The sequence below is a fragment of the Haloarcula taiwanensis genome (assembly GCA_002844335.1).
Taxonomy (GTDB): domain Archaea; phylum Halobacteriota; class Halobacteria; order Halobacteriales; family Haloarculaceae; genus Haloarcula; species Haloarcula taiwanensis.
Genome location: CP019154.1, coordinates 2,602,392 through 2,657,725 on the forward strand (window position 1 = coordinate 2,602,392; position 55,334 = coordinate 2,657,725).

The 55,334-nt window shown below is 61.0% G+C and carries 57 protein-coding genes and 5 tRNA genes (2 of these 62 cut by a window edge); 29 read left to right on the forward strand and 33 right to left on the reverse strand.

Going from position 1 to position 55,334, the window contains the following annotated elements; genetic code table 11:
- A protein-coding gene (locus tag BVU17_13215) for a hypothetical protein (protein ID AUG48437.1) crosses the window boundary here: on the reverse strand, nt 1-259 show its start. 359 nt of this gene lie to the left of the window's left edge; 259 of the gene's 618 nt are visible here — the first part of the coding sequence; the start codon lies at nt 257-259; its stop codon lies off the left edge, out of view.
- Nucleotides 260-303: 44 nt separating this feature from the next.
- Entirely contained in the window at nt 304-2,265 is a 1,962-nt protein-coding gene (locus BVU17_13220) for a chromosome segregation protein SMC (GenBank protein AUG48438.1), read from the reverse strand.
- Nucleotides 2,266-2,570: 305 nt separating this feature from the next.
- Here BVU17_13220 and BVU17_13225 point away from each other — a divergent pair, with 305 nt between their 5' ends.
- Genes BVU17_13225 through BVU17_13235 form a run of 3 tightly spaced genes read left to right on the forward strand, consistent with a single transcriptional unit; the run spans nt 2,571 to nt 3,663 of the window.
- Nucleotides 2,571-2,918: a hypothetical protein gene (locus tag BVU17_13225; GenBank protein AUG48439.1), complete on the forward strand. Its 348-nt coding sequence runs from the start codon at nt 2,571-2,573 to the stop codon at nt 2,916-2,918.
- A gap of 2 nt (nt 2,919-2,920) precedes the next feature.
- The gene (locus tag BVU17_13230) at nt 2,921-3,304 is read left to right on the forward strand and encodes a chromosome condensation protein CrcB (GenBank protein ID AUG48440.1); all 384 of its coding nucleotides are present in this window, start codon (nt 2,921-2,923) and stop codon (nt 3,302-3,304) included.
- Entirely contained in the window at nt 3,304-3,663 is a 360-nt protein-coding gene (locus BVU17_13235; GenBank protein ID AUG48441.1) for a chromosome condensation protein CrcB, read from the forward strand. Before BVU17_13230 ends, BVU17_13235 begins: the two co-directional genes overlap by 1 nt.
- Nucleotides 3,664-3,675: 12 nt before the next feature.
- Here the strand turns inward: BVU17_13235 and BVU17_13240 are convergent, their stop codons facing one another.
- Nucleotides 3,676-4,740 carry an ATPase gene (locus BVU17_13240; GenBank protein AUG48442.1) on the reverse strand — a complete coding sequence of 355 codons (1,065 nt, stop codon included), beginning with the start codon at nt 4,738-4,740 and terminating at the stop codon, nt 3,676-3,678.
- Nucleotides 4,741-4,815: 75 nt separating this feature from the next.
- Between BVU17_13240 and BVU17_13245 the strand changes: the two genes are divergently transcribed.
- Nucleotides 4,816-5,262: an Ig domain-containing protein group 1 domain-containing protein gene (locus BVU17_13245; GenBank protein ID AUG48443.1), complete on the forward strand. Its 447-nt coding sequence runs from the start codon at nt 4,816-4,818 to the stop codon at nt 5,260-5,262.
- Here the strand turns inward: BVU17_13245 and BVU17_13250 are convergent.
- From BVU17_13250 to BVU17_13260, 3 genes are all read right to left on the reverse strand, one after another.
- Entirely contained in the window at nt 5,259-5,990 is a 732-nt protein-coding gene (locus BVU17_13250) for a protein-L-isoaspartate O-methyltransferase (GenBank protein AUG48444.1), read from the reverse strand. The genes BVU17_13245 and BVU17_13250 overlap by 4 nt on opposite strands.
- A gap of 61 nt (nt 5,991-6,051) precedes the next feature.
- Nucleotides 6,052-6,675: a protein-L-isoaspartate O-methyltransferase gene (locus tag BVU17_13255; GenBank protein ID AUG48445.1), complete on the reverse strand. Its 624-nt coding sequence runs from the start codon at nt 6,673-6,675 to the stop codon at nt 6,052-6,054.
- A 1-nt stretch (nt 6,676) separates the two neighbouring features.
- Nucleotides 6,677-7,330 (reverse strand): hypothetical protein, encoded by a 654-nt coding sequence (locus BVU17_13260; protein AUG48446.1) that lies wholly within the window; start codon nt 7,328-7,330, stop codon nt 6,677-6,679.
- A 110-nt stretch (nt 7,331-7,440) separates the two neighbouring features.
- Between BVU17_13260 and BVU17_13265 the strand changes: the two genes are divergently transcribed.
- Nucleotides 7,441-7,857 carry a hypothetical protein gene (locus BVU17_13265; GenBank protein AUG48447.1) on the forward strand — a complete coding sequence of 139 codons (417 nt, stop codon included), beginning with the start codon at nt 7,441-7,443 and terminating at the stop codon, nt 7,855-7,857.
- Nucleotides 7,858-8,043: 186 nt separating this feature from the next.
- On the opposite strand, the gene BVU17_13270 is transcribed toward BVU17_13265, so the two are convergent.
- A complete protein-coding gene (locus BVU17_13270; GenBank protein ID AUG48448.1) occupies nt 8,044-8,997 on the reverse strand; it encodes an aminopeptidase in 954 nt (317 codons plus the stop codon).
- Between the two features lie 192 nt (nt 8,998-9,189).
- On the opposite strand from BVU17_13270, the gene BVU17_13275 reads away from it, so the two are divergent.
- Complete coding sequence (locus tag BVU17_13275; protein ID AUG48449.1) at nt 9,190-10,254, forward strand: glyceraldehyde-3-phosphate dehydrogenase; 1,065 nt, start codon at nt 9,190-9,192, stop codon at nt 10,252-10,254.
- Between the two features lie 3 nt (nt 10,255-10,257).
- Here the strand turns inward: BVU17_13275 and BVU17_13280 are convergent, their stop codons facing one another.
- Complete coding sequence (locus BVU17_13280) at nt 10,258-10,749, reverse strand: YfcE family phosphodiesterase (GenBank protein ID AUG48450.1); 492 nt, start codon at nt 10,747-10,749, stop codon at nt 10,258-10,260.
- A gap of 110 nt (nt 10,750-10,859) precedes the next feature.
- On the opposite strand from BVU17_13280, the gene BVU17_13285 reads away from it, so the two are divergent.
- Nucleotides 10,860-11,111: a hypothetical protein gene (locus tag BVU17_13285; protein ID AUG48451.1), complete on the forward strand. Its 252-nt coding sequence runs from the start codon at nt 10,860-10,862 to the stop codon at nt 11,109-11,111.
- On the opposite strand, the gene BVU17_13290 is transcribed toward BVU17_13285, so the two are convergent.
- Nucleotides 11,108-11,782 carry an RNA ligase partner protein gene (locus tag BVU17_13290; GenBank protein ID AUG48452.1) on the reverse strand — a complete coding sequence of 225 codons (675 nt, stop codon included), beginning with the start codon at nt 11,780-11,782 and terminating at the stop codon, nt 11,108-11,110. The genes BVU17_13285 and BVU17_13290 overlap by 4 nt on opposite strands.
- A gap of 98 nt (nt 11,783-11,880) precedes the next feature.
- Here BVU17_13290 and BVU17_13295 point away from each other — a divergent pair, with 98 nt between their 5' ends.
- The gene (locus BVU17_13295) at nt 11,881-12,993 is read left to right on the forward strand and encodes an RNA ligase (protein ID AUG48453.1); all 1,113 of its coding nucleotides are present in this window, start codon (nt 11,881-11,883) and stop codon (nt 12,991-12,993) included.
- 14 nt (nt 12,994-13,007) lie between these two features.
- Here the strand turns inward: BVU17_13295 and BVU17_13300 are convergent, their stop codons facing one another.
- From BVU17_13300 to BVU17_13310, 3 genes are all read right to left on the reverse strand, one after another.
- On the reverse strand, nt 13,008-14,849 hold the full coding sequence (locus tag BVU17_13300; GenBank protein AUG48454.1) for an ATP-dependent DNA helicase Rep: 1,842 nt from the start codon (nt 14,847-14,849) through the stop codon (nt 13,008-13,010).
- 81 nt (nt 14,850-14,930) lie between these two features.
- On the reverse strand, nt 14,931-15,230 hold the full coding sequence (locus BVU17_13305) for a hypothetical protein (protein ID AUG48455.1): 300 nt from the start codon (nt 15,228-15,230) through the stop codon (nt 14,931-14,933).
- 28 nt (nt 15,231-15,258) lie between these two features.
- Nucleotides 15,259-15,609, reverse strand: a complete 351-nt coding sequence (locus BVU17_13310) for a transcriptional regulator (GenBank protein AUG48456.1) — start codon at nt 15,607-15,609, stop codon at nt 15,259-15,261.
- Nucleotides 15,610-15,741: 132 nt separating this feature from the next.
- Here BVU17_13310 and BVU17_13315 point away from each other — a divergent pair, with 132 nt between their 5' ends.
- Nucleotides 15,742-16,239, forward strand: a complete 498-nt coding sequence (locus BVU17_13315) for a PadR family transcriptional regulator (protein AUG48457.1) — start codon at nt 15,742-15,744, stop codon at nt 16,237-16,239.
- 274 nt (nt 16,240-16,513) lie between these two features.
- On the opposite strand, the gene BVU17_13320 is transcribed toward BVU17_13315, so the two are convergent.
- Together BVU17_13320 and BVU17_13325 are read right to left on the reverse strand one after the other, a co-directional pair.
- Nucleotides 16,514-16,693 carry a hypothetical protein gene (locus BVU17_13320; GenBank protein ID AUG48458.1) on the reverse strand — a complete coding sequence of 60 codons (180 nt, stop codon included), beginning with the start codon at nt 16,691-16,693 and terminating at the stop codon, nt 16,514-16,516.
- Nucleotides 16,694-16,890: 197 nt separating this feature from the next.
- Complete coding sequence (locus tag BVU17_13325; protein ID AUG48459.1) at nt 16,891-17,463, reverse strand: hypothetical protein; 573 nt, start codon at nt 17,461-17,463, stop codon at nt 16,891-16,893.
- A gap of 175 nt (nt 17,464-17,638) precedes the next feature.
- On the opposite strand from BVU17_13325, the gene BVU17_13330 reads away from it, so the two are divergent.
- Nucleotides 17,639-19,921: a cytochrome B gene (locus BVU17_13330; GenBank protein ID AUG48460.1), complete on the forward strand. Its 2,283-nt coding sequence runs from the start codon at nt 17,639-17,641 to the stop codon at nt 19,919-19,921.
- A gap of 84 nt (nt 19,922-20,005) precedes the next feature.
- Here the strand turns inward: BVU17_13330 and BVU17_13335 are convergent, their stop codons facing one another.
- From BVU17_13335 to BVU17_13345, 3 genes are all read right to left on the reverse strand, one after another.
- Nucleotides 20,006-21,766, reverse strand: a complete 1,761-nt coding sequence (locus tag BVU17_13335; GenBank protein AUG48461.1) for an alpha/beta hydrolase — start codon at nt 21,764-21,766, stop codon at nt 20,006-20,008.
- Between the two features lie 249 nt (nt 21,767-22,015).
- Nucleotides 22,016-22,387 (reverse strand): hypothetical protein, encoded by a 372-nt coding sequence (locus BVU17_13340; GenBank protein ID AUG48462.1) that lies wholly within the window; start codon nt 22,385-22,387, stop codon nt 22,016-22,018.
- Nucleotides 22,388-22,469: 82 nt separating this feature from the next.
- The gene (locus tag BVU17_13345) at nt 22,470-23,459 is read right to left on the reverse strand and encodes a ring-cleaving dioxygenase (protein ID AUG48463.1); all 990 of its coding nucleotides are present in this window, start codon (nt 23,457-23,459) and stop codon (nt 22,470-22,472) included.
- Nucleotides 23,460-23,596: 137 nt separating this feature from the next.
- Between BVU17_13345 and BVU17_13350 the strand changes: the two genes are divergently transcribed.
- The gene (locus BVU17_13350) at nt 23,597-24,121 is read left to right on the forward strand and encodes a phosphopantetheine adenylyltransferase (GenBank protein AUG48464.1); all 525 of its coding nucleotides are present in this window, start codon (nt 23,597-23,599) and stop codon (nt 24,119-24,121) included.
- Between the two features lie 38 nt (nt 24,122-24,159).
- Here the strand turns inward: BVU17_13350 and BVU17_13355 are convergent, their stop codons facing one another.
- Genes BVU17_13355 through BVU17_13370 form a run of 4 tightly spaced genes read right to left on the reverse strand, consistent with a single transcriptional unit; the run spans nt 24,160 to nt 26,719 of the window.
- Nucleotides 24,160-24,972 carry a cobalt ABC transporter gene (locus tag BVU17_13355; GenBank protein ID AUG48465.1) on the reverse strand — a complete coding sequence of 271 codons (813 nt, stop codon included), beginning with the start codon at nt 24,970-24,972 and terminating at the stop codon, nt 24,160-24,162.
- The gene (locus BVU17_13360) at nt 24,969-25,763 is read right to left on the reverse strand and encodes a cobalt ECF transporter T component CbiQ (GenBank protein AUG48466.1); all 795 of its coding nucleotides are present in this window, start codon (nt 25,761-25,763) and stop codon (nt 24,969-24,971) included. Before BVU17_13360 ends, BVU17_13355 begins: the two co-directional genes overlap by 4 nt.
- A gap of 3 nt (nt 25,764-25,766) precedes the next feature.
- Nucleotides 25,767-26,081 carry a metal transporter gene (locus BVU17_13365; protein ID AUG48467.1) on the reverse strand — a complete coding sequence of 105 codons (315 nt, stop codon included), beginning with the start codon at nt 26,079-26,081 and terminating at the stop codon, nt 25,767-25,769.
- Nucleotides 26,081-26,719 carry a metal transporter gene (locus BVU17_13370; protein AUG48468.1) on the reverse strand — a complete coding sequence of 213 codons (639 nt, stop codon included), beginning with the start codon at nt 26,717-26,719 and terminating at the stop codon, nt 26,081-26,083. Before BVU17_13370 ends, BVU17_13365 begins: the two co-directional genes overlap by 1 nt.
- Before the next feature lie 120 nt (nt 26,720-26,839).
- Here BVU17_13370 and BVU17_13375 point away from each other — a divergent pair, with 120 nt between their 5' ends.
- Entirely contained in the window at nt 26,840-27,250 is a 411-nt protein-coding gene (locus BVU17_13375) for a nickel responsive regulator (protein ID AUG48469.1), read from the forward strand.
- Between the two features lie 90 nt (nt 27,251-27,340).
- Here the strand turns inward: BVU17_13375 and BVU17_13380 are convergent.
- Nucleotides 27,341-27,415: transfer RNA gene (locus tag BVU17_13380), tRNA-Met, on the reverse strand.
- A gap of 181 nt (nt 27,416-27,596) precedes the next feature.
- Nucleotides 27,597-27,669 (reverse strand) — tRNA-Asn (locus tag BVU17_13385).
- Nucleotides 27,670-27,764: 95 nt separating this feature from the next.
- Here BVU17_13385 and BVU17_13390 point away from each other — a divergent pair.
- Nucleotides 27,765-29,165, forward strand: a complete 1,401-nt coding sequence (locus tag BVU17_13390) for a CCA tRNA nucleotidyltransferase (protein ID AUG48470.1) — start codon at nt 27,765-27,767, stop codon at nt 29,163-29,165.
- Here the strand turns inward: BVU17_13390 and BVU17_13395 are convergent.
- The 3 genes from BVU17_13395 to BVU17_13405 are packed head-to-tail and all read right to left on the reverse strand — an operon-like array spanning nt 29,144 to nt 32,108.
- Nucleotides 29,144-30,151 (reverse strand): histone deacetylase, encoded by a 1,008-nt coding sequence (locus tag BVU17_13395; protein AUG48471.1) that lies wholly within the window; start codon nt 30,149-30,151, stop codon nt 29,144-29,146. The two genes, BVU17_13390 and BVU17_13395, sit on opposite strands and share 22 nt — an antisense overlap.
- Complete coding sequence (locus BVU17_13400; GenBank protein AUG48472.1) at nt 30,152-30,589, reverse strand: aldolase; 438 nt, start codon at nt 30,587-30,589, stop codon at nt 30,152-30,154. It abuts the gene before it with no gap.
- Between the two features lie 55 nt (nt 30,590-30,644).
- Nucleotides 30,645-32,108: a replication factor A gene (locus BVU17_13405; protein ID AUG48473.1), complete on the reverse strand. Its 1,464-nt coding sequence runs from the start codon at nt 32,106-32,108 to the stop codon at nt 30,645-30,647.
- A gap of 141 nt (nt 32,109-32,249) precedes the next feature.
- Between BVU17_13405 and BVU17_13410 the strand changes: the two genes are divergently transcribed.
- Together BVU17_13410 and BVU17_13415 are read left to right on the forward strand one after the other, a co-directional pair.
- Nucleotides 32,250-33,470 (forward strand): hypothetical protein, encoded by a 1,221-nt coding sequence (locus BVU17_13410; protein ID AUG48915.1) that lies wholly within the window; start codon nt 32,250-32,252, stop codon nt 33,468-33,470.
- A gap of 4,276 nt (nt 33,471-37,746) precedes the next feature.
- Nucleotides 37,747-38,370, forward strand: coding sequence for a hypothetical protein (locus BVU17_13415; protein ID AUG48474.1), 624 nt, complete (start codon nt 37,747-37,749; stop codon nt 38,368-38,370).
- Nucleotides 38,371-38,624: 254 nt separating this feature from the next.
- Here the strand turns inward: BVU17_13415 and BVU17_13420 are convergent, their stop codons facing one another.
- Nucleotides 38,625-38,972: a hypothetical protein gene (locus BVU17_13420; protein ID AUG48916.1), complete on the reverse strand. Its 348-nt coding sequence runs from the start codon at nt 38,970-38,972 to the stop codon at nt 38,625-38,627.
- 258 nt (nt 38,973-39,230) lie between these two features.
- Between BVU17_13420 and BVU17_13425 the strand changes: the two genes are divergently transcribed.
- Both BVU17_13425 and BVU17_13430 read left to right on the forward strand, forming a co-directional pair.
- A tRNA-Arg gene (locus BVU17_13425) sits at nt 39,231-39,303 on the forward strand.
- A 339-nt stretch (nt 39,304-39,642) separates the two neighbouring features.
- Nucleotides 39,643-40,260 (forward strand): hypothetical protein, encoded by a 618-nt coding sequence (locus BVU17_13430; protein ID AUG48475.1) that lies wholly within the window; start codon nt 39,643-39,645, stop codon nt 40,258-40,260.
- A 26-nt stretch (nt 40,261-40,286) separates the two neighbouring features.
- On the opposite strand, the gene BVU17_13435 is transcribed toward BVU17_13430, so the two are convergent.
- On the reverse strand, nt 40,287-41,060 hold the full coding sequence (locus BVU17_13435) for an NAD-dependent epimerase (protein AUG48476.1): 774 nt from the start codon (nt 41,058-41,060) through the stop codon (nt 40,287-40,289).
- Nucleotides 41,061-41,134: 74 nt separating this feature from the next.
- Between BVU17_13435 and BVU17_13440 the strand changes: the two genes are divergently transcribed.
- The 3 genes from BVU17_13440 (at nt 41,135) to BVU17_13450 (ending at nt 43,209) form a co-directional block, all read left to right on the forward strand.
- Nucleotides 41,135-41,482: a hypothetical protein gene (locus BVU17_13440; GenBank protein AUG48477.1), complete on the forward strand. Its 348-nt coding sequence runs from the start codon at nt 41,135-41,137 to the stop codon at nt 41,480-41,482.
- A 74-nt stretch (nt 41,483-41,556) separates the two neighbouring features.
- Entirely contained in the window at nt 41,557-42,663 is a 1,107-nt protein-coding gene (locus tag BVU17_13445) for a hypothetical protein (GenBank protein ID AUG48478.1), read from the forward strand.
- Nucleotides 42,664-42,768: 105 nt separating this feature from the next.
- A complete protein-coding gene (locus tag BVU17_13450) occupies nt 42,769-43,209 on the forward strand; it encodes a hypothetical protein (protein AUG48479.1) in 441 nt (146 codons plus the stop codon).
- Nucleotides 43,210-43,376: 167 nt separating this feature from the next.
- On the opposite strand, the gene BVU17_13455 is transcribed toward BVU17_13450, so the two are convergent.
- Complete coding sequence (locus BVU17_13455; GenBank protein AUG48480.1) at nt 43,377-43,901, reverse strand: hypothetical protein; 525 nt, start codon at nt 43,899-43,901, stop codon at nt 43,377-43,379.
- A gap of 116 nt (nt 43,902-44,017) precedes the next feature.
- On the opposite strand from BVU17_13455, the gene BVU17_13460 reads away from it, so the two are divergent.
- The 3 genes from BVU17_13460 to BVU17_13470 are packed head-to-tail and all read left to right on the forward strand — an operon-like array spanning nt 44,018 to nt 47,657.
- Nucleotides 44,018-44,827 carry a cytochrome c oxidase subunit II gene (locus tag BVU17_13460; protein ID AUG48481.1) on the forward strand — a complete coding sequence of 270 codons (810 nt, stop codon included), beginning with the start codon at nt 44,018-44,020 and terminating at the stop codon, nt 44,825-44,827.
- A complete protein-coding gene (locus tag BVU17_13465) occupies nt 44,824-47,388 on the forward strand; it encodes a cytochrome C oxidase subunit I (GenBank protein AUG48482.1) in 2,565 nt (854 codons plus the stop codon). Before BVU17_13460 ends, BVU17_13465 begins: the two co-directional genes overlap by 4 nt.
- Nucleotides 47,389-47,390: 2 nt before the next feature.
- Nucleotides 47,391-47,657 carry a hypothetical protein gene (locus BVU17_13470; protein ID AUG48483.1) on the forward strand — a complete coding sequence of 89 codons (267 nt, stop codon included), beginning with the start codon at nt 47,391-47,393 and terminating at the stop codon, nt 47,655-47,657.
- A 5-nt stretch (nt 47,658-47,662) separates the two neighbouring features.
- Here BVU17_13470 and BVU17_13475 read toward each other — a convergent pair whose 3' ends face one another.
- Entirely contained in the window at nt 47,663-48,103 is a 441-nt protein-coding gene (locus tag BVU17_13475) for a hypothetical protein (GenBank protein ID AUG48484.1), read from the reverse strand.
- A 138-nt stretch (nt 48,104-48,241) separates the two neighbouring features.
- Here BVU17_13475 and BVU17_13480 point away from each other — a divergent pair, with 138 nt between their 5' ends.
- Nucleotides 48,242-48,673, forward strand: a complete 432-nt coding sequence (locus BVU17_13480) for a hypothetical protein (protein ID AUG48485.1) — start codon at nt 48,242-48,244, stop codon at nt 48,671-48,673.
- A gap of 245 nt (nt 48,674-48,918) precedes the next feature.
- Here the strand turns inward: BVU17_13480 and BVU17_13485 are convergent, their stop codons facing one another.
- Both BVU17_13485 and BVU17_13490 read right to left on the reverse strand, forming a co-directional pair.
- On the reverse strand, nt 48,919-50,838 hold the full coding sequence (locus BVU17_13485; protein AUG48486.1) for a multidrug ABC transporter ATP-binding protein: 1,920 nt from the start codon (nt 50,836-50,838) through the stop codon (nt 48,919-48,921).
- A 39-nt stretch (nt 50,839-50,877) separates the two neighbouring features.
- Nucleotides 50,878-51,450 carry a hypothetical protein gene (locus BVU17_13490; protein ID AUG48487.1) on the reverse strand — a complete coding sequence of 191 codons (573 nt, stop codon included), beginning with the start codon at nt 51,448-51,450 and terminating at the stop codon, nt 50,878-50,880.
- 97 nt (nt 51,451-51,547) lie between these two features.
- On the opposite strand from BVU17_13490, the gene BVU17_13495 reads away from it, so the two are divergent.
- The 4 genes from BVU17_13495 to BVU17_13510 all read left to right on the forward strand — a co-directional run bounded on the left by BVU17_13495 (nt 51,548) and on the right by BVU17_13510 (nt 53,544).
- Nucleotides 51,548-51,621 (forward strand) — tRNA-Val (locus BVU17_13495).
- Between the two features lie 796 nt (nt 51,622-52,417).
- Nucleotides 52,418-52,491, forward strand: a tRNA-Phe gene (locus BVU17_13500).
- Nucleotides 52,492-52,631: 140 nt separating this feature from the next.
- On the forward strand, nt 52,632-53,195 hold the full coding sequence (locus BVU17_13505) for a hypothetical protein (GenBank protein AUG48488.1): 564 nt from the start codon (nt 52,632-52,634) through the stop codon (nt 53,193-53,195).
- Nucleotides 53,196-53,298: 103 nt separating this feature from the next.
- Nucleotides 53,299-53,544, forward strand: coding sequence for a hypothetical protein (locus tag BVU17_13510; protein ID AUG48489.1), 246 nt, complete (start codon nt 53,299-53,301; stop codon nt 53,542-53,544).
- Between the two features lie 130 nt (nt 53,545-53,674).
- Here BVU17_13510 and BVU17_13515 read toward each other — a convergent pair whose 3' ends face one another.
- Nucleotides 53,675-54,172: a heat-shock protein Hsp20 gene (locus tag BVU17_13515; GenBank protein AUG48490.1), complete on the reverse strand. Its 498-nt coding sequence runs from the start codon at nt 54,170-54,172 to the stop codon at nt 53,675-53,677.
- A gap of 220 nt (nt 54,173-54,392) precedes the next feature.
- Here BVU17_13515 and BVU17_13520 point away from each other — a divergent pair, with 220 nt between their 5' ends.
- On the forward strand, nt 54,393-55,334 hold the 5' end (the start) of the coding sequence (locus tag BVU17_13520; GenBank protein AUG48491.1) for an FAD-binding oxidoreductase. 2,124 nt of this gene lie beyond the right edge of the window; the window shows 942 of its 3,066 coding nt (coding positions 1-942); the start codon lies at nt 54,393-54,395; its stop codon lies beyond the right edge, outside the window.

Genomic DNA, 55,334 nt, shown 5'->3' on the forward strand with positions numbered 1-55,334 from the left:
CACCCGTACTGATGTCGTCACCAGTGAGGTTCTCGTAGGTCGATTCTACGTCACTTTCAAGCGCGCTCAGGCCCGCATCGACCAGTTCACGTTCGAGGAGACGCTTGTTGAAAAACTCCGCCAGATCACGGAGACTCATCCGCTCTTCACCGTCACCCGTCCAGCGAGCCTCCATCTCCGCACCGAGTCCATCAAGTTCATACTCGTCGATAAGTCGAGCGACCTTGCTCGACGGCCGGCCGTCTGTCGTATTCGCCATCTGTTGGTCCCACGTACGGTAACCGGAAATAAAAGACTACGGGGTTAGATCGAGGTGATGCGGTTGAAGTCGTCGTCCAGCGCCTGCGCGTCCTCCGGTAGGAGGGCCACGACGAGATGCTCGGCGTAGTCGGCGAAGTACTCGACGAGTTCGGCGATTCGCGCCGAGTCGATGGCTTCCAGCGAGTCAAGCAGCATGAACGGAACGCTCTCGTGGAGGTCATGGACCAGATAGCCCGCGAGGGCAAAGATAAGGCCGGTCACCTCGCGTTCGCTCTCGCTGAGGTGCTCGATGGTGTCCTCGTAAGCCGCACCGTTCTCGGTGGTTCGGACGATGTGGAGCTCGAACACCGTTCGGTCGACCTTCTGTCGCCCCTCGCGGACGGTCTGCTCGACGCGTTCGATCCAGATTCGTTCGAGGTTCTCGTACTCCAGAATACCGAGAATGGCGTCCATGTGCTCGTTGAACTGGTCGACGGCGTTGGCTTCGATCTGGTCGATTTTCGTCCGCTTGTCGGTGAGTTCCTCGACGAGAGCGTCGCGCTCTTCACGGAGGTCGTCGGCCCGATTGACCAGCTCCTCGATCTCCTCAATCTCAGCGGACACGTCATCGAGGTCGGACTCCAGACTATCGATCTCGAACTCGAGCTGGTTCGCCTCCCGGTGTAGCGCGAGGATCTCGTCGAAGTCCTCGGATTCGAGGTTGTCGACCTCGTCTTCCAGCGACTCGACATCCTCGGTCAGTTCCTCGCGCCGGTCTTTCAGCGAGGAGACCTGCTCTTCGCGGCGTTCGATCTCCGTTTCGGTCTCCTGTATCTTCCGTTCGACGTTCTCGCGGCGGCGCTGCTTCTTTTCGGCTTCGCGCTGGTCGGTCTTGAGGTCGTCGAGTTCCGACTTGATGTCGTTGAGGTCCTCGACTTTCTGCCGGCGGAGATCCTGCAAACGGTCGACCGTGTCTTCGATCTGCTCGCGGTCGACCGTCGAGCCACACGTCCAGCAGACGACAGATTCCTCGTCCTCGCTTTCGAGAAGTTGCTCTGTCACCGCGCCTCCGGAGCCTTCGGGCGCGTCTTCGAGCGACTGGATGACGTCGTAGTCTTCCTCTTCGAGCCGTTCCTCGTTGTACTGGATCAGGCTCTGGAGGTCGGATATCTCGCTGTTCAGCCGCTGACGCTGGTCACGCAGGCTTGCGATTTCGTCTTCGAGGTGCTGCTGGTCGCCCATCGGCGTCTCTGGCAGTTCCTCCAGTTCGTCTTCGAGGTCAGCCCGTTCGCGTTTCAGCGAGGAGATGCTCTCCTCCTGTGCCTCGATGTCCCGGCGGACAGATTCGAGGTCCGACCGCGTCGAGCGGAGCTCGTCGAGCTTCTCTTCGAGGACATCCTGTTCCTGACGGCTCTCCTCAATATCCCGGCTGCTGTTGTCTATCTCCTCCTCGCGCTCGGCCAGTTTCTCGCGTTTCTCTTCGATCTGCTCGCGGAGTTCGGTCCGGCGCTGTTCGAGGTCCGGAAGGTCGCGCTGGCGGGATTCAACCGTGGCGAGTTCGTCGTTGATATCGCCTTTCTCCGCTTCCAGCTGTTCGACTTCCGAGCGGATCGCGTCGATGTCGACCGGCCGCATGATGATTTCGCGGAGATCGTCGCCGCGAGCCACCGACCGACGTGCCTCGTTGGTTTCGAGGAGGAACGCGAACAGGTCGGCGACCGATGGATCGTCAAGGTAACTCTCACCGTCAAACTGGACAGCGTCCCCCGCTCGCGTGAGCGTCCGTTCGTACACTTCATCGCCGTACGTGAGGGCAACGCTCCCCTCGTCGGCGTCGCCTTTCAGTGTGGCCTGCGTACTTCCCATCGCCGCCATAATAGACTGTAGAAACGATGTCCGGTTTGTGGCATTCTTCCCCGTCAGGACAGTCACGCCCGGTGGTATATCGACTGCTGTCTCATCGATCCCACCGATATTGGTGACATCAAAATGGGCGACACTAGATCCCTGTTTTGATTCTGGCATTGCTCTGCCGTAGTTGGAGCGGCTATAAAAATAATTTCATTGCCGAAAACCATTTTAGCCATTGGTGTCTCCGACGATGGGTTACTACGGAAGACTCGGCACGATGGGATACACCAGACCGTCGATACGCCGACAGCGATTCCGGAATAACATCTGTACCAATATTATTCCGGTACAGCGTTATCGCCGAGGAAGTTCGGATCGTTCTCGAATATCTTCTGTTTTGTTATGATCTGTAACTTATATCGCTTGTTTTTGTTTTCGACATGCCAATCTATAAGTCGATGTGTTTGGAATCAAGTCCTGTGACCCGCTACGAAACGCTACTTGAGGTCGAACTGGACGAGTGGGACAGTGGGTACGGTGTCTTGCAGATTGTCGATCCGGATGACAGCGACACCGCCGAGTTGCGGTTCTGCTACTTCAATGAAAACGGGAAATTCACGAACCGACCGCTAACGCTACGCCCCGACGAAGAGACGCTAGACCGGACCACGCGAATGGTAGAGAATCTCGGCTACGTCGCCCGGACGTTCGACCCGGCAGAAATCCGTGAACTCGTGGATACGCTCGGCGAAGAGCGAGTTATCGAACTCGCACAGCTCGTCGACACACTCGGTGAAGCACGGCTGGCGGAGATACTCGGAGAGTAAAAATGGCGGATACCAACCCGCTAGTAACGGTCGAAACTATCGTCCTCGTAGGCCTCGGGGGGTTCGCCGGTTCGAACCTTCGGTACTTCGTCGGCCTCTTTTTTCCGGGATTGCAGGGGACGCTGCTGGTCAACGTCTGTGGCAGTTTCGCGCTCGGTGTGCTCGTGTACGAGGGACTGCAGGTCGGTGCACTGGCCAGCGAGACGAAACTGGCCGCTTCGACCGGCTTCATCTCATCGTTCACCACCTACAGCACGTTCGCGGTAGAGACAGTATTGACGCCTGAGTGGGCTGTTGCGAACGTCGTTGGGAGCTACGCGTTGGGGTTTACCGGCGTCCTTGTCGGCCGTGAAACCGTCCGGCTGTTCACCGGAGGCGAGCGCTGATGGTCGCTATCGAATCGGCGCATCTGGTCGGGGCCGGTGGGGCACTCGGGGCACTCTGTCGCCACTATCTGTCGGGAGCGGTCCAGCGAGAACCGGTCCCGCTCGGGACGCTCACAGTGAACGCAGTCGGAAGCTTCGTTTTGGGACTGGTCACGTTCGCTGGTGTGACCGGTGACGCGGCGTTGCTTGTCGGTGTCGGTGCGTGCGGATCGTTCACGACGTTTTCCTCGTTTTCGGTAGAGACAGTCCGACTGTGGGAGGACGGCTACGTAGGGCTGGCTGTGGGCAACGCTGTCGGGAACCTCGTCTGTGCGCTGGCTGGAATCGGACTGGCCTGGGGCCTCGTGCGGGCCGTGTGACTCATAGAGTCGTCATTTTTCAGAACGTGCCACAGAGCAGTCCTGCTCTCTGTCTGCGCCGAGGTCACTTGCCCGCGGGGTCTCGCCGCCGTGGGGCGTCCGCCGTTCGCGGACAGTCACGTGATGGACGGATTCGGTGCCGTCGTCAACAACGAGCGCGTCACCGGTCGTCTCCGGAAGCCGGGCCGCGAAATCGCCGTCGAGATACGTCGGCTGGGCGGCCTGTAGTGCGTCGATGTCAGCCGTACTCGTCAGTCGGTGTGCGACGAGCAGATCAGTCTGAGAGACGATTGTCGCCGGGACCGCGCTGGGTCGCTGTGTCGCCAGCACACAACTCACACCGGGCTGGCGGCCTCGCGTGACGAGACGGCGAAGCGGACGCCGGGCAACGCCGTCAGTAAACGCGTGGGCTTCGTCGACCAATAGCCACGGCAGTCGGCACGTCTGCTCGGCCACCCGAACGTCGTACAGCGAAGTCGCGACAGCAGCGAGGACCGTGCTGGCTGGTCGAGAGGCCAGTCCCGACAGATCGAACACTGTCAGGCTATCGCTGCACAGCGTTTCTGTCTCGATACCCGCAGCATCGAAGATATCCCATGACGCGGCGAGCGCGAGATGGTTCGCTGCCGCGCGAGCGGTACTCGCCGCCGCATCCGCATCGGCTACCCACGAGCGCATCCCGTCGAGTGTCACACACTCGCTCGCCGCTCGCCACACAAGCGCGCCTGCACCTCGTTCCGGGTCGAGGCCGAGCACCGTACACCACTGGCGCGGGTCAAGCGCGTTCGCGCAAACGCTGGGATGTATGACCGTCGCAGACACATCCGCAGTTCCGAGCGGCGTGAACGCCCCCATCGGGTCGATGACGACCGGGGCGACCCCCTCAGCGGCAATCAGTCCCTCGGCGAAGACGCCGAGCGTGTACGTCTTCCCCGACCCACGTTTGCCAACGACGAGACCGACGTGTGGCCGGTCGACATCGAGATTGACTGGAGCACTGCTGCTTCCATCGCGGGCCCGATAGTGGCCCAGCCGCGTCGTTGCCCCCGTCGCTTCCCCGCGCCCGAGAACGACCATGCCGGCGGTTGACCCCTTCCGGTATTTGAACGTTCGTCCAAGGGTTCAAATACGAGTTCGGAACCACGCCTGTCCATGTCAGATTCGCTGTGGCGCGACGAACGTGCTATCGAGGGACTGCCGATTCGCCTCGTTATCGCGCTGGTGGTCGGCGTCGCCTGCCTCTCCGTGATGATGAGTACTATTTCGGGAATCGAGACGCTACAAGTGACGGAGATCGACGTTGAGCCACACCCGGAAGTGGCGAATCCGGGGTCACAGGACATCGTTGTCACTGTCGTCGACTCGAAAGGGTCACCGGTCTCCGGCGCAACGGTCGTCGCGAAAAGCGGGACGGCGACACTCTCGTCAGTCAAGACCGGCGAAACAGGTAGTGCAGGGAACGCGACCCTCTCGCTGTCGCCGTCGCTCGGGCCGAATCAACAGGACGGCACAGTCACGTTCGAGGTGAAACCGCCGGCGGGCAGCAGCTACGAGGACGCCCGCTCGAACACCGACCTGCTCGTCGTCAGGTCGCCCTAGCCGTCCCAGTCTATCCACTCCTGCTCCCAGCCAGCGCGGGACTGGGCCGCCCGGCGGGCGTGCTCGCGGTCCTCGCGGTGAGTCCGGTTGCGCTCGACGGTGTCGGCCTGCTCGCCCTCGACGAGCATTGGCTGGAAGGCGACGGTGCCGTGTCGCTCGACCGACCCGTCAGCGTCGACGACGGCCAGCGACTGCTCGCCGGTTCCCAGCGGCATCACCAGCCGCCCGTCGTCGGTCAGTTGCCGGAGGAGCGCCCTGGGCGGGTCGATTGCGGCGGCTTCCAGCAGGATTCGGTCGTAGGGCGCGTACTCGGGCAGTCCGTCGGCCCCATCGCGGCGGTCGACGAGGACGGCGTCGTAGCCCGCCTGGGCCAGGTTCTGGCGCGCTTCGGCGACGAGCCGCCGCGTGATGTCTATCGCCTGTACGTTGGCCGCGCCGACGTGTTCTGCCAGCACCGCGGCCGTGTAGCCGACGCCGGCACCGACCACGAGCACGTCGTCGTCTTCTTCGGGCGACAGGGCTTCGAGCACTCGGCCGGCGGTGCTGGGCGAGAGCACGCGCGTGCCAAGGCGTTCGAACGGGCGGTCGGAGTAAGCCTGTTGCTCGCCGACGAAGGCCTCGCGGGGGACGGCGCGCATCGCTGTCGACAGCCACGCGCTCCGGACGACACCCTTACTGTCGTGTTGCAGGCTGTCGACCATGTCGTCCCGCAGTACCGCCGGATCCATATCACTATATTCGGCCAGAGCTATATCAATGGCGCGACAACGGCCACGTCTGTCGAAACCGCTACTGGAGCGGGACGAATCGAACACCGCCGTGGTCGGCCCTATTAAGCGTGCCGTCAGCCTGTTTCTCCGCCCGGATAAGGCGCTGTTGTCCGTCGCCGAGCGGGGCCAGGAGGACGCCGCCGTCGCGGGTCTGGTCGACGAGCGGACCGGGGAACTCCGGCGCGGCGCAGGTCAGGTACGTTCGGTCGTAGGGCGCGTGTTCGGACCACCCCTGCTTGCCGTCGCCGGCGCGAACGGAGACGTCTCCGTAACCGGTCACTTCGAGTGTATCACAGGCCTCGTCAGCCAGCGATGCGTGGTACTCCACACTGTAGACGTTCTCGGGACCGACTAGTTCGGCGGTCACCGCGGCGTGGTAACCACATCCCGTACCAATCTCCAGTACCTGATCCCCGGGAGATAGGTCGAGTAACTCGGCCATGATTGCGACCATGTGCGGCGCAGAAATCGTCTGGCCCGACCCAATCGGGAGCGGGCGGTCGGTGTAGGCGTCGTGTCGCCTGTCGGTCGGGACAAACCGGTGGCGGGGGACCGACGCTATCGCCGCGAGGACGGTCTCGTCGGAGACACGCGAGCGCAGGCGGTCGGCCAGCCGCGACCGCTGCCGGTCCCAGTCGGCCATCCTACCACGCCGACCACGCCGTGGTCGACTCGTCTCTGACGTACAGCCGGTTGATGTCCTTCGCGATACCCATGTCGCCGTCGTGGTCCATGTTCTCGTGGTCGTAGCCGTGGGCGTCGTCGCGGACGTGAATCCCCTCAACGGTGAACTCCTCCTCGCCGAACTCCTCGGTTTCGCCGACCACGAACTCGTAGTCGCCGGGGACGTGGAGCTTGAAGCTCTCGGTCTCGTCGTGCGTGCCGTCTTTCGGGTGCATCGTGACGTTGACCGAGACGTTGCCGACGGCCCGCGACCAGATGGTTTCGACGTCCTCGGCGGCCGCCTCGTCTTCGCGGCCGTCCGCGGTCTCTAAACTGGTAATGCGGGCGGTCACGACGGCCTCTTCGGTCTCCAGTAAGAACTCCTCGCCGACGGACAGCTCTTCTTCGGCCGGCACGTCGACCTCTGCGGTGAAGGAGTCGCCGTCCTGTGAGACGACAACGCTTCGCTCTAGTGTCTCCTCCTCTGGCAGTTGCTCCTTGTGGACGTGGTCACAGTCCGTACAGCGGACCGTCACGTGGCCGCCCGGCTTCAGCACCTCGTGAACCGTTTCCAGGTCCGGCGAACAGGCCGGACACGGGAGGGCGATGCGGTCGCCCGGTGTAGCGTCTGTCATATGCAGGCGTTGACTGCGCTCCCGTAAATGGTCGTCGCCACGGCGCTGCTCGTGGTTCTGTCTCGCATAGTCACGCTGCCTTTCTTGAGCCGCCGGATCAAACGACAGGTATGGCGCGCCGACAGAGCCGTGCCGACATCGTAAGCGGTGCCATCATCGCCCTGACAGCCATGGCCGGTGTGGCGGTCTGGTCTCGCCTCCCCGCCGAAGTCGCGATTCACTTCTCCGCGTCGGGCACGCCCGATAACTACGTCTCGAAGCCGGTCGGTGTCGTTCTCATGCCGGCGCTGATGCTCGGAACCCTCATTGTGTTGAAAGGGGCGTTCCGCTACGACCCGCCGGACGTGCCGCAAGTAGCGGCCACGGTCACCGTCGCAACGATGGCGTTCATGGGGGCGATACACGGACTCGTGCTCGCTTGGAACCTCGGCTACCAAGTCCCGTTCGACCTCGTCCTCGTCGGATCTCTCGTCTGGGCGGTGCTCATCGTCGGATATGCTGTGAAGATGGAATACGAACACGAGTAGGAGAAACCATCAGCGGTCGGCATGGGCGACCCACGCTTCCATTCCTGTCTGTCGTGACTCCGTTCTGGCCCCGGGTCGGTCACTCTACACGAGGAAATGTCACTGCCACATCTGCCTCGCGGTTCATTTTACTCACCGCTCGGCTCCGGGAGGTCTACGACCTCCCCGTGTTCGCGGCGTTGCCGCTCACTTTACCCGAGGAAGTTCCACTTCCTCTCCATCCGCATACACGGTCGGCTCCGTCAGAATTCCGTCCAGATGGATCGGCGCGTGCACGTCGCCACCCATTGCGTGGTCGTCGCCGATAGCGATGTGGACAGTGCCGCCGGCCTTCTCGTCTAGAAGAACAGAGCCGACGAGTTCGGTCACAGCGACGTTCGTGCCGATACCCAGCTCTGCGAGATTGTACGCGTCTTGGCCGACTTCCTCGGCAGCGTCCTCGACCTGTGCGCGGATATCGGGGTCGTCGATGTCCGTGACGTAGCCGTCCTCAACCTCGAAGGTGAGACGCTTCCCGTCGAGTTTGCCGTGGGGGCGCATCGTCCCGTCGACGACGAATGTGCCGTCGGCCGTCTCAGGGGCGAGGAACACCTCGCCAGCGGGGAGGTTCGACATCTCGCCGGCCTCGTGGACAATGCCGGTGTCCATGTGCCACTCGCGCGCACCGATGCCGAACGTGATATCGGTCCCTTGGAGTGACGTGACGCGAATTTCCTCAGCGTCTTCGACCTGCGCCAGCACGTCCTCGCAGTGCTGTTCGATACGGTGGTAATCGGCGTCTAACCCCATGAGGAACACGCCCTCACTAATCCCGGGCAGGGTCGCGACGCGGGCACCGGCCTCGTTGGCGTCGGTTCGGGCTTCTGTGTGGCTCAGGCTCTTCGTCGTGGGCGCGAGTACGACATCAGCGGTCTTCATCGCGCCGGCGACCGGCGCGGGCGGCTCTGCGCCGTGTTGCTCACCCGGCGGATAGCGAACGAAAACGGAGTCGTCAGTAATCTCTGTGGCGACGCGATACAGCGCTTCGCCGATTGAGTTCCGCTGGTCATCAGTGACGACCGCACACGATTCGTCAGGCTGGAGGTTCAGACACTGTTTGACGGCAGTCTCGGCGGGCGCGCGAAGCGACGAGTTGTCCATACAACTAAGTGCGTACTCCGCCTGAATAACTCTTGATAGACTGCCGGCGTACGCCGCCGAAACACACTACAGCTCAGTGTTTTCTGATAATTTGTGTTAAAAGCTCACAATGTCCAGAGGTACAACTATCTGAGTTAATTTCTCCGTATATTAATCACAAAGAATATACTCTCCCCGGAGGAAAGGACGTGTATGCTCCACGTGGGCATCAACGGCTTCGGCACCATCGGGAAACGCGTCGCTGACGCGGTGCGTGTCCAGCCAGATATGACAGTTGCGGGCGTCGCAAAGCGCTCGCCGAACTTCGAGGCAACTATCGCAGACGACCGCGGCTACGACCTCTACGCCGCGGACGGCCGCGAACCGTTCGAGGACGCCGACCTCGCGACGGCCGGGACGGTCCATGACCTCATCGAGACGAGCGACGTGGTCGTCGACACCACGCCAAGTGGCGTCGGCGCGGCTAACGCGTCGCTGTATACCGAGCACGACACGCCAGCCATCTTCCAAGGTGGGGAAGACGCTGCTGTGGCAGATGTGAGCTTCAATGCTCGCGCCAACTACGAAAATGCGGTCGGGGCTGACACGGCCCGCGTTGTCTCCTGTAATACAACAGGCCTGTCACGCCTCCTCGCACCGCTCAAGGAATCATACGGCGTTGAAAAATCACGTGTGACACTGGTCCGGCGTGGTGCTGACCCGGGCCAGACCGGTCGCGGCCCGATCAACGACACACTTCCCGACCCCGTCGAAATCCCCTCCCACCACGGTCCTGACGTCCAGACGATTTTTCCCGACCTCGACATCGACACGATGGGAATGAAGGTCCCGACGACGCAGATGCATACCCACAGCGTCAATGTCACGCTGGAAAGCGAGCCAACGACGGAAGAAGTCACGTCCCTCCTCGCCGACGAGTCGCGCCTGTTCCTTATCCCTGAGACGCTTGGTATCGACGGTGCGGGGAAGCTCAAGGAGTACACTCGCGACGCCGGTCGTCCGCGCGGTGACGTATGGGAGAACTGTATCTGGGCCGAATCCATCACGGTCGAAGGACGGGACCTCTACCTGTTCCAGGCCATCCACCAGGAAGCCGACGTGGTGCCCGAGAATATCGACGCCGTCCGCGCACTCTCCGAGCGGACCGCAAGCGCCGAAAAGAGCATCCGACGCACCGACGAAGCTCTCGGCGTCGGTCGCGGCCTCGTCGAACACGACGGCAGCCCACAGCGCGTCGACAGTCACGCCGACGACTGATTCTCACCCCAGTTCGTGGAATTCGACCTCGCCGGTCACCGTCGAGAGCGTCGCAACCGAGAACGGCTCAGGGGCCGGCGGAATCGAGATGCCGCCGGGATTGATTCGTTCCGTCCCCCCGCGCTCCTCGTGGCCGCGTTCGTGGGTGTGCCCGTGGAGCACGTAGTCGTAGGTGCCACACTCGACCAGCGCGTCGACGATCTCGCCGCTGGTGCCGTGGTACATCGCGATGTCGTGGCCGTCGACGGTCACCTCGCCCATCTCGCCGAAGTACGTGCCGAAGTCCGCGACGGTGGACTGGACCGCCCACTCGCCGTCGTTGTTGCCGCGGACGGCGTAGAACGACCAGTTGCGGTCGAACGGCGTCACCGAGAACGGAGCGACGAAGTCGCCACAGTGAACGACCGTCTCACAGCCCGCATCAACGAATGTCTCGACTGCGGCTTCGACCTGCGACACGTTGTCGTGTGTGTCCGAGACGATGCCGATTAGCATACCAGCGACGTTTAGCCGGCAGCGACTTGAACGTATGTCCCACGAACTGGTGTGGCCGCGGGCGTCACGCAGGCGCGGTGCTTTTGTTCGGGCACCGTCTACAGCGACCGATGGCACGGGGGCTCATCGGGACAATCGAGCTGATGGTCGCGGTCGTACTCGCCGCGCGGGTCACCCTCCTCGGCGTCGACAACATCGCCCGCGGCCAGACGACAATCGGTGCAGTCTTTCTCGGGTTAGCCGCCGCCTTACTGGTCATCGAGTGGGTCGCCCCCTCCCCGACGGACATCCCCGGCGCAATCGTCGGACGGGCGCGCAGCGCGCTCCCCGGCGGGAACTCGCCAGACCGTGACGACGATTAGGTCTCGTCGCGCCAGCGGTCCGGGTCGTCGGCCGCGAGGTACTCCCTGAGAAGCGACGGGAAGTTCCGCCCCTTGAGATACCGTAGTCCGAAGTCCTCCGCCCAGTTGATGATGCCCTGGTCCTCCGTGACGACGCCGGCGTCCAGTTCCTGTGCGAGTATCAGGAGGTCGAAGTCCTCGCGGGAATCGAGCACGCCCTGCCGGAGCGTGTCCCGGTACTCGTCGCGCAGGTCCGAGATGACTTTGTCCACCTCCGTCATGTGGTCGTGTTCCTCGACCGTTTCGGCCCGCGACTCCTCGGCTTTCCGGACGGCCTTCTCGGAGACGCGCAGACCGCGGTCCACCCGCTCGGACATCTCGTCGATGAACTCGTAGACGTGGGCCGCCGGAATCCGTACCTCGTGGTGGGCCGGGGACTTCGTAATGACCCACGTGTCCAGTTTCGTCAGCACCTCGTCGCTGATGGCCCGGTCTTCGAGCATCGTCGTCAGTTCCGCCTGTATCGACGGCGGCATGTAACAGGAGATGTTGTGGACCAGTTTCGCCTCCGAGATGAGGTCGAGCAGTTCCAGGCAGGCCGCCTCCAGATCCTCGTCGCCGCTCCTGATTTCCGGGGTGAGAAACAGCGACGTGTCGAGGACGAACCGTTGTTTGAGCGGGCGGTCGACCATACCGGCGCTACGGTAGCCGGTAACTAATGCCCTCTGGCGAGTCCCGCCGGGCGGGACGCGCCAGCAGAATTTTGGTGTCATGTCAACAACCCTCACGTATGTCGAGAGACTGGGGGTCGCTGTTCGACGTCGACGCCGACCCCGCGGACCTGCTGGAACACTTCGACACCGAGTGGTTCCGCGGCCAGCGGTACCGACACCTCAGCGACGAGCGCCACGGCATCGAGCGCGGGACGGCGCTCGTCGACGACGTGGTCGTCCGGGGCTACCCGTCGATGCCGCGCGCGCTCGTCCTCGAACCGGCGGTTCGGGAGACCTTCGAGGGACCCGTCGCCATCGAGGAGAAACTCAACGGCTACAACGTCAGGGTCGCCCGAATCGACGGGGACCTACTCGCGTTCACCCGGAGCGGGTTCGTCTGTCCCTACACCACGCGGAAGGTCGAGGCGCTGCTCGACGCCGAGGCGTTCTTCGACGACCACCCCGAGCACATGCTGTGTGGCGAACTCGTCGGGCCGGAGAACCCCTACACCGACCACGAGTACAGCGAGGTCGAGGAGGTCGGGTTCTACGTGTTTGGGATCCGCCACCGCGAGAGCGGGACGCCGATGGGCGTCGAACGGCGCCTCGACCGGTGTGAGACCTACGGCCTCGAAAGCGTCGACCACTACGGGACCTACACCCCGGCAGCGGCCGTCGACGTCGCCCGCGAACGGATCGATGATCTGAACGCTCGCGACCGGGAAGGCGTTGTCTTGAAATCGACGGACGGGAAGACGGCGCTGAAGTACACGACGAGCGCGATCCATCGGGCCGATCTTGAACACGCGTTCGAACTACCATTCGACTACGGGCGAGACTTCGTTTTCACCCGCGTCATACGGGAGGCTTTCCAGGCCGTCGAGCGCGGCGAGTCGCCGGCAACGATTCGCGAGCGGGCACAGGAGTTGGGTGAAGCCATTCTTCAGCCTGCAGTCGAAACAATACGGGCGGTAGACAGAGGTGACCCGGTCGGCGAAACACACACCGTTCGTGGCGACCCGAAAACCATCGCCGACCTGCTGTCGTACTTCCGCGATCAGGGCCTGGAACTCCATATCGAGCGTGACGAGACGGATGGCAACCAGCGGGTTGTCACGTTTACCAAGGTCGCCCAGTCGACGCGTGACAAGACGCGATACTACCTAGAGGGTGGGACCATCGACGAGTGAGAAGAGTGACCGCTTCAGTCGGCCGCGATGGTCTCACTGGCGTCGTCAAGCAGTTGCTCGATGGAGCGGTCGCTTGGCTCGTTTTCCAGCAAGACGTCGATAGGGAGCGTCGGCGCGCCGTCGACGAGGTTCTCGAGTAGCACGAGTCGCTCGCGAGCGCGGGACATCCCGACGTAGAACACACGCCGTTCGTTGTCGGTCAGCGTCGGCACGGGACTGGTGTGTTTCGTGAACTCATCCATACCGGGTACCTCGATACCCTGCTGGTCGACCGTGGCGGCCATCTGCTCGACGACTTTCTCCGTGAGGTCCGTCGCGACGAACACGTGATCGGCCTCGCGACCTTTCGCGGAGTGGATGGTGCCCACGCGGACGCGGTCGGCGTCCATCCCGGTGTAGTCTCCGCTGAAGTACGCGTCGACGGTCCGCTCCTGGAAGTTTGTCACTTTCCGGAGCATATCGCCCGCCGAGGCCGCGTCGGGGAGGAACGGAACGTGCTCATGGACCACGTCGGGTTCGATCTCGATGTCGGCGATGTCCTGGTCCTCGTGGGCCTCGTCTATCTCTTCGAGCGCGTCGAAGAGGTCGTCGCGCTCGCCGGTGCCGAACGCGGAGTCGACGAGCATGTCGGCGAGGCGGCGGGCCTCAAGCACCGTCAGCGGCTCGTCGGCCTCGACGGCTTCGAGCCCGTTGACGTACTGGGTGAGCCGGTCGGTCCACATCCGCTGGTCGGTGAGACAGGAGAAGGGGATTCCGTTGTCGATGAACTCGTCGATGAACTGGAACATCTGGTAGCGGGCCCGGAACAGGACCATCACCGTCTCGTCGGACTGCTCGATGGTCCGGGTGACGTTCCGCGAGAGGTCGAACATCGAGGGGTTCTGGACCGCTTCGACGCGACCGCCCTCCTTGCGCGGATTGAGGTCTTTCTCCTGGCGCTTCTCGATGTGGCGGACCTCGCGGTTGACGACGTTGAGGATGCGCGAGGGGAGCCGGTAGGAGTTGGGCAGCACCTCGTCTTGGGTGACGACTTCCTCAAGCAGGAGGTCTGGGTCAGCGCCCTGCCAGGCGTAGACGACCTGGTCGTCGTCGCCGGCGATGAGCACCCGCTCCATGTGTGGTTTCCACTCGTCGTACACGTCATACTGCAGCGTCGTGATGTCCTGAAACTCGTCGATAATGAGGTACTCGACGTTGGGGAGCAGCGAGCGCTGGGCGACCCGTTCGAGCATATCGGCGAAGCCGGTCAGGTCGTTCTCGCCCTTGTAGGTGCGCCAGCCGCGAATGGCGCTGGGGACATCGACGCGGTCGTCGTCGGTCGGCCAGGTCGGCGTGTACTTGTTGCCGGTCTGGGCGTTGTCGTCGATTTCCGGCGGGAGCCGGACCTCCTCGTCGTCCCACTTGAAGGGGACGTCGTACCAGTCGGCCACGTCGCGACGGGTCCGCTGGAGCCACTGACTGGTCGCAATAATCTTGTTCCCGAGGGTGGTCGAGCGGGCCGACCGACGCCGAGACCCCTCGTACTCATCCTCGTAGTCGATACCGAACTCCTCGCAGAAGGCCTCCTTGTCGTCTTCGCCGACGACGTCGCCACGGGAGAGGTTCAGCAGTTCGTACGCCTTCGCGTGCATCGTACAGACGTTCCCGCGGAGAGCACGAGGAGACAGGCCGAGTCGGTCCGCGAGTCGCTCACGGATCTCGGCGGCCGCCGCACGCGTGTACGAGACAACCAGTACATCACGGAAGTCTACGTCGTCGTCTTCCAGCAGTTCGTCCACGCGGTCGAGCAGCGCCGTCGTCTTCCCGCTACCGGGCCCACCGAACAGGCGGACAACCTCGGTGGTCGAATCAGTCATTGAACATGTAGTGGAACCGCGGCCAAATAAACAACGTGCTTTACCGGGACGACAACTGACCGGTGCACCCAAACGGATTTCTCACCGGTACAGCGACACGTACAGCATCGCGAACCCGATGATGAACGGGATCGTCTCTGCCATCTGGAAGAACACGCGAACGATGGCACCGGTCTCGCCGGCGCTCAGTTGTGTGATAACGCTGGAGATGGCGACACCCATACTGATGAACGCAAACCCGACAAACGCGTACTGGAGGCGTTCCGACGGCCGCTTCCGGTAGGCCTGGAAGCTAATCAGCGTGATACCGAGTGTCAGCCCGAACACCACCATCCGCATCAGGATGAGCGCGCTACGTGCGATAGTCACGCCGGTCGTCATGTGGTCACCCGTCCACTGGTCGGCACGCTCATTCCGGGTTCAGCTCGTCCCAGAGCTGACTAAACCGGTCCGGGAGGTTCTCTTCCCGATAGATGCGTACTTTATACTCCTCGTCTTCGAGCGAGATGACCGTCGACTCGAAGTTGGACTCGTACACCTTGTAGTGATTCCCGTCCTCGGCGACGAGCGTCCGGTCGGTGACGAGGTCGTACTCGTCGAGCAGTTCGATACGTCGATACACCGTTGGCAATGAGAGGTCACACTCCTCCGCGAGTTCCTTCGCCGACTGCGGTTCTCGGCTGATTGCGGCGAGTACACGGCGTGCGTGCTGGTCGCCGATCGTATCGAGAATCTCCTCGATGCTCTGTTCCTCAGCCACTACACCAAGATTCGCGTCATATTATATAAGCGTTTTCGAGCACTGTGGTGATTTCACGCTCAGAAAACACTGCCCCGTTTATATTATGATAGCCCCTGTAGCACTCACTGCGGATTGCGTTCAGGTGAGACGATGTCCGGAGACAACCTCCGTCGCGTGACGACGGGCAAGATGCAGGGCCAGAGCGCCGATGAGCGAGTGACCCCTCTCGGCGATACAGAGCGCCCGGAATCGCATGACCCACCCAGTCGTGACGCCATCACGGAGTCGTTGTTGGACCCGGTCATTGACGACGTCGTCAACGGCGAAACCGCGGTTGATGACGGAATCGTCACACAGAGTCTGGAAGAGATTCTACTGGCGATGATCGCAGTCGCCGATGGTGGCACCCACGGGACCGGACTGATGGAGGAACTGGACGCCCAGTTCGGTGCCGAACTGAGTCCGGGGACAGTGTACCCCCGGCTGCACGAGTTAGAAGCGGATGGCACGCTCCAGATGCACGAACTCGTCCAGACGAAACAGTACGGAATCGCGGACGATGCGGCTGCGAAAGAGCAGATCGCGACGTCTGCGTACCAACATCTCGCGCTCGGGCTGTTCCTCCATGCGGCGCTTGATTCGCTGTAACCACCACAGGCCGGTCAGTCCGCCGACACACGACCCCCCAATTGTCGGTTCTGAACCGGTCGGCCCGCCGGCACACGACCCCCCCAACCGTCGGCTGGCCACGCAAAGACTCCCCATTTCCTTCTACACTGTAGCGCAGTTCCGACTGTCTGTACCGGTGCTGTCCCGACAAGCGACGGCGTGAGGTGCGACTCGACAGAGAGCAAACTGCCGGTTTTGCCGGTCGCTACTGCCGCTGCTGGATGAAGGTGGAAGACCGAAAAACGGAGTATCCTTACCGTACCGGTGTCCAGCCACACACCGAGCACTGTGCCGCTGTCGACTCGTGAAGACCGCCGCAATCAGGGCACTGCTTCTTGTTATAGCTCTCTTCCCAACCACTCTGGTCCACGTCGTGGCCACGCTGGGAGAGGAACTCGTCGAACATATCGTCACTACTCGGTGCGGACGCCATACATGATATGGTATAACACATCAGTATATAGGTTTAATGGTATTGTGAACCATTGCCACAATTAGCTGCGCGCCACACAGCATGCACTGGTCGGTCACAGCGAGCCGTGTCACTCAAGAGCCGTCCAAACGGCAGACAACATCAGATGAGCAGTCGTTCAGACGGTGTGCTGGCCCGGTTGTCTCCGGTACCACTCGTTAGCTGTCGGTCCCGGCCGGGTGGGTGTAATCAACAGTGAGACGAGTGCTTGCGATAAGCGCGTTCGCGATGGTCTCTGACGCTTCTTCCTGTTCGGTTCCGCCCTCGATAGAGAGTTCCTCACCGAGTGCGTACACCTGAAACCGGTGTTCGTAGGGCTGTCCGGCCGGCGGGCACGGCGGTTCATATCCCGGCTCGTTTGGGGGCTGTGTTCCCTGTCGAGCGCCGCCGAGCGTATCGAGGGTCGGCTCGCGCGGGAGCCCGGCCGGAATCCGCTCGGTCTCGGGTGGGACGTTCCACAGCGTCCAGAACACTGGCTGGCTGAACACGCCGCCGTCGTACTCAGCCGTGACCGCCAGCGCCGCCGTCGGCTCCGGGACACGCTCTATGACAAATGGAGGCGAAACGCCCTCGCCGTCACAGGTGAATCGGGGCGGAAGCGTGTCCCCGGAACTGAACGCGGGGCTCGACACTTCGAAGGCCGGTGTTGTGTCGTCCGACTGCTCGGTACAGCCTGCGCTCCAGACCAGTGCAGACGCCCCGAGCGTCTGGACGAAGCGGCGACGGCGCATACCAGAGTGAGAGTGGCAGGTAGTAATCTGCCTTGTGATACCCCGCTACGTCCCACGTCGAATCCGGGGACAGAACACCACTGGTCCCTGTCAGGGCGAACATGTTCTCCCCCGTCGCCAGCGACTGGGAACGTCTTACCCCCTTCTTATTTTGGGGTACTGGAGTTCCAACCACATGGAGCTCAAACGCAAAACAATCGCGAAGGTAATCGCCGCCGCGTTCGTCTTCAACCTCGTCGTCATGGGGGCCGGCGCGTGGATCGCGTACCAGGAAGCGCCGCCAATCCCTGAGGAAGTCGTCGGACCCGACGGCGAGACCGTTCTCACGGGTGCGGACATCCGGGAGGGCAAGAAGACGTTCCAGAAGAACGGACTGATGAACCACGGGTCGATTCTCGGGAACGGCGCGTACTACGGCGCGGACTACACCGCCGACGCGCTGGAGTTGAAAACCCAGCACATGCGGACCTATTACGCCGAGGAACGCTACGGGACCGAGTACGACTCGCTGTCGACGGCTGAACAGGCTGCCGTCGACGATGACGTCAAACAGGACCTCAGCGGGGAGTACGACGGCGGGAACATCGAGTACTCCGCCGCAGAACTGTACGCCCACCAGCAGGTCCGTCAGGAGTACGTCGAGCGGTATCACGAGGGGAGCCACGAGCGGGGCGTCCCCGAGGAGATGATTGACTCTGAAGCCGATGCCCGGCAGTTCGCCGACTTCGCCATGTGGACGGCGTGGTTCTCCCACACCGACCGTCCGGGCGGCGAACACTCCTACACGAACGACTGGCCGTACGAGCCCGCCGCCGGGAACGATGCGACCGGCGCGGCGATGACTTGGAGCGTCATCGCGATGGTCCTCCTCGTCGGTGCTGCCGGTGGCGGAATCTGGCTCTACAACGCCGTCAGCCTCCCTGAGCCGTCCGCCGGAGACCTCTCGGTGCCCGAGCCGGGCGACGTGAGCATTTTCCCCAGCCAGCGGGCCGCCCTGCGGTTCATCCCGGTCGCCGCCGGGCTGTTCCTCGCGCAGGTGTTACTCGGTGGGTTGCTTGCGCACTTCTACATCGAACGGGCCGGCTTCTTCGGCATCGAGGAAATCTTCGGCGTCCACATCCTCCAGCTACTGCCCTTCGCTATGGCGAAGACATGGCACATAGACCTGGGCATCCTCTGGATAGCCGCGACCTGGCTCGGCGCGGGCCTGTTCCTCCCGCCGCTGCTGACCGGCCACGAACCCAAACGCCAGTCGACCTACATCGACGCGTTGCTCGTCGCGATTGTCGTCGTCACCGTCGGCGGCCTCGGCGGCATCTGGCTCGGCTCGCACGGTTACTTCGGCGACCTCTGGTGGCTCGTCGGCAACGAAGGGCTAGAGTACCTCGAAGTCGGGAAGGTCTGGCAGGTCGGGCTGCTCGTCGGCTTCGGTCTGTGGGCCGTCCTCTCGATTCGCGGTCTGAAGCCGCTGCTGGACCGCGAGCCAGTGTTCGGCCTCGCACATATGATCCTGTACGCTGGCGGCTCCATCGCACTGCTGTTTACCGCCGGGTTCTTTTTCACTCCGGAGACCAACATCGCCGTCACGGAGTTCTGGCGCTGGTGGGTCGTCCACATGTGGGTCGAAGGAGCCTTCGAGTTCTTCATCGTCGCCATCATTGGCCTGACGCTAGTGTCGATGAACCTGCTCAGCCGCCGTAGCGCCGAGAAGGCAGTCATGCTTCAGGCCTTGCTGGTGATGAGTACGGGCGTTATCGGCGTCTCCCACCACTACTGGTGGGTCGGCATGCCCGACATGTGGGTCCCCATCGGGAGCGTGTTCTCGACACTTGAACTGCTCCCGCTCGTGTTCATCCTCTACGAGGCGCTGGGCCAGTACCGGGCGATGTCCGAGACCGGCGGGTTCCCCTACAAACTCCCGTTCATGTTCATCATCGCCAGCGGGGTCTGGAACTTCGTCGGGGCCGGCGTGCTCGGCTTCTTCATCAACCTCCCGCTCATCAACTACTACGAGCACGGCACCTACCTCACCGTTGGCCACGCCCACGCCGCGATGTTCGGGGCCTTCGGCTTCCTCGCGCTGGGGATGGTCACCTACATGCTCCAGCTCGCCATCAAACCCGGTCGCTGGGACGGGTCCTGGCTCCGGGCGGCGTTCTGGTGCTGGAACGTCGGTCTGGCGCTGATGGTGTTCGTCTCTGTTCTGCCCGTTGGCTTCCTCCAGCTGGAGGCGGCGTTCACCGGCAGCTATGCCGCAGCCCGGAGCGTAGCGTTCTACAACCAGCCGCTCGTCCAGACGCTGTTCTGGGCGCGACTCCCCGGTGACACGCTCATCATTCTGGGGACAGCCATCTACGCGGCCGACCTGATCCGCAAGCGATTCGTCCTCCGGGCATCCGAGGACGACCCCACAGTCGAGGACATGGCCGTCGCCGAGGGTGTGATGAGCGACGACTGAACCACTGTCGGATTTCGGCTGTGCGTCGTCACAACCGAAACACGACTTGGCGGACAGAACCGAGAAGAAAGTGAAACGCCGGATCTAGACGGGGAACTGCGTCGCGGTTCCGGCGACAATAACCCACGTCACGAGGACGGCGTTGATCGTCGCGCCGACCCAGACCCGACCCGTCTTCCTGAAGAAGTAGGTGCTAACGAAGGATACGATGCTGAGCAGGGCGACGAACTGTAGCGCCAGAATTGTCAGCAACGGGTGGCCAAGCGGCAGTGGCCGGCCGGACAGCAGCGGGACGTACTGAACCGCCAACAACACGACGAACCCGCCGACGACGATGAGCCAGTTCGTCGCCATTGCACGGCGGAGCGACCGGGACTCACCCTCGGGACGGAGCTGACCGTGCAAGAGTGCGCCGAGGACGACGAAGAAGGCAAACAGTGGCAGGAGATACGAGAAGCTGATCCGGAACTGCGCCGGGGAGAGGAGTTTGATGGCAAACACCCAGATGCGGAAGTCCGTCTGGAACAGGAACGCCACGACGGCTTCCAGCAGGTACAGCACGGCGACGGTAGCGACGCCGGCTAGGACCGAGACGCCGACCGTCCGCGCGCCGTCGCCCGTATCAAGCCCGTAGTTCGCCAGCGAAACCGACGGGTCGTCAGCGTTGGTCGTGTAATGCCACACCGCGAACAGGACCGCCGTGATGACCGCGTTCCCCAGTGCCCAGACGATCACGCCGTTGTTGATCTGCTGTGGGAACAGCCAACTGAGCCCGATTATCGCCGGTGCGGCGTCCTGTAGCGGGAAGTACGTCACAATCGGAATGGTGGCGGCAAGTAGCGACGCCGCGTAGCGTTTCGCGCCGGTCATCCCCTTCCCTTCAGGGTACTCGCGCCGGAGTCTGTCGGTCGATGCCCGTTCGACGAGCAGACCACCAGCCGGGAACAGTGACAGCACACCACCGATGAGGGCGATAAAGGTGCCCAGCGACTTCCAGTACCAGACCTGATTGCTCGGATCCATCTCGTCCTCGCCCTCAAGTGTTAGCTGGAGCCACTCGATGGACGCGCCGATGGCTGCGGTCGAGAAGTGGTCGCCGGGATGAGTCGTTGCCGGCGTGTATAGCCGCCGTGCAGTGCCGTCATCAACGCTCCCGTAGGTGCGACTCTCCGTGACAGCGCTGTCCGTCCCAAACACCGTCTGGAGTTTGTCGCTCTGCTCAACGTCGGACGCACTCGCCGTCCCCCACATCAGCGGGGAGAACTCGTCGTACTCACTGAACACGACGGCGAGGTTCCGTGGGAACGAATCAGTGCCTTCAGGAGCGCGGTTCGATCCAGTCGATGACCCCTCGATAACCATCGACTCGTACCCGTCTGGGTGGGCCGCGGCCGCCGTGACGACGGTCCAGCCGCCCATCGAATGCCCTTCGAGGCCGATGTTTTCGTTGTCGACGTAGTCCAGCGACCGGAGGTATTCGAGGCTATCAGGGCCACCGTACCCGTTCTTGAACGCCGGTGGGTCAGAGTAGCCGTGACCGGTCTGGTCGATAGCGAGGACAACGAAACCCCGTCGTGCGTACTCGATAGCGAACGGGGACTGGGTCTCTTTCGAGTTGATGTACCCGTGGACGGCTAACACCCCTGGTTGCGGGGACGCGCTGCTGGCTTCCTCAGGGATGTACAGCGTTCCGCTCATCATCGTTCCGTTGGTCCCAGAGAACCGCACGTCGCGGACCTCCACGGACCCGCCGTCGGTCTGTACTGTCCACGCGAGGCCGCTGCCGCCGAATATCAGGAGCAACGACACTGCAGCTACGATCCACAGCTGTCTGTTATTGTTCATTATAATTCCACGGGAACAGGTGAGACACTCAGGGAATTAAAGTTACTGTAAACTCCGGACTGACGGTAAAGAATTGAGAGAGCAGCTGGAAATAGGACGCTAGCCCGTTGAAAAGGGGAGAAGCTCTCTATATCACGTATCGTACCGTCATTCATTACCGTCTATTGGGAGTTGCTGATAAACCGGCTTTCTATGCAACGAGAGCAACAGATAGCCGCTCTCACTCCGGTACCCACCCCACCGACGAGGTTACGCGCTGCCGAGTTCGTCAGTCCAGAGGTGGTCGATGTCGGCTTCGATGTCGGCCGTATCGAGCGCCTCGACACCGGACAGGTACTCGCGGGCGTCAGTGAGGTGTTGCTTGACGGCGACCACATCATCAACCGACTTCGCGGCATAGAGCGACACCCGCGCCCGGTTAATCTCCAGTCGCTCCCCGAGCGCCTGCGTCACTGGGATGTCGTGCTCGTCGCCGAGCTGTGCCATTCGGTCTAGCACACTTGTCGGGACTTCCAGTTGCGCCGCAATGTCTCGTGACGGCAGGTCGACCGTCACGTCGGTCGTCTCACACTTACTCTCCCCCCACGGCGCGATAACGTACTCCTGTCCCTCTGTGGACATATAACACGAGACACCCCGGGCACGCATATTTACTCGCAGGCTAACAGATAGAATGAAGCGGATACCAGTCGTCTCGTCTGCGTTAGTCGCCGGCTTCGGCGGCCGCTGGCTGGGGAATCGTCACGTCTGTGAGCCCCGCCTCAATTTCCTCGCGTCGGTCCTCGAACTTCCCGGGCAGCACCAGCCGGCCACCAAGGTCGTCGAGTGGCTCGTCGCTGTCGTAGCCGGGGTCGCTGGTGGCGAGTTCGATCAGGATGCCGCCGAACTCACGAAAGTACACCGACCGGAACCAGTGGCGGTCTATCTGCGACGTGGGGCGCAGCCCCGCCCCGCGGACGGCCTCGCGCATCGACTGCTGGTCCTCGTCGGTCGGCGTCTGGAAGGCGACGTGGTGGACCGTGCCGTGGCCCTGCCGCCCGCCCTCGATGGTCGGCAACACGTCGACGTACGTCCCAACGGTCCCCGGCGCGGCGAATCGAGTCCGTTCGTCGCCGGGCGTGTCGCCCTGTGCCTGCTCGGTACCGACTTCTTCGAGGCCCATCGTCCGGAGCAGCTCCTCCGTAGGTTCGGGGTCAGCCAGCCACAGCGTCACAGAGTGGAAGCCACGGATGGCGGCGTCTTCGGGGACGAACGCCGTCCACGGCTCGGTCGGGTCGTCGTCAGGAATCTCGACTTCGACCAGTTCGACCGGCAGTCCGTCCGGATCGCGGAACGGGAGGACAGTCTCACCGAACCGCTCGACGCGGTCGTCGTAGTCGACACCGTACTCCTCGAAGCGGTCCTCCCAGTAGTCGAGGCTGCCCTCCGGCACGCGGAACGCTGTGCGTGAGACCTGTCCGGAGCCGACTTTGCCCTGTGCGTGGTTTTCCCACGGGAAGAAGGTCATGCTCGTCCCTGGGTTCCCCTCGGCGTCGGCAAAGAAGAAGTGGTACGTGCTGGGATCGTCCTGATTGATCGAGCGCTTGACGAGCCGGAGACCGAGTGTTTCGACCCAGAAGTTCATGTTTTGCTGTGGGTCGCTCGCGATACACGTGACGTGGTGGATACCCGGTGTCGGGGTGACGTTAGTCATTGGTATCGATACGTGCCGAAACTACTTCAATGACTGCTGACGCGAGTGTTACCGGGTTACTGTCGGTAGAGACCGTTGGGACTGAGGAGTTATGCGACGGACAGCAATTATATATGACGCTGGTGGGACATTCGCGTATGGCAGACGCGGACCGGACAGCGATTCTCGGCGGGACCTTCACACCAATTCACAACGGCCACCGGGCGCTCCTGCATAAGGCGTTTCAGACCGCAAGTCACGACGGGAGCGGCGATGGTCACGTCATCGTTGGTCTGACCAGCCCTGAACTGGCCACAGAGACGCGTAGTGACCCGACACACGTCGAACAGTTGGGTGCGTACGATGACCGTCGAAGCGCGCTCGCGTCCGAGCTGGACCAGTTGGGTGAGCCGTATACCGCCACGTATGAGATTGTCCGGTTAGACGACACGCAGGGACCGGCCGCGACACGGGCGGACGTGGATGCGCTCGTCGCCTCGCCGGAGGCGAAGGCACAGCGCCGCGCCTACGAACTCAACCAACAGCGGCGAGACGCGGGGCTCCACCCGCTGGAAATCCACACGCCGCCGTTCGTCGTCGCCGAAGACGGCACGCGAATCAGCAGCACCCGGATCCGGAACGGCGAAATCGACGTGCACGGCCGCCTGCTCGCCTCGGAATGACAGCGGCCGGGTAGAGGTCCGTCCCCGGACCCGGACTATCACTCCACGGTATCCGGACCGTCCGTGTCCAGCCGTTCGGCAGCCCCGTCGACGGTCAGCGGCACGTTCTCTGTTCGGCCCTCGAACAGTCTGACGACCTGTGGCGGACGCAGGTCACAGTCCCGAAGTAGCCCGGTGTCGGTCAGGATCTGTCTGGTCGTCCCCCTCGCGGCAACCGCGCCGGTATCGTCGAGCAACAGAACCCGGTCCGCGACGTGCGGGACGAGTTCGGTGTCCGGCGTCGAGACGACGAGCGTGACGCCATCGGCCGCGAGTTCGTCGAGCAGGTCGAGAATCGTTCTCCGGTTCGCGGCGTCGACGTTGCTCACCGGCTCATCGAGCAACAGCACGTCCGGCTCGACGGTGAGCGCGCTTGCAAGAGCGGCGCGGCGCTGTTCACCCCCGCTAAGTCGGAACGGCGGCTTCGACAGGAGGCCATCGAGGGCAAGCCGGTCCGCGACTCGCCGGACGCGGCGGTCGACTTCCGCACGGTCGCAGTCGAGCTGTGCCGGCCCGTAGGCGAGGTCCTCCCGGACGGTCGGATTGAACAGGTAATCGGCAGGATTCTGCGTGAGGACACTGAGGCGACTGCGGACAGTGTCGGCGTCGGTCGTCTCCCCGAAGTACCGCACCTGCCCGCCGTCAGGGTCGACCAGACCGCCCAGCAGTTCCAGCAGCGTCGACTTGCCAGCCCCGTTCGGACCGAGCAGTGCCACACGCTCGCCGCGCTCGATGGATGCGTCGACGCCGTCGACGGCCAGCGTTCCGTCAGGGTAGGCGTAGCAGAGGTCGGTGGCTTCGATAGCAGTCACGCGACAACCACCACCGCGACAGCGAGTGCAACGATCAAACCGAAGGTGAGGTCGGCCCGCCCGAGCGGTTTCCGGGGCTGTGCCGGCGTCGGGCCAGTGCCGCCGCGGGCGCGGGCGGCCCGCTGGACCCGCTCGCCGCGTTCCAGGCTCCGGACGAGAAACGAGCCCACGAAGTGCCCCGAATCGCGCCAGTTCCGGCGGAGGCTCGGCTCGGCGATGGTTCGGCTCCGTCGAGCCCGAACCATGCGTTCGAGTTCGGCAAAAAAGAGGAGGAGATAGCGATACGTGATTCCGAGCAGCGAAACGACAATCGACGGGACCCGAAGCCGGCGAAACGCCGCCAGCAGGTCGGCGAAGCGAGTCGTCAACAGCAGCACGGACAGAAAGCCGACACACGCAGTTACGCGGACGGCGAACGTGAGCACATAGTCGACGCCAGCGGCCGAGAGGGGAAGCGACCCCAGCGAGGGGCCATGCATCAAGAACGCTTGCGGGGCGACGACAACGAACGCGAACACCGGTGGACCGGTCAGACGACCCAGAAAAGTACGGATAGGTACCCGAGAAATGGCCGCAAGTGCTGTGGCGAGGAGCGCGAGCGCGCTGACGACTGCCAGCGCCTGCTGTGTCACGGTAAGCGCGACGAGCGTCGCAATACCGACGAGCTTGACAGTCGGCGTAACGGCCTGGAGGAACCCGTCTCGATCCGGCAGGTCCTCAGCAAGCAGGAACCACTGGGCGCTGGCCGCAATCGCTGTGACCGTCCGGTCGAGCAGGTCCCTGCCGGACATGCGCTATTGCCGTCCGTCGACGTCCGTTCCGAGTACGCGTCCGATAGCGGCACCGAGGAGGAGCGTCAGCGCGGTCCCGACGACAGCCGATACGAACGTCCCAGTCGCGCCGCCGAGGCCGGGGACGCCGTAGTCCGGAAACAGCGCCGTCCCGACGGCGGTGGCGTGTTCTGTCGCGCCGGTCGCCTCGGCGGCATTTTCCAGCGGTTCGGCGTAGCCAACCTGGCCAGCCGCCCACCCAAACACCGGCGCGAGCAGGGTCAGGACCAGTAGCGCGGCGAGCGCACGGGGTAGCCAGTCGGGGTAGTCCGGTACCATCACGCGCTCACCTCCGGTGCGGCGTTGGGCCGGAGGTCAGGGCGAGCGCGAGCGAGGTACCGGTACACCGAGGCGGTGATGGCACCCTCAATCAGCCCCAGCACGAGATGCCCGACGCCCATTATCGACAGTGTCGTCAGCAACTGGTACTGGAACGCCGAGGAGAGGCCAAGCTGGAGGGCGGCGGTCAGCGCGCCGGCCGTAATTCCCAGCCACCCCGCGACGAAGGCAGCGCGAAATTCACCGTACGGGACGAGCAGACGATAGATGGCATAGCCGACGTACACCTCGACGATAGCCATGTTGAACACGTTCGCGCCGAGCACCACGATGCCGCCGTCGCCGAAGACGAGCGCCTGAATCGTGACGACAGTCGCGACACAGAGTGCGCCCAGATGCGGACCGAGGAGAATCGCCGCGAACGCGCCCCCGACAAAGTGGGCGCTGGTACCGCCCGGAATCGGCCAGTCGAGCATCTGTGCGGCGAAAATGCTCGCCGCGACGACGCCGAGCAACGGTGCACGAGTGTCAGGTATCTCACCGTTGACGCGCTTTGCAGCGACGCTCAGAACGACGACCGCAAGCGCACCGAACAGCAGTGCAAGCGGCAGATCGATATATCCGTCAGGAATATGCATGCTACCCAAGTCTGGTTCCGGCCCGGTAATAATACTTTTTCATCGGGCAGTATTACTGCCGGCGGGTGAGTATTACCGAAGCCCGGATACCCATATGCGGGCCCGTCCCTATCGGCACACATGAGTGAGGATCTCGACCGGATCAGCCTGACACTTCCATCGTCGATGGTCGAACGACTCGACGGCATCGTCGACGAGTGGGAATACGCGAGCCGGTCGGAGGCGATACGCGACTCGCTACGTGACTTCTTTGCGACCTACGAATGGGAATCCGGTGATGAACAACACCACCACGGAACCATTGTCATCGTCCACGACCACCACGTCTCGGGCATCGCTGACGAACTCCAGACCGTCCAACACGAGATGGCCGACATCATCACCTCCGTGCAGCACATCCATCTCTCCCACGACACCTGTATGGAAACGCTAGTCGTCGAGGGCGCGGGCGACACAATCACGGAGTTAGCCAACCGACTCCGGGCGATTGGCGGCGTCCAGCAGGTCAAGGTCGTGGTTGTTGATGAGTGAGCAGCGAACCGCGAGCGAGAGCGGTCCCGGAGCGATAGCACCATTCGATTCAGCAGAGCTCTCTTATACGCGACTTCGAGACAACAGAGATGGGCCCTGCCGGATTTGAACCAGCGCTCAATCGGTTATGAGCCGATCGCTTTAACCAGACTAAGCTAAGGGCCCCTCAGAATGGTGTTGATGAGTCCGCATCTTTAGCCTGTCGGGTTGGAGTAGCGGGGTTCGGAGACGCACGCAGGCCGATACAGAGACAGTCATGCATCGCTTGGGCGTTCACCGTCTAGCAACCCGAAAAGCCGACGGCAGCAGCCGTCCGGCGCTTGTCAGTTAGTGAGTGAAAGAACGACGCCACCGCCAGGGCTCGAACCTGGGACAACCTGGGTAACAACCAGGTGCTCTACCAACTGAGCTACGGCGGCGCGAACGCATTCAGTCATTGCCAGAGTTGGTAATTAGGGCTTTCGTTTCCGACCGGCATCGACACGCTTTCACGCACTTGTGCGTAATCGGCGGTATGAGCGAGGAGTTCGACGCCGTCGTCGAGGACGTGCGAGCGCGGGTCTCGCCGACCGACGACGAACGAGCGCAGTTACAGCGGGTCGCCGACGCGGTGATAGCCGACGCCGAGGCGGCGGTCGCCGACTTGCCGGTCGATGCCGAAGTCATTCAGGTCGGGTCGACGGCCCGCGGAACGTGGACCGCCGGCGACCGGGACGTAGACGTATTCGTCTGCTTCCCGGCGTCGCTCGACCGCGAGCAGCTAGAGGAGTACGGACTGACGGTCGGGCACGCGGTGCTACCCGAGGGCCGCGAGGAGTACGCCGAACACCCCTACGTCGTCGGCGAACGCGAGGGATACGCGATCGACCTGGTGCCCTGTTATGCGGTCGCGGACGCCACCGAAATCCAGTCCGCGGTGGACCGGACGCCGTTTCACACCAGATATCTGCAAGAGCGTCTGGACGACGACAGCGCGGGCGAGGTGCGGGTGGCAAAGCAGTTCCTGAAAGGCATCGGGGTCTACGGGAGCGACCTCCGGACGCGCGGGTTCTCGGGCTACCTGACGGAGCTGCTGGTGCTCGAGTTCGGCGGCTTCCGAGGGTTCGTCGAGGCAGTCGCGGACTGGCACCCGCCGGTTCGGCTCGACCCCGAGAGCCACGGGACCGAGGCGTTCGACGACCCGCTGGTGGTCATCGACCCGACGGACCCGGACCGCAACGTCGCGGCGGTGCTGTCGGCCGCGAACGTTGCCACACTCCAGCACTACGCCCGGGACCTCCTCGCCGAGCCGCGGGCGTCGCTGTTCACCGAGACCGAGCCGGACCCGTTCACAGCAGCAGACATCAAGGCCGTGGTGTCACAGCGGGCGACGACGCCAGTCGCACTTCGCTTCGCGGCCCCAGATGTCGTCGACGACCAACTCTGGCCACAGCTCCGGAAGTCTCTCGACGGGCTCTGCAGCGAACTCGACCGACGCGGGTTCGAGGTCCTGCGGTCAGCCGCGTTCGTCGAGGGCGACAGCGGTGAGGAGGGAGCGCCGGACGGCGAGCGCCGGGAACGGGACGCCGTCTTGCTGCTCGAATTCGCCGTCGCCCAGCGGCCGGCTGTCGAGCGCCACGAGGGGCCGCCGGTGCACGTCCGCGAGCACGCGAGCGGGTTCTTCGAGAAGTACGACGGCGACGACGAGGTCGCCGGGCCCTTCATCGACGGCAGCCGCTACGTCGTCGAGCGACCCCGGGCGTTCACTACAGCTACTGGGTTCCTGTCGAGCGATGCAGTCTACGACGTTGGGCTGGGGCCGCGGATCGAGTCAGCACTTGAGAATGGGTACGACGTACTGGTCGGCTCAGACATCGCAACGCTTGCCGACGGCTTTGGCGTCGATTTGTCGACCTACTTCGCACCGAAGCCCTGATCGGCGAGGTCATCGAGAACATCGCGGGCGTCGTCGCTGACATCGTCGTCCGGTTCCATCGGCTGGTAGCCATCAAAGACCTCGTGAACGGTCGTGACCGAGTCCGAGAGCGTATCAAGGCCGTAGCCGCCCTCAAGGATGATTCCCAGCGCGGCGTCACAGGCGTCTGTGAGTGAGCGCATCCGGTCGGTCATCGCGCCGTACCCCTCCGTAGAGACACGCATCCGTGAGATGGGGTCGTGTTCGTGTGCGTCGAAGCCGGCGCTAATGAGCAACAGATCGGGGTCGTAGTCCTCGATTGCCGGCGCGATGCACTCGTCGATAGCGGCGAGGTAGTCGGCGGTGTCAGCACCGGGCTTGTACTTTACGTTGAGGTTCGTGCCGTCAGCGTCGCCTGTGCCGGTCTCCGAGATGTCGCCGGTTCCGGGGTAGAGCCCATCCTCGTGTATCGAGGCGTAGAACACGTCAGAACGGTCGTAGAAGATGTCCTGTGTGCCGTTCCCGTGGTGGACATCCCAGTCGAAGATAGCGACGCGGTCGGCGCTGGCTTCGAGGGCGGCCTGTGCAGCGACGGCCGCGTTGTTGATGAAACAAAAGCCCATGGCGTCGTCGCCGACAGCGTGATGGCCAGGCGGTCGGCCGAGGGAGAACGGCGTGTTACGACCGGAGTTACCGTCGAGCGCAGCTTCCGCCGCCCAGACGGCGAGGCCGGCCGAGGCAAGCGCGGCGTCCCACGTCTCCTCAACCGCGACGGTGTCGGCGTCCCAGTTCCCGCCGCCGTCGTCACAGAACTCGCGGAACTCCGCGATGTAATCACTGTCGTGGACCGTCCGTACGAGGTCGATGTCGGCGTCATCGGCGGCGACGTACTCGACACCGTGATTCTCCTTGAGCGCGCGCCGTATCGCTCGAAGTCTGTCGGGACTCTCCGGATGTCGCGGGCCGGTGTCGTGGTCCAGACAGACCTCGCGGTAACCGAAGTTCATTCAGTAGTACTGTTCGAGTTCGAAGTACGTTTCGACGTCAGCTGCCTTGATCGTCCGGCGATCAGCGTGACGAGCCAACGTGGCGGCCGCGGCAGCCGTTTCGTCGGCGTACGTTTCGAGGATGGATGCGAGCGCGACGCGAGCGTCCATGGCGACGCGGTAGTCGTCAGCAATGTCGAGCCGAGCGATGCGGTCGACCGGCGCGACAGGGAGTTCGAGACCGTCCTTCTCCGGAACCTGTTCGATACCGAAGTCGGACGGCATCAGCGTCTTTCGACCGTCCGTGGTGGCCTCCGTGGCTGCCGTGACGGCCAACGAGGCGCCGTGCTCCTGTATTCGACGAGCCAGTTCCTCCGCAGCGTCGGCACTCACCCGGAGCCCGTCCGCGTTCCGCCGAATGACCGCGTCCACCGGTGCGAACGGTAGCTCGACACTCATACCCAAACCCGGGAGTGTTGCGGTCTTAAGAGTTTCCGTAGCGTCGCTCGCCGACTCAGAACACGTCCTCAGCGTGGAGGCGGCCATCGCGGAGTTCGCCACGGACGGTTATCTCCTGCCCTAACTGCACGCGCTCGCCGGTTTCGACGCTCATCGTCTGCTCGCCGTCGTCGAGCACGACCGGGTCGCCGGTCTGGACGACGGTGCCGGTGAACTCCACCTGCTGGCCAGCGCTCTGTGCGCCGCCGTCCGGCGACGTGTCGCCGGAGTCGGCGCTGACAGCGGCCGCCTCGTCACTGCTGCTGGCGTCAGCATCGTCCGCTTCCTCGCCGAAAGTTGACAGACCGGCGTGTTCGGCGTCGGTCGTTTCGACGCTGGCTCCCCCGCCTGCGCCACCCGTCGCCAAGTCCGCACCGTCGTCGAGCACGACAATCGTCGAGTTCCAGCTCGCCGACGCTTCCTTGTCGTCCTGCCAGCCGTCCTGAATCTCGACATCGGCTGCGAGAACCTCGTCGCCCGGCGCGATGTCCTTGTCCGCCTTGTCGCCCCACAGCGCCACGCGGATGTCACCTGTCGCATCCTGAATGCGGACGTTCCGGACCTGCCCCTCGCTGCCGTCGTCGCGGTCGAACGTCCGCTTGGGGTCGGCCGAGCGGACGACGCCAGCGATGTCAACCGTCTCCTCAAGTTCGACCTCCGCTATCGGGTCGGCGTCGGGCTCGAAGGTCACGTCGTCGTCCACTTCGTCGACGGCCCCCTGGTCGCCGACGTGGAGTTCGAGTGAGCCGTCCCGCTCCCGGACGTAGCCGTCGACGACTTCGACAGCCGCGCCAGCATCGAGTTCCTCGGCACGGTCAGCGCGATCGTCCCACAGCGTCACTCGGATGCGCCCCGTCTCGTCACCGAGAGTGAGGTTCGAGACGCGGCCCTCGCTGCCGTCGTCGCGGTCAAAGGTCCGTATCGTGTCGGTATCGAGCACAAGCCCGCGCAGCGTCACGTCGGACTGCCCCATGGTCAGCGCGTCGATAGACGAGCCAGCGCCCGGTTCCACGTCGATTGTGGCGTCCTCGTCCGGCTCTGCCTTGTCGACGGACACCTCCAGCCCGTTGTAGCCGTCCTTCGGCCGACCCTTCACCCGGAGTACGTCGCCGACCTCCAGCTTTCCCTCGTCGATATCGACGGCCTGGCCGTCCCAGAAGGCGAGCCTGACGCTGCCGCTCTCGTCGGCGGCCTCAACGTTGATGACCCGGCCGTCTTCGTCCTCGTCGTCGCGTTCGAAGGTCTTCAGGTCGCCGATAGCCATCACCTTGGCGAGGAATTTGACCTCGTCCATTCCGGGTTCGATATCGGCGATGGCGTTGACCTCGTTCTCGTTAAGCTCGTGGGCCAACAGCATCGCGGCCGTCTCCTCGTCGGCGAGCCCGCCCATCTGCTCGACCTTCTCCTCGACGGCCTCGCGGAACTCCTCCTCGGGGACGTCCGTCTCTAAGTCCTCGTAAATGTCCTCTATCGCACCCATTGTTACATCTCCATGTCGGTCAATTCAAAACACGACCGACTAATACACGAACCAATGTCTGACCTACCCGACCGTGATTCTCCCAAGAACCTGTTGCGACAGGCAAGGGAGAGTCTCAAAACTGCTCGTGATGAGGGACGCATTAGTGAAGATGAGTTTGGCGTCATTGCTGAAATAGTCAACGCATATGATGAGAACAGACCATCTACCCCACCTCCTAAAGGAAAATCGCACAACGAAGGAACCACTCTCAAAGCATGGTGTAACCGACTACGGTTGGTGGCAGAACGACTTGAAGTGGACTTGACGGAAGCAACAGAAGATGACATCAACCAGTTATGGGACGATATTCTGAGTGGAAACCACCCTGATGTAAAGGACAGTGGATTGTCACCAAACACTGTGACCGCAAGGCAGTCTACAGTACGTCGATTCTATGAATTTCACGACGAGTTGGGCGTTGACCCAGAACAACTGTCCGTGATTGCACCTGAAAAGAACAACGTCGATGAACGAGATGTCTACACGGGTGAGGAGATTGATGCAATGAGAGAGTGTATCAACCACCCAAGGGACCGTTGTTTATTCGACCTCCTTGTCTACACTGGGCAACGACTACGTGCTGTCCAAACACTCCGTGTCAAAGACATTGATTTGGACGATGGGACATTCTATCTGAATAATGATGCTGGTGGACTGAAAGGGGCTGGTGGGAAACGACCGCTCCTTGGTGCAGAAGCAAGTGTCCGTGAATGGTTGGACTATCACCCAAACCCTGAACCAGACGCATACATCATTACCCAACGTCCCGACTATCGTGCTGATGCTGATGGAAGTAGCCCGTTGACACAGAAGTCAATACGACGATTACTCGATAGGATTGTAGATGATGCAGGAATCGACAAACCGTCAAATCCGCATAATTTCAGACATTCGTTTGTCACTATTGCAAAGCGGAACTATGGTATGGATGATTCAACCATCAAGGGACTCATTGGACACAGACTGGAATCCCGAGTCATGGAGGAAGTGTATTCACACCTGAAGGATGATGACCATGTTCGTGCTGCACAGGAAGCAACGGGAATCCGTGAACCTGATGAAGAGAGTCCTTTGTCACCCGACTTCTGCCCTACATGTGACGAGCCGCTGCCTGATAGAGCAAAGGCCTGCTCTCGATGTGGGACGATGTTCACACCCGACGCCAAGAGTGCGAAGCAACAGATGGACCAAGACCTTCATGAATCGAAGGGTGAAGCAAATGCAACAGACGATGAGCTTGGTCAGCAAGCCATTGAGCACCTGAAAGACGAGATTAAACAGAATCCCGAGCTTATGAATGCACTCCTTGATGAGTTGTAAATAATGACAAACTGATATAAACATACGGGAGTGAGTCTGCACTCAGAGATATGACAGACGACGTTACGGAACTCACCGAAGAGAACATTGAACAACTCTTTCCTGAAATTCAACAGTACAGGGAGACAGTAGGCGACGAAGGTATTGAGCGTATGTTAGATTTGTTGGGCGATTTTTCTGAAGAATTACAGCACAACTGGGAGAGGATTAGTAAAAGGAAGCATAACCCATCACGCAAGGGTGATGCGTTCGAAAACACATTGAAAGGATTTCTTGAGTCATATTTCACTTCTGCTTTCGACATACGGATAGGCTGCTCAGTTGTTGATTCAGAACTTCGTTGCTTCAACGAATTTGATTACAGACAGAACGAGTTTGATGTTGTGTCATCGTTTCGGACAGCAGTTCCGAATATAGTCTTCAGTGAAGATAACATGTACTGGGTACCGTATGACGGTGTTGCTTTTATTTGTGAAGTGAAATCGAAATTGACGAAGGACAAATTAGAAGGAGACCTTTCAAAGTTGGACATTTTACGGAAAATTAGAGGGAACCCATCTGATAGATTCCCTGATAATATATCTGGAACGAATATGATGGTGCCACATCAGCTACATTGTTTGATATATGATAAGAATGAGATTAATCAACAGACACAGAAAGAATTGTTGTATGAATACCCGAATTCTTGGGATTTGCTTCTAATTGTTAATGAAGACAAATTACTAATGAATTCTACTTTGCCATACGCCCACAAATTATTCAATAATGAAGGCCAAGAAGGTGAATTCCAGTGGTGCCACATCGACAACGGTCTGTTGTGGTTGATTGTAACCTTATCAGTATCAATCCCTCAACCGCCTGTTGTATACACAATAAATCCACTTGTAAAAATGGCCTCATTCATGGGTGCTTCAACGGGTGGTGGACACTACAAACACTAATTTGGGATGCATAAATCCGATATTCAGGTATCTGAGATAAACTGTTAGAACTGTATCCAACGTATCTCAAAGGGGCATCGTCGTTAATCCGCAGACATCGGTTGGTTAACCGAGTCTGTGGACGACAGCCCACTGTCACGACGTTCAAGGACTATTTTGGCAATCCATGAGCAAGGATAACCTTGGTCAATGATGTGCCGTAGTTCCTTATCTGTCAGTGTGCCATCGGTCAATGTGTTATGTCCTTTGGTCATAAGGAATCGACCCGTATCGGGTCGTTGTGTCATACACTTTGACCAACGGCGTTAGAAAAGAAGTATATCACATATTTAAACCCTCTACATCAGGAGAAATTGGTGGGACTAATTAATCCTACAATTTCCACACATTATCGAGTTAATATTGTATATAGACGATACTCATTAGACGCGTGAGTGGTTTGAATAATTTTTGAGTGGTATTTGTTCATCTTCACACTCAAACCGTCTGTGTAGCCGCTCATGGACTCTGAGAAAAGTGGAATCACAGCAGTACGAAGATAATTTAGTTTTGATTTACTATTATACTAATATCTATATTAATGCATTTAAGTTCATTGAGAATAAAGGTGGATTGGGAGCAAAGACTCCCGCCGTGGATGCGGCAAACAGGACGGTTGATGATGATTGAGTCGGTGGTTGAATCCAGATTGTTGCTCCACGCTTTCGATATACTATGACTGATTACACGACCATTTCTGTCAGCAAAACGACGAAGAAAGAAATTGACCGTGCAGGGCTTGAGTTGCTTGGACTTGATGCCAGCAAGGTAGCCTACAACGTGATTCTCTCGAAAATGGCGGCTGAAATCAACGAGGGGGACAACTGATGCCTCATTACAGTGATGCTCAAACGGGTGGTGAACTGAGAGAGACTACGTCAGGAGATTATCGGGTGAGGGCAGGGACACCGTTGTTTTTCGATACCGCAGATACTTGTGTTCCATTCAAGCCGTCTGAGCACGACCGTGTTGACGCCGTCGCACTGATGGAACAATCCCATCCATCGTACTCTCGGCATGTTGAGAGCAACATTCAGGAAGATATTGTGTTCACTGTAGATGATGGTGAGCGTTCCATCAAGCCGCTCCGTGGTGGGTACAACAGTGCTCAGAAGTCGGTTTTTTCCAATGACGTTGATTTTCCCTCTGTTCCTGTTGCAGGACTGAATGATGGTGACACAATCGAACTACGGAGTGTCACCGAACAGTGTGATGCCTACAACGGGGAATTTCCGCCCCAGTTCTTTTCACGGAAAACGTCTGTCTCACTCGTTGAAGACATTTATTCAGTTGATGGTGTTCGTCTTGCTCCCACTGATGATGTAGATGAGAACAAGCCATCTTACGAGCTTGGTACGACTGCCCAGTTGGGGGCAACGTTCCGTAACATGTCTTCCAAGAGAGGGTACAGTGAAACGATTTCCGTAACGGTTGACCAATAACTGATTCGGAATTTAGTGCTAAGTACACCGAAGATGGGTGGGTTGTAGATTCATCTTCAAACGACATTGACGCAGAGGTTTCATACGTTGTTGATGTCAGTGGAAAGGGGCGTGTAACCATCGAGGTGATTCCACGAAATTAGGCCCCCCTTCGATGTCCACAAAGAGGTAATATACTCATGTCTATTCTAAGCGTTCTCACAGCCGTTGTGTGAGTATTTGTGATATATCGAGTGTAGTGGGACGTGTTACCCTTCAAACTCCTTCAGTGGACATATATGAGTTATTTGAATTAAGGTTCAACTTCTGTTGATTCAACGCCGTGTGTGAATGATTGTCAACTCATTTTGCCTCGCGTGCGCAAAGAATCCGACTGTATTGTTAACAAAGTGTTAGCATAGAGTGGATGTTGGGAAAACCACTCCGCTGTATTTCTAAAACAGACAGCCTCAAACAACGACTGCGGCTGTCTGTTTTAGAAAGTACAGCATCCGTGGTTTTCCCCCACTGTGTTCGGAGAACAGTGTTAGAAAGAAGTGGTAGAAAGTAGTGTTAACAGCAGGTGGGATTGGTTGTTTGAATTACCTTTTCTCATCGGCAGTTAAGATGGTGGAGTGAAGGAATCAATACTCGGCTGTGAGGGCAACAGACTGTTCCCTATCGGCTTTCGAAAATTGGGAGAAGTATTGAACCAACATCTTCTGCTTAGTGCCCTCACTGCCGTCTGCTCCATGATGAACGCCGTTACAGTGCGAATAGAGTGAGTGAATGGATGGACCGCTAAAGTTGCATCCATCGACTGGGCAACCGAGTACATCAACGGTCTGCTCGAACAGGATGGTGCTATCATCTTGTCCGTCAACAGTAGGTCCACCAGCCAGCGTTTGTTGTGTTGCCGCCATTATATTCGTAAGTTGTACTACTAACTAATAATACTGTCGGAAGATACATTATCCCAAAATCTCATGAAAATTTTAAATCAGAGAATGGGGGTATCGACGTTTCCCATTCATAGACTTTCGACGGGGTATTCTCACCGTCTGACCCCATGCTTTCAGGTTGACAGGCACCATTGCAGGCACTTACTGCTCTGATGGTTTGGTGTAAATAGAGAGATTGGGTGGCCCTCCCGTGGTGTGGAAAATACGCCTTTGGAACCTATGATTGAACGGCGTTGCTCACATGCCACTCCGTCAGAATAACAATAATTTTCGCACACGCCCGTCACACATCGTCTACTGTACAAAGCTCCACGAGAAATAACAATACTGAATAACAGTCTCATTGAGTACCCTACTTTAGTATCCACCATTCGTGTTCTCACTGCGGCTGTTGTCCCAATTCATCTATACACACAGCATCCCAATGCTGTCAGTGGTTCGTGTCGTGTTGCTACTCGATTCAGTACGACGCAGCGGTTTAGCGTCGTACTGTGAGACGTAGCGACCGACCGAACCCACCATACTCTCCCGTTGCACCACACTCAGTGTATCCACCCGTGACGCCGTCTTGGATACGCATCAGTAGTGCCACGGCCAGCCCGTCGATGGTGGGAGAATAAACGGTCCGTAGTACCATCCGCCCAAACACAAAGGTTTAGACGTGAGTGTAGTACTACAATCGACCCGTTTTCTCCAGATTACATATACTCAAATATTGAATTAACTATTCATATCATATTGGGTATGGTTATCGGCGAAGATTCACCGATTCTTCCACCCCTATATTGGTCGTACCAACGCAGTAGATACACCGTGAACGTTGACACCGTCAATATATCAACATAAAGAAACTTGCCACACATTCATGAGGAGTCAATATTTTGTGTATCGATGTTCTTTTTCGGTCAAGATGTCTAATAGTTCGAATTACATTTCACCGAATAAAGACAAGTCATCATACCATTGTCCTCGATGTGGTGTTTATTCGGAACAAAACCACTTTGCACTAAGATGTTCAAACTCGACTAATCGAATTTTGAATGGGACTGCAACGAAATGCACACACTGTAGAGATTACCACCTCTGGATAGGTGATGAACTTGCTGTGCCTTTAGCATCAATTGCTCCACCACCTGCTGAGAATATGCCTGATGATGTGAAGGAGGACTATGAAGAGGCTCGCCAAGTTGTAAACCATTCATCAAAGGCGGCAGCAGCACTACTCAGACGTTCGATAGAATCACTAATTGATGAACTATTAGATGATGCATCAGGCCACCTATACAGTGATATTGAGACTCTCGCTGATGAAGAAATAATAGACGACCGTATTCGGAAAGCGTTTGATGCTATCCGTGTCAATGGAAACGAATACACTCACGCAGGGCGGATTTATGCGCAAGACAATCAAGAAAAAGCATTGCGTATGTTTGAGCTAATCAATGTCATTGTTCGGACGACAATCTCTGATGACCGAATTATACAGGAAATGTATCGAGACCTACCAGAGAACAAAAAGCGGGAAAATAACTGATTCAATAGTTGTACTCGAACAGAGGGTGAATAAGAATTGATGGACATGCAAAGTACTAAACCGCACCCATCTATCTATGGGACGCTGGGCTGGGGCGCGCTTAAGCGTTGTCGTTGGGCGAGCGAGCGGCCGCTGTCGGTCGATTTCGGTGGTCGTCCGTCCATTGTTCGATGGTGGTCATGGGATAGGATATAAACCCTTGTCGGCTGACTCGACAGCAGCTGCCACCGCAGTGACAGCAACACGAGTCGCCGTTAGCGTGTTGCTGTTGTTACAGTACTCTGGCCGTCGCCAGTGTCGTGAGAAACGACCACTGTGCCGGGGAGGCCGTTCGCAAACGTCACCGTAGCCCGGTAGTCAATTTCCATAATAGCTTGGGTACACATATCGCCAGCGTCTGTCATCTCTGTCGGTCCAACGCCGATACTCAGTTCATTCGAGCCGGAATCATACGTAGCATCTGTCAGGTCGGCCGTTTTGCACCCGTCAGCGCCCCAGATAGTGCCTTCGACGACGACCCGGTCCCCGTCGAAAGTCACTGTTGCCGAACTCACCTGTGACCCAGACTGTCGGCTAGTAACGCTGAATGTCGTTTCGTTCACACTCGGAGGATCACTCGGACTCTCTGTGAGTGTTTCCCCGCTTCCGGGAGCATCGCCAGAGCAGCCGGCAAGCGCTATCGAGCAGTTGAGCCCGCCGTATCGCAGGAGGGTGCGCCGTTTCATACCTGCCATAATGTATCCCGAATGAAAGGTCTTCCCGGTCGCTCAAACCAGCGTTGTAGCGACGTGTGTCGACACGTCGCGTGACGGCACACGAATCGTCACCCTTTTTAGGTGCACCACCCTCTCTGGATATGAGTCCGGATAGGGTAGTGGACTATCCTCTTGGCTTGCGGAGCCAGGGACCGGAGTTCAAATCTCCGTCCGGACGTTTTTGCCGACATCCAACGGCGAGCGACAGCAGTCACAGGTGTCGGCGAAACTCTACGCGGAGATCTGAGCAGACGAGGAACGCGCAGCGAAGCGAGCATTTCTCGGCGAGTTCAAATCTCCGTCCGGACGTTCACTGCGTTCACGACCGGACGTGCTCCACGCTCGCGGTGCTCGCGTGGAACTCCGTCCGGACGTTTCTCTACAGTACAACACCGCGGGCGTAGCGAGCGGTCAGTGCTGCGGGCCGTTTCTGCCGACACCAGAACCCGAAGCCACAGCGTCCCGCTCTGGTCGAAACGCCGATGTGGTTTTCCGGCCACGAGGCGAACACACCCCTGTGCGCGACCATCTCCGTGCCGGCATTGCAGTGTACAACGAAGGGCGCTACCACGCCGCACACGATGCGTGGGAGGAGTACTGGCTGGACCTCGGTTCGGGCGACGATGAACGCTTCCTGCACGGTCTCATCCAGTTCACCGCGGTCGTCCACCACGCCAGCGAGGAGAACTGGTCAGGCGCGCGCGGGCTGGCCGAGAGCGCGGCGGAGTACCTCAACGGCCTGCCCGACCCGTACCGCGGTGTAGCGCTGGCGGACGTGCGGACCTTCCTCGACGAGGCGGCGGCTGGCCCCCACCACGCGGCGGCGGACCCGCCGACATTGACACACGACGGCGAAGCGATTGGCTACGACGCGCTGGATTTCGGCGCGACGGCCATCGCCGCCGAGGTGCTTGCGGAAGCGGGCCGGTACGATGAGGCGGTCATCGACGCCGCTGTCGACCGTGCGCGGAGCGAACTCGACAGCGACGGCGGCTCGCAGTTTACCGGAATGCTGTTCTCGTTCGTGCGCGAGCGCGACCAGCGGCCCGTCGTCTACCAGCGGCTCCGGGACCACGTCGAACTAGAACAGCAGAAAGACGACGACGTGCGTGGGCTGTTCGACGGCTCGGGATAGCGTGCGACCGGGGCGGTAGGAGATGCCTACGGCTCCGGTTCGGCGACGCGTTCCTCGCCGTCGAAGTGCGCGGAGTTGTCCTGCGGGTCGTATCCGAGGGCTTCCTTGGCGCGCTCGATGGAGTAGTACTTCCGGTCGTTGTCGGAGATGCCGTAGACGATCTCGTACTCGTAGTCAGCCTGAAGCGCGCAGTCGTGGATGTGGGCACAATCCCGGTAGGAAAGCCACATTGCCTGGCCACGCTCGTAGTCGATGGGCGGGTGGCCGCGCGTGAGGTTACCGATGCGGATGTTGCAGACGGAGAGGCCGTACTGGTCGTGGTAGTAGCGGCCCAGCACCTCGCCGGTGGCTTTCGAGACGCCGTAGAGGTTTCCGGGGCGGGGGAGTTCCGTCCCGTCGAGGCGGTACTGGTCGTCCGGGCGATACATCTCTGGCGTGCGCTCATCCGTTTCGAAGGAGCCGACGGCGTGGTTCGAGGATGCGAAGACGAACTTCTCGACGCCTTCATCGACAGCGGCCTCGTACATCTTCTGGGTGCCGTCGATGTTGTTTTCGAGGACGGAGTCCCAGGGGGCTTCTGGCCGGGGGTCGCCGGCCAGATGGATGACAGCGCCGACGCCGTCCATCGCCGCGGCCACGTCGCCCTCGCTGGACACGTCCCCGACGAGGTACTCGTGGTCGGGCTCCTCGGCGGGTGGGCTGTGGAACATGAGTTTCCACTCGTAGGCGTCCTCGAGTCCCTCGAGGATGGCCGCCCCGACAGCGCCGCCAGCGCCGGTGAGCAGAACCGGGTCGTCCATTCGTATGAGACGATACGTCGCACGCAATAGGTAGCTTGCGGTTCGCTTTTGTGTCGCCCAGCCGGACCGATTGTATGGAACCCACAGCTCCGCAAGAGGCGTGTTTCGAAGCGGGCGTCAAGTTCGGGTCGTTGTATCACCAGTTCGCAGGGACACCAATCAGCCCGGATAGCGCCGACTCGCTCGCAGCGGCAATGGAAGAGGCCATCGAGAACCAGCCGTTCTGTGAGACAGTTACCGTCAGCGTTCGCACGGGGGCACTCGAAGACGCTATCGCCGAGGGGGGTGCGGACTACACGGAACTCACCGGGCGGTTCATCGACGTCGAGATGCGCATCGAATACGAGGGGGTCACAGTCGAGACCAGCATGGCGATGGAGGACGGGTACCCGCTGATGCAGGTCGACGCAGTGCAAGAGTAAAATAGCCAGCGAGCGGCCAGAATGCCTGACACAGCCCCGAAAATTTTACCAGAGGGGAGTGTGAGACTTCCGATATGGCCCTCCACGCAGTCGACGATATCGACGACGCAATCGACGCGACGAAGTCGTTTCTGTTCCCGTTCGAGAAATGGACGTGGCTCCGAATGGCGTTCGTCGTGTTCTTCATCGGTGGCGGCGGTGTCGGGCTGAACAACGTCCAGTCGTTCAGCAACTTCGGTGATTTCGGTGGGAACGGCGGGCCAAGCGGCCCCAGCGGCCCAGGAGGCGGGTTTCAGCTGACCGCGCCGCTTGAAGCTGTGCTGTCCCTGCCGGGGGACCTCACGAGACAGGTCTCCGAACCCGGCGTCCCGTCCGGCGCGCCGGACGAGCTACTCGCCGGGGCCGGACTTCTCGTGTTCGCCATTATCGGCCTGTTCATCCTGCTGGGGCTCGCATACGGTATCCTGAGTAACTTCATGGAGTTCGTGTTGACGCAGGCGCTTATCGACCGCGAGATACACGTCCGCCAGCATTTCAGCGAACACGTCGGGGACGGCATACGGCTGCTCCTGTTTCGGCTGGTCCTCGGGATTATCTGGCTCGGCATCGCCCTCGTGATCGGTGCGGCCGGGTTCTTCCTGGTGCTCGGTGGTGATGCCGCAAACGTCGGGGCGTCGAGCGTCCTCGCGCTGTCGGGACTGTTCATCGCCGTGTTCGCAGTACTGGCCATAACCTACGGTATCGTCTTCGGATTCACCACGGTGTTTGTCGTTCCGCTGATGACGGCAGACAACGACGGCGTTCTCTCCGGGTGGTCGCGGCTCTGGGGGTCAATAAAGAGCCACCCGAAGCAGTACCTCGCTTACCTGTTTTTCTCCATCGTCCTTCAGATCGGTGTCGGTATCGTCAGCGCGATTCTCGGTATTATCGCACTCATCGTCGTCGCGATTCCTGTCGGACTCGTCGCGTTCGGGCTGTATCTCGCCGTTCAGGGAACTATCGGAGTCGTTTTGGCCGGCGGTATTGGCCTGCTGGGCGGGCTGGTTTTCATCGTCCTCAGTGCGCTCATTCAGGTCCCGCTGACGACGTTCCTCCGGTACTACGCGATGCTTGTGCTGGGTGACATCGACGCCGACATGGACCCGATGCCCGAGGTGCGCTCGGACATCCGGGCCGAGTAGCCACAATGCCTTTTCGGTTTCAGGACTGACCAGACGGCCACGTCTTGCGGTTTCACTTTCACTTTCAGGCGGGCTTTTAACCCATCACCACACCAATCGTTCTGTATGAGTCAGTCAAGTCTGGACGACGACGAACTGTTCGGCGAGGCGGCCAATGAAATGCGCACGGATGTTGAGGAGTCACTGGCGAAGGCCCGGGACGCGCTCCCAGAGGCCGATTCTGTCTGGGACGTGGAGGCCGACAACACGCTCGGTGTGCTGAACTCGCTCAAAACGGCACTCGACGTGGGCGATGCCGAGGACCATCTCCGCGACGCGAAGAAGTGGTACACGATGGGCGAACGCGCAGACGCCTTCGAGGACGCCGATGACTTTGCGGAGGAGATTGAGACTATCGCAGACCTCATCGACGACGTCGACGACGCTCGCGAGCAGGTCGGCGACCTCACAGCGACGATTCCACAGCTTCGCAGCACGCTCGAAGAGTTCGAGGGCGACGACGGGGCGGATACAGAGGCGGACGCCGACGCAGAAGCGGAAGCCTGAGTTCGGGAGTCACATTCCGGCGTATGCTCGCTACGTTCTCGCCGGTAGCCAGCGCGCTACTCGCGTCGTCCAGCGACTTTTGACCGACTACCATCACGTCGTGATCGGGCCCGATACGGCGGGAGTCGCGACGCCGTTCTCTCGCTGGAACACAGCAGCGAGGCGACTCAGACGATGGAGTCCGGGCGGGTCGAGAAGTAGTTGAACACCGCGCCGAGGCCGATACCGTAGACCACGTGCGCGACCAGCGTCAGCACCGCATACAGCACCAGCGTGAGTCCGGACTGGCCGGTGTAGAAGGCGAGGACAAACCCAGTCCACATGGCCCCGCCGAAGAACGCGCCGCTGACGTGGTCGGACTGGCCCGGGAGGTACGCCTTCAGCGAGGCAAACAGCAGCGGCCACGGGAACATGCCGCCGCCGAGGAAAATGAAGAACCCGAACAGGACTTCCGGCACGTAGCCGGTCAAACCCACGAGTTCGGTGAGGATGGCAAAGTCGTCGAGGTTGAACGCGCCCAGTGACTGGGCGATGAGGAAGACGACCGTCATCATCGCTGTCCCGACTAGTCCACCAGCGGCCCCGACGACGCCGTCGGCGATAATCCCGGCGAGACTGTCAAACTCCTCGGCCTCAGTGAGACCGTCGTCGTTGATCGGCGGGTCCTCGACGCCAGATGACGTATCTTCCATGGTGTGGTGTAACATGCCAGTGGGTAAAAAGGTTCTCGCACACGTCGAAGGTGGAGAGTATATGTCAACTATCTGTCCCCAATACCTATTACAGGGTGGGAAGAATCATGAAGATAATGCCGGGACCCATGATAACACTTGTCGCGATTGTGTTTCCCTTGCACGGTGGCGACGTCAGGGCACCAAGCGCAGTGTTCGACCAGATATTCGAGGTGTTCCTGCTACTGGGGACGGCTGTCGGGGTGGTCGTCGTGGCTTATACCATGTACCACGCGCTCAAGTACCGCGACGACGGAAGCGGAACGGACCCGTACGCCGACAAGGTCGAGCGGCCCGAGATGGGTGAGCTTCCGACCGGGGGTTCGGGCGGTCGGAAGGTGTTTTACTCCTTTAGCATCAGCGCCATCATCGTCGTCTCGCTCATCGCCTGGACGTACTCGCAGCTGCTGTACATCGAGCAGGGTCCCGACCCGGCCCAGGAGGAGGCGCTGGAAATCGACGTGGAGGGGTACCGCTTCGGCTGGGACTTCATCTACCCGAACGGGCACACGGCGAACACGCTCTACGTGCCACAGGACCGGGTGGTCAGGTTACGGGTGACCTCGACGGACGTGTTCCACAACTTCGGGATACCGGCGGTGCGGGTCAAGACCGACGCCGTGCCGGGCCAGTACACCTCGGCCTGGTTCACGGCCAACGAGACGGGGACCTACACCGCCAAGTGCTACGAACTGTGTGGCAGCGGCCACTCGCTGATGACGGCGGAGGTGGTCGTGATGCCCCAGGACGAGTACGGGGACTGGTATAACGGGACTGCCGGACAGAGCGGGGGCCAGGCGGCGAACGGGACGACTGAGTCGGCAAGCCTCGGAACGCCGACCGCGGGCACTGCGCCCGACGCGACCGCGGGGGGTGTCGGCGCGTGAGCCACGACCACGGCCTCCCGCCCAAGTCGTCGGTAAGCCGGTGGTTCCTCACGACCAACCACAAGGACATCGGCGTCCTGTATCTCATCACCGCGCTGTTCTTCCTCGTCTTCGGCGGGGTGTTGGCCCTGCTGTTCCGCCTCGAACTGATTTCCTCCGGCGCTGACCTGCTCGGGTCGATAGGGTACAACCAGGCCGTCTCGACCCACGGCCTGCTGATGGTGTTCTGGTTCATCTCGCCCTTTGCCTTCGGGTTCGCCAACTACCTCGTCCCGCTGCAAATCGGTGCGGACGACCTCGCCTTCCCACGCCTGAACGCCCTGTCGTACTGGCTGTACCTGTTCTCGGGTATCCTGATGGGCGTCTCCTTCTTCCAGGGGACCACCTTCGCCGGCGGCTGGACGATGTACGCCCCGCTGAACACGCCGGCCTACATCCCCGGCGAGGGGCTGGGCGCGACTTCGGTCGTGCTCGCGCTCATCATGTTCACTGCCGCCGTGACGCTGGGGTCGGTGAACTTCCTGACGACGATGTACCGCATGCGCGCCGAGGGCCTGCGGATGCGGGACATCCCCATCTTCTCGCTGTCTATCAACCTCACCGTCTGGATGATGCTCTTTGCCTTCGCGGCGCTGCTGGCCGCGCTGATGATTCTCGCCTCCGACCACATCCTCGGGACGACCTACTTCCAGTACTCCATCGACGGGACGACGATGGCGACCGACGCGGACAACCCCGGCGCGTCGCTTTTGTGGGCGCACCTGTTCTGGTTCTTCGGCCATCCGGAGGTGTACATCGTCTTCTTCCCCGCGCTGGGCGTGATGGCTGAGTGCTTCCAGACCTTCACAGGCCGACGACTCGTCGGCCGGAAGTGGTTCATCATCTCGATGGTGCTGGTGGCGATCCAGAGTTTCGTCGTCTGGATGCACCACATGTTCCTGACCGGCATCAACCTCCCCATCAAGACCATCTTCATGGCGACCACCATCGGCATCTCCCTGCCGTTCGACCTGATGGTGTTCTCGCTCATCTACACGATGGCGAAGGGGCGGGTCCGGTTCACGACACCGTTCCTGTTCTCGCTGGGCGCGCTCATCCTGTTCATCATCGGTGGTATCACGGGCGTCTTCCTCGGGGCTATCGTGCTGGACTACCAGTTCCGCGGGACCTACTGGGTCGTCGCGCACTTCCACTACGTGATGGTCGCGGGCGCGACCGCCCTCTTTGGCGGCCTGTACTACTGGTACCCGAAGATAACCGGGAAGATGTACAACGAGCGCCTGGGGAAGATACAGTTCGGCGTCTACTTCCTCGGGTTCAATCTGCTGTACTTCCCGATGTTCATCGCCTGGGAGACTCCGCGGCGGGTGTTCGTCTACCCCGAGGGCCTGCAGATATGGCACTCGATGGCGACCGTCGGCGGGTTCGTGCTGGGCGCGAGCTTCCTCCTCATGTTCTACAACCTCTTCGTGAGTCTCTGGCGCGGGGAGGACGCCGGCCCGAACCCCTGGGAGTACGCCACCTCCGCCGAGTGGGCGGTGTCGTCGCCGCCGCCGCTGGAGAACTTCCCGGGCGTCCCCAGCTACGCCACCGGGAAACTGGAGTTCCTCGACGACGAGACGGTGGCCGAGCGGACCGAGAGTGCGCCCGGGGCTGCGGCCCACGGCCACGCGGCGACCGACGGCGGGACCGCCACGGACGGCGGGGCCGTGACGGCCAGAGCCGCGGCGACGGCCACCGCGATGGAGCCGGCCCACGAGACCGCCGGCGAGGAACACGCCAGCCACGCGAGCTTCTGGCCGTTCCTCGTCAGCCTCGGCGGGTTCGTCACGTTCCTCGGCCTCTCGGGCGTGCGGACGGGGAGCATGGTGTACCTGTCGATGGCAGCTATCGGCGGCCTCGTGACGTTTGGCTCGCTCGTCGGGATGACCCGCGAGCCGTTCCACGCGCCGGAGATGGCCATCGCCGAACGGTGGCCCTTCTCGTCAGTCGAGAAGATGAAGCTCGGGATGTGGACGTTCCTGGCGAGCGACATCGTCCTCTTCGGGGCCTTTATCGGCTCCTACGCCTTCGTCCGGGTCGCCTACGGCTGGACGGCCTGGCACCACGACCTCATCCCCGCCGAGCACGTGACGATGCCCGGCCTCATCAACACGTACCTGTTGCTCACGTCGAGTTTCCTCGTCGTGCTGGCGATGGTCGCCGCCGAGCGGGAGAGCAAGCGCGGGACCGTCGCCGCCCTCGTCGGGACGTTCGCGCTGGGCGTCGGCTTCCTCATCAACAAGGGGCTGGAGTGGCAGCACCTGTTCCACATCCACAGCGAAGCGTTCCCGAACGGGTGGACCCTCTCGACGAACATCGCGTCGTCGACGTTCTATCTGACGACTGGACTGCACGGAGCCCACGTCACAATCGGGCTCATCATCTGTGCGTACATGGTCGTCAGGGCCTGGAACGGGGCCTACCAGGGCGACGACAGGGCCATCGAGTACTTCGGGCTGTACTGGCACTTCGTCGACATCGTCTGGCTGTTCCTGTTCCCGCTGTTTTACATCCTATAACCATGGACTGGAAAGGCTACACCGTCATATACGTCGTACTGTTCGCCTTCGCGACCGCGCAGGCTGTCGTTGAGTTCGCCGGCCTCGTCGACAGCGCCTATTGGGTCGCCTTCGCGCTCATCATGGTACTGTCGGTCGTCAAGGCCGTCGGCGTCGCCGCGTACTACCAGCACCTGCGCTGGGAACCTCGGGCCGTCACGTACCTCGTCCTCGGCGGCACCGTCGCTGCGCTCGCGTTGACCGGTGCAGCGGCGTACTCGATACTGTGAAGGGGTCAGGCCAGTAGCTGGAAGCTGACCGCGATGAGGAAGAGGACGCCCGCGACCGTCGCAGACTCGGCGACCGCCAGCGAGCGGGGGTGCCCACGGCGCGTCGCCGAGAGGTACACGCCGAACAGCAGGTATCCACAGAGGCCCGCACCCCCGACGATAGCGACCGCCAGCCCCGCTATCGACTGGACCTCGACGGGGCCGGAGATAGAGGCGACGACACCGACGAGAAGGCCGACGACCAGCACCGCGAACGCGCCTACCCAGGCCATCGGCTGGTCGGCATACGTCTCGAAGCGGTCTTCGCGCTCGCCCGCTGTGGACCGGGCGCTCGTCGACGCTCCCGGACTGTACTGGTACCAGCGGCGTCCCCGGACCATCCATGCGACCACCGCCACCACGAACGCGCCCATTAGTCCCATGCTAGCGAGGTACGTGGTTGACATGTGATAATATTACAATATGACACGTAATAATCGTTTGCGTTCGGCCGGGTAGAAATCGGCGTCTTTGCTATTGAATTGTTGAACCAGCGAGGCGTCTCTCACCGAAAGCCTATACGCATCTGAAAACGACTGCGACCTGTGCAATCCGCCCCGTTCGCCGTTGAACAGTCTTTAATCGGCGCTGCTCTGGCGCTTACGACCGTCATCTACGTTGGAAATCTCATCGCACTGGGCTACTGGGCCCGTGCAGAGGCCAGCGCACGTAACGGCTCAACTCTCTGGACGTTCCTGTTCCTGTATACGGGTTTTGGGCTGGTCTACTACGTTTGGGTCCGCTACGTCCGACACGACTGGGAGTCGCGCTCGGAGCCAGCCGACCGGCGCGAACGGATAGTTACTGCTTACTCGCTTGCTGTTCTCCTCGCATTCATCGTCGGGGCGTTCGTCACGCCGCCAGATCCGATGACGCAAACCCTGACTCTCCCGCCGCTGTTTGCAGTCTCGTTCGTCGTCTCGTATCTGTTTGTCACGCGAGGGTCAGTCGACGGTCGCGGCAGAACTACTGTCTGAGCTGTGGGAGCGTGCTGTCGTCTGTGAGTGTGGGTCAGCTAGCACCGCCAAGTACCGACAGGACAGAGTGACAGAAGAGAACTCTGATTCCTCGGGGCATTGATTTCCGGCGACCAGCTGTCGGCCGCGCCACATCTGAAGAATAAGATGTCAGCAGAGCCAAACGGCTCGAACATAGCGTCCTCCCCCTTCAGTCATCAGCTAATGCCGACCACTGACGGCTCGGACAAGGAGTCCTCGCCGGTTCAGTCGTCGGCATCCGTCCGCGCCCGGCGCTGAATCGCCCGCTCGACGAAGTCTTCGGGAAGTTCGTCGATTTCGCCGGCCTGGACTGCCCAGAGGTTGGCGTAGAGGCCGTCGGCGGCAAGCAGTTCATCATGGCTCCCCCGTTCGACGATGCGGCCGTCCTCAACGACGAGAATCGTGTCGGCGTCTTTCACCGTCGAGAGGCGGTGAGCGATGGCAAACGTGGTCCGGTCGGCGGTCAGGTCGTCGAGGGACCGCTGGATGAGCATCTCCGTCTCCGTGTCCACGTCGCTGGTCGCCTCGTCGAGAATGAGGATTTCGGGGTCTTTCAGCATCGCCCGGGCGATGGCGATGCGCTGGCGCTGGCCGCCCGAGAGCTTGACGCCGCGCTCGCCGACCATCGTGTCGTAGCCGTCGGGGAGATTGCGAACGAACTGGTCGGCCTCGGCGGCCTCCGCGGCAGCGACGATCTCCTCGTCGGTGGCGTCGAAGCTTCCGTAGGCGATGTTCTCGCGGACCGTGCCATAGAACAGGAACGTTTCTTGGCTGACGTAGCCGATGGCACGGCGGATGCTCTGTATCTGCACGTCTTGCACATTCTGCCCGTCGATGCGGACTGCGCCCTCGTCCACGTCGTACATCCGGAGCAGGAGCTTCAGAACGGTGGATTTCCCCGCGCCGGTCGGGCCGACGAGCGCGACCGTCTCACCGCCCTCGGCCTCGAAAGAGACGTCCGAGAGCACCGGGTCGTCGCTGTCGTAGCCGAAGGTCACGTCATCGTACTCTACCCGCCCGTCGGTCACGGCGAGTGGCGGCGCGTCTTCGGCCTCTTCGAGGCGGCCAGGCGTGTCCATCAGCCCGAACACGCGCTCGGCGGAGGCGTAGGCCCGCTGGTACATGTTGATAATCTGTCCGAACTGCGCCATCGGCCAGACGAACCGCTGGGTGTAAATGATGAACGCGACGAACTGCCCGCGGGAGAGCGGCGCCGTCAGCGGGCCGGGTGCCTGCCCGGTGACCATCAGCCCGCCGACGACGAACGTGACGACGAACCCGAGGCCCGAGACCAGTCGGAGGCCGGGGAAGAAGGTGATGCGCGTCTCGATGGCGTCCCAGTTGGCGTCGAGGTAGTCCTCGGAGGAATCCTCGACGCGGTCGGCCTCGTAGGGTTCGGTGTTGGCGGTCTTGATTATCTGGATGCCGCTGAGGTTGTTTTCCAGTCTGGAATTGAGCTTTCCGACCGTCGACCGCACCTCGGCGTATTTGGGCTGGATAGTCTCGATGAACCGCTTGGTGAACACCGCGATAAGCGGCACCGGGAGCAACGCGACCAGCGCCAGCTGCCAGTTCATATAGAACAGGTACGTGGCGATGCCGACGACCATGATTATCATCCGCGAGGCGGAGTTGAGCCCGTCGTTGAGGAACTTCTCCAGCCGGTTCACGTCGTTTGACAACACCGACATCATCTCGCCGGTCTGCTTGTCGGCGAAGAAGTCCATGTTCAGCCGCTGCATCGTCTCGTAGGTGTCGGTGCGGACGGCGTGTTGGACGTGCTGGGCGAACTTGTTCCAGCCCCAGTTCCGACTCCAGTGGAAGACGGCCCCGAGGCCAAAGGAGGCGGCGATGATGCCGGCCGTGAGCCACAACTGCGGCCCCTGGCCGCTGGGAATCCAGGCGTCGGGAACCAGGAAGAGCCCGTACTCGGTCTCTTGGAGGAAGATGGCGTCGATAGCCAGCGCGAGGAGGATGGGCGGCAGCAGGTCCAGCATCCGGGCCACGATAGAACTGCAGAGGCCGACAACGAACGCCCCCAACTGCCCCCGGCCGTAGCCGGTGAACAGTCTGAGCATCGGCCGGTCGACGCGTTCCCTGGCGTCCTCGAACACGTCGTCGTCCGAACCCGCGTCGAAATCCATTATCGAATTCAGGGGCCGAACCCGCAAAAGGTCGTCGGGCTACGTGGCTTCGGGCGGCAGGTCGACCCGGTCGCCGACCTCGACGCCGGTTCGGTTTGTCCACCCGCGGTTCACTTCGAGGACGTACTTCCCATAGCCCGGATACTCCGCGCTGTACTGTTCGCCCTCCGGCGGGAGCGGCGCGTGGTGGATCGTTGTGATAGTGCCGTTAGCGTCGATGAAGATGATATCGAGCGGGAACGACATGTTCCGCATGACGTAGGTGTGTGTCCCCTCGGACTCGTGGACGAACAGCATTCCCTCGTCCGGTCCGAGTGACTCGGTCTCGCTCAGTCCGACATAGCGCTGATTGAACGTCTGTGCGATGCGAACCTCGACCGTGCCCAGTGGTTCCCCAGCGTTGTCTTCACGTACCGCGACGGTCGTCTCCGGCGTCGAAGCGTCCGTCCCGGTCGGTGTCGTCGCCGTCGTCGCTCCCTCTCGAACCGTCACTGTCCCCTCCTCGTACTCGCCAGTTCCCAGCACCTCGACCCAGAGCCCGGTCTGGAGGACCACGGCGGCGGCGACGAGAAGCCCGACGGCTCCCAGGACAACCACGGCAGGGCGCTGCATACTCCGTGTGAGGGACAGGCCGTGGGTAATACTGTCGGTGCCCACTGTCGACTGAGAGAGAAAGCGTTATTCCTGCCGATGGAAAACGGTGGAGTACGGGTCCGTGGTCTAGTTGGTTATGACGTGGCCTTTACAAGGCCGAGGCCGGTGGTTCGAATCCGCCCGGACCCACTTCTGACACCGACTGCGGCGAGTGTAACGAGGAGCCAGCGGTGTCTGTGTGGGGGATAGTGATTCGAACCCTGGAAGACGAACGCAGTGAGTCTTCCTTCGGTTCGGATCCGCCCGGACCCACTGAACCTCTCGCTGCGCTCATTGACGAGCGCCGCGTGTGTGATGCGGCTGGACGGTTCGAATCAGGGAACGAAGCAGCGCGGAGTGACCGTGGTTCGAATCCGCCCGGACCCATCCTGCGACGAACGGACGTGAGGAGCGGACGGTCTCAGTGGATTCGATTCCTGCCAGTCGCGCGCAACGCAGTGAGTCTTCCGTCGGTTCGACTCCACCGAGAGGGCACTACTCTCCCGAGCCCTCGTTCGCTTCGCTCACGAGGACGCCCCGGAACAACTGGGTTCCTTGGGGCATTCAATTCCAAGCTCAGTTGTGGTAGAGCCAGCTACGCCTCGCCGCTTTCGGCCTCAGTTTGAACTCCAGCGGGGCAAGCGCCCACGCGCAGCCGCCAACTCCCAATATCAGGCCCTCTATCTCGATTGATAGTCGCCCGTAACCCATATATCCGGAGTAGTGGTAGTGCGTGGCATGATAGACGGCTCGACGTGTCCGGCCTGTAGCGGGCACGTCTCAACGACCAATGGTACTGAGTACGAATGTGACGACTGTGGCGAGACGTTCGACAGCGCGGACCTGTTTCTCCCGTAATCGGCGGCCGAACCACTCGTCGATACCACATAATCTGCGCCCGCTTTCGAAATGCTTTTTTCTACCCTCGTCATCGCTTGGAGTGCACGCCGCCTTAGCTCAGACTGGGAGAGCACTCGACTGAAGATCGAGCTGTCCCCGGTTCAAATCCGGGAGGCGGCATTTTTCCACGAACTAAGTGAGCAGTAACGACCCTCTCAAGCGGATTTGGACGAGGTGATCAAGTAGCGACTACCGCGCTGCCCTATTGACTTGACTCAGCCGCCGGAACAGGTACGTTCGTGGCGACGAGTAGCATGGGTATGACAGAAAAGTCAGCACACGAGCAGATGGAGCGCCACGCGACCCTGACCGACGAACTCACCGCCCTCAGCGCGGAACGGGGTGCCGTCGCGGCGTCAGTACAGGAGCGGCTTGCTGACGCGGTTTCGGAGGCGATAGCAAAAGCGGGGACGAATGTCGGGAGCCTTGGGCAGTCCAGAGATGGCAGGCGCTTCCGGTTCGAGGCGCGCCTCGACCGGGCGGCGCTGGTGGCGGCGGTGACGGAAGCGCTGCCGGACGGGTTCGTCGTCTCCCACGTCAACGAAGATGGGACACTGAGTGTGGACTGGACCGGTGACAGCATCACACCGTCGAAGCGGGAACACGGGGCCATCCTGAAGGCGATCATCGCAGAGGAGACAGAGACAGACAGTGACGGCTTCATCGAGTCCGTGCCCACCCGTGACCGGGTGCTGGCACGGGCGGTGGAACTGGGCGTCGACGAAGGGGACGCGGCAGACCGCCTCAGTCGGCTGGCGACGCTGGACGTAGTAGATATCACTGACGAAGGGGTATACCCCGACGAGAACTTCTCACGGTATTAGCGGCAGGGGCGGATGTCGGCTGACAGCAGGCTCAAAAGGAGACGGAGACTGTGCCGCCGTGACCGACGTTTATTACTTGATCCGGCCAGTGGTGTCAGACGAAATGGCAGTACTATCGACAGAAGACGAAGGGAAGTTTCTCATGGACGCACAGGGAGAACAGATCGGCATCGTAACCCAGGTTGACCCGAAGGAGCAGGTCGCGTATGTCGAACCGGACCCGGACCTCACCGAGGCTTGGGTGCAGGGACTCGGGTTCGGTGACGCCGACGAGGACGACATCGAGATCGCTGCTGACGCCATCGGAACGGTAACTGACAGCGAACTTCGTGTGACGGTCGATCTGTAGTCACGCGACGGATCCGGGGCGCTCGCCCACCACATGACAAATTGACAATCGCTGGCTCAGGATAACAGGTTACTAAAGATGATATCACTGCCCGTTCAGTTACTATCGACAGAGAATTGTTGAAAAAGGCCTATTCGATTTCGATTCGGTTCGAATCGTCGGCGTCAGCCGCGCGTGGCAGCGTTATTTCGAGAACGCCGTTGTGGTAGGTGGCGGTGATCGCATCGTCTGAGACCGGCTGTGGAACGGCGACTCGCTCGGCGACTCGTCGGCTGTGTCGGCGAGCGCCGGCGCTGGTCTCTTCAGCAACCGTGCTCTCACCCTGGATTGTGAGGACGCCGTCGTCGAAACGAACGGCGAGGTCGTCCCGCTCGAAGCCCGGGAGGTCGACCATCACGGCGTATCCGTCGTCGGTCTCGTCGACGTGGAGGTTCGTGTCGATGCCGTGTCGGCGGTGGTCGTCCGAGTGTGTGCTAACCGGTCGGTCAGTGCGGTACTCGGGACTGTTGTCCGTTCGGCGTCCCGAATCGGCCCCTGTCCACCGGCCGAAACTGTCGTCCATCATCTCCCGTTGTGTCTGTGCAAAGAGTCGGAGCATTGTCTCGAAGGGGTCGTCTTTGTGTGTCATAATCACATTATATACGCTCGTGATTATATTAACAATTGCGTAACACATGCTATCACGGAAATATAGAAGCGCCGTAACGGATCGGCACTCGACCGGGTCGGGTGTGCGTGAGAGGGGGCCGTAGCGGAACTGTTTTGACAGGCGTACAGCTAGAACAGCCAGAGCAAACCGCCGAGTACCCGGTCCGTCGGTGGCCGGGCGGCTGGATACGAAACAAACCATGGCAACCGATTCCGGCACCCGGATGGACCCTTCGGCCGACGAGGTATCGAACTACGACTATCAGAACGACACCGTCGCCCGGTCCGGTCTCGTAGACGACCTGCAGACGCGTATCGACGGCGAGGTCCGGTTCGATGAGTACTCGCGGCAGTTGTACGCGACCGACGCCAGCCTCTACGAGGTACTGCCCATCGGCGTCGTCTACCCGCGCTCGACCGAGGACGTAGCCGCGGTCATGTCCTACTGTGCCCAGCGAGAGATTCCGGTTCTTCCCCGGGGCGGCGGGACGAGCCTCGCCGGCCAGACCGTCAACGAGGCCGTCGTGCTGGATTTCTCGCGGTACATGAACGAACTCGTCGAGACGCGGCCGGACGACCGGCGGGCGCGAGCGCAGCCGGGCATCAAGCTCGGCGATCTGAACGGGGAACTGGCCGACCACGGGCTGAAGTTCGCTCCAGACCCCGCATGGGGCGACAAGAGCGTGCTCGGGGGCGCTATCGGCAACAACTCCACCGGCGCGCACTCCCTGCAGTACGGCAAGACCGACGCCTACATCGAGGAGTGCGAGGTCGTCCTCGCGGACGGCACTGTCACGACTTTCGGCAAAATTAGCCGCGAAGAACTCCGCGACCGGGCGGACCCAGACGGCGACCTCGAAGCCCGGATTTACGCCGAAATAGAGCGGATACTCGCCGAGGAGGGCGAGGAAATCGAGAGCCACTACCCGGACCTGAAGCGCAACGTCTCGGGGTACAACCTCGACTGGGTCCTCGAAGACGCCGAGGACGGGACCGTCAACGTCGCCTCGCTGCTGGCCGGCAGCGAGGGCACGCTTGCCATCGTCACCGAGGCCGAGGTGTCCCTGGAGCCGATTCCCGAGACCAAGTCGATGGCCTTGCTCGCCTACGAGGGACTCATCGAGGCCATGGAAGACGTTTCG

Bases quoted from the DNA above. Each gene is read 5' to 3' on its own strand.
- BVU17_13220 (AUG48438.1), bottom strand. From the start codon at position 2,265: ATGCCAGAATCAAAACAGGGATCTAGTGTCGCCCATTTTGATGTCACC.
- BVU17_13230 (AUG48440.1), top strand. From the start codon at position 2,921: ATGGCGGATACCAACCCGCTAGTAACGGTCGAAACTATCGTCCTCGTA.
- BVU17_13235 (AUG48441.1), top strand. From the start codon at position 3,304: ATGGTCGCTATCGAATCGGCGCATCTGGTCGGGGCCGGTGGGGCACTC.
- BVU17_13240 (AUG48442.1), bottom strand. From the start codon at position 4,740: ATGGTCGTTCTCGGGCGCGGGGAAGCGACGGGGGCAACGACGCGGCTG.
- BVU17_13245 (AUG48443.1), top strand. From the start codon at position 4,816: ATGTCAGATTCGCTGTGGCGCGACGAACGTGCTATCGAGGGACTGCCG.
- BVU17_13250 (AUG48444.1), bottom strand. From the start codon at position 5,990: ATGGATCCGGCGGTACTGCGGGACGACATGGTCGACAGCCTGCAACAC.
- BVU17_13255 (AUG48445.1), bottom strand. From the start codon at position 6,675: ATGGCCGACTGGGACCGGCAGCGGTCGCGGCTGGCCGACCGCCTGCGC.
- BVU17_13260 (AUG48446.1), bottom strand. From the start codon at position 7,330: ATGACAGACGCTACACCGGGCGACCGCATCGCCCTCCCGTGTCCGGCC.
- BVU17_13265 (AUG48447.1), top strand. From the start codon at position 7,441: ATGGCGCGCCGACAGAGCCGTGCCGACATCGTAAGCGGTGCCATCATC.
- BVU17_13270 (AUG48448.1), bottom strand. From the start codon at position 8,997: ATGGACAACTCGTCGCTTCGCGCGCCCGCCGAGACTGCCGTCAAACAG.
- BVU17_13275 (AUG48449.1), top strand. From the start codon at position 9,190: ATGCTCCACGTGGGCATCAACGGCTTCGGCACCATCGGGAAACGCGTC.
- BVU17_13280 (AUG48450.1), bottom strand. From the start codon at position 10,749: ATGCTAATCGGCATCGTCTCGGACACACACGACAACGTGTCGCAGGTC.
- BVU17_13285 (AUG48451.1), top strand. From the start codon at position 10,860: ATGGCACGGGGGCTCATCGGGACAATCGAGCTGATGGTCGCGGTCGTA.
- BVU17_13290 (AUG48452.1), bottom strand. From the start codon at position 11,782: ATGGTCGACCGCCCGCTCAAACAACGGTTCGTCCTCGACACGTCGCTG.
- BVU17_13295 (AUG48453.1), top strand. From the start codon at position 11,881: ATGTCGAGAGACTGGGGGTCGCTGTTCGACGTCGACGCCGACCCCGCG.
- BVU17_13300 (AUG48454.1), bottom strand. From the start codon at position 14,849: ATGACTGATTCGACCACCGAGGTTGTCCGCCTGTTCGGTGGGCCCGGT.
- BVU17_13305 (AUG48455.1), bottom strand. From the start codon at position 15,230: ATGACGACCGGCGTGACTATCGCACGTAGCGCGCTCATCCTGATGCGG.
- BVU17_13315 (AUG48457.1), top strand. From the start codon at position 15,742: ATGTCCGGAGACAACCTCCGTCGCGTGACGACGGGCAAGATGCAGGGC.
- BVU17_13320 (AUG48458.1), bottom strand. From the start codon at position 16,693: ATGGCGTCCGCACCGAGTAGTGACGATATGTTCGACGAGTTCCTCTCC.
- BVU17_13325 (AUG48459.1), bottom strand. From the start codon at position 17,463: ATGCGCCGTCGCCGCTTCGTCCAGACGCTCGGGGCGTCTGCACTGGTC.
- BVU17_13330 (AUG48460.1), top strand. From the start codon at position 17,639: ATGGAGCTCAAACGCAAAACAATCGCGAAGGTAATCGCCGCCGCGTTC.
- BVU17_13335 (AUG48461.1), bottom strand. From the start codon at position 21,766: ATGAACAATAACAGACAGCTGTGGATCGTAGCTGCAGTGTCGTTGCTC.
- BVU17_13340 (AUG48462.1), bottom strand. From the start codon at position 22,387: ATGTCCACAGAGGGACAGGAGTACGTTATCGCGCCGTGGGGGGAGAGT.
- BVU17_13345 (AUG48463.1), bottom strand. From the start codon at position 23,459: ATGACTAACGTCACCCCGACACCGGGTATCCACCACGTCACGTGTATC.
- BVU17_13350 (AUG48464.1), top strand. From the start codon at position 23,597: ATGGCAGACGCGGACCGGACAGCGATTCTCGGCGGGACCTTCACACCA.
- BVU17_13360 (AUG48466.1), bottom strand. From the start codon at position 25,763: ATGTCCGGCAGGGACCTGCTCGACCGGACGGTCACAGCGATTGCGGCC.
- BVU17_13365 (AUG48467.1), bottom strand. From the start codon at position 26,081: ATGGTACCGGACTACCCCGACTGGCTACCCCGTGCGCTCGCCGCGCTA.
- BVU17_13370 (AUG48468.1), bottom strand. From the start codon at position 26,719: ATGCATATTCCTGACGGATATATCGATCTGCCGCTTGCACTGCTGTTC.
- BVU17_13375 (AUG48469.1), top strand. From the start codon at position 26,840: ATGAGTGAGGATCTCGACCGGATCAGCCTGACACTTCCATCGTCGATG.
- BVU17_13390 (AUG48470.1), top strand. From the start codon at position 27,765: ATGAGCGAGGAGTTCGACGCCGTCGTCGAGGACGTGCGAGCGCGGGTC.
- BVU17_13395 (AUG48471.1), bottom strand. From the start codon at position 30,151: ATGAACTTCGGTTACCGCGAGGTCTGTCTGGACCACGACACCGGCCCG.
- BVU17_13400 (AUG48472.1), bottom strand. From the start codon at position 30,589: ATGAGTGTCGAGCTACCGTTCGCACCGGTGGACGCGGTCATTCGGCGG.
- BVU17_13405 (AUG48473.1), bottom strand. From the start codon at position 32,108: ATGGGTGCGATAGAGGACATTTACGAGGACTTAGAGACGGACGTCCCC.
- BVU17_13415 (AUG48474.1), top strand. From the start codon at position 37,747: ATGTCTAATAGTTCGAATTACATTTCACCGAATAAAGACAAGTCATCA.
- BVU17_13435 (AUG48476.1), bottom strand. From the start codon at position 41,060: ATGGACGACCCGGTTCTGCTCACCGGCGCTGGCGGCGCTGTCGGGGCG.
- BVU17_13440 (AUG48477.1), top strand. From the start codon at position 41,135: ATGGAACCCACAGCTCCGCAAGAGGCGTGTTTCGAAGCGGGCGTCAAG.
- BVU17_13445 (AUG48478.1), top strand. From the start codon at position 41,557: ATGGCCCTCCACGCAGTCGACGATATCGACGACGCAATCGACGCGACG.
- BVU17_13450 (AUG48479.1), top strand. From the start codon at position 42,769: ATGAGTCAGTCAAGTCTGGACGACGACGAACTGTTCGGCGAGGCGGCC.
- BVU17_13455 (AUG48480.1), bottom strand. From the start codon at position 43,901: ATGGAAGATACGTCATCTGGCGTCGAGGACCCGCCGATCAACGACGAC.
- BVU17_13460 (AUG48481.1), top strand. From the start codon at position 44,018: ATGCCGGGACCCATGATAACACTTGTCGCGATTGTGTTTCCCTTGCAC.
- BVU17_13470 (AUG48483.1), top strand. From the start codon at position 47,391: ATGGACTGGAAAGGCTACACCGTCATATACGTCGTACTGTTCGCCTTC.
- BVU17_13475 (AUG48484.1), bottom strand. From the start codon at position 48,103: ATGTCAACCACGTACCTCGCTAGCATGGGACTAATGGGCGCGTTCGTG.
- BVU17_13485 (AUG48486.1), bottom strand. From the start codon at position 50,838: ATGGATTTCGACGCGGGTTCGGACGACGACGTGTTCGAGGACGCCAGG.
- BVU17_13490 (AUG48487.1), bottom strand. From the start codon at position 51,450: ATGCAGCGCCCTGCCGTGGTTGTCCTGGGAGCCGTCGGGCTTCTCGTC.
- BVU17_13505 (AUG48488.1), top strand. From the start codon at position 52,632: ATGACAGAAAAGTCAGCACACGAGCAGATGGAGCGCCACGCGACCCTG.
- BVU17_13510 (AUG48489.1), top strand. From the start codon at position 53,299: ATGGCAGTACTATCGACAGAAGACGAAGGGAAGTTTCTCATGGACGCA.
- BVU17_13515 (AUG48490.1), bottom strand. From the start codon at position 54,172: ATGACACACAAAGACGACCCCTTCGAGACAATGCTCCGACTCTTTGCA.